The organism is Dyadobacter sp. OTU695, from assembly GCF_038440355.1.
Lineage (GTDB): Bacteria > Bacteroidota > Bacteroidia > Cytophagales > Spirosomataceae > Dyadobacter.
Genome location: NZ_JASATN010000002.1, coordinates 115,344 through 173,014, shown reverse-complemented (window position 1 = coordinate 173,014; position 57,671 = coordinate 115,344). Strand labels below are relative to the sequence as shown.

Annotated in this window: 48 protein-coding genes (2 of these 48 cut by a window edge); 29 read left to right on the top strand and 19 right to left on the bottom strand. The window is 50.0% G+C overall.

Annotated elements, in window-relative coordinates:
• Positions 1–788: the 5' end (the start) of a T9SS type A sorting domain-containing protein gene (locus AAHB90_RS06485; RefSeq protein WP_342084126.1), read on the bottom strand. 1,210 nt of this gene lie to the left of the window's left edge; only the first 788 of its 1,998 coding nucleotides appear in the window; the start codon lies at positions 786–788; its stop codon lies beyond the left edge, outside the window.
• Between the two features lie 673 nt (positions 789–1,461).
• Between AAHB90_RS06485 and AAHB90_RS06480 the strand changes: the two genes are divergently transcribed.
• Complete coding sequence (locus AAHB90_RS06480; protein ID WP_342084125.1) at positions 1,462–2,100, top strand: response regulator transcription factor; 639 nt, start codon at positions 1,462–1,464, stop codon at positions 2,098–2,100.
• Between the two features lie 94 nt (positions 2,101–2,194).
• Here the strand turns inward: AAHB90_RS06480 and AAHB90_RS06475 are convergent, their stop codons facing one another.
• Entirely contained in the window at positions 2,195–3,244 is a 1,050-nt protein-coding gene (locus AAHB90_RS06475) for an aldo/keto reductase (RefSeq protein ID WP_342084124.1), read from the bottom strand.
• Between the two features lie 541 nt (positions 3,245–3,785).
• On the opposite strand from AAHB90_RS06475, the gene AAHB90_RS06470 reads away from it, so the two are divergent.
• The 3 genes from AAHB90_RS06470 (at position 3,786) to AAHB90_RS06460 (ending at position 7,404) form a co-directional block, all read left to right on the top strand.
• Entirely contained in the window at positions 3,786–4,316 is a 531-nt protein-coding gene (locus tag AAHB90_RS06470; protein ID WP_342084123.1) for a gluconate 2-dehydrogenase subunit 3 family protein, read from the top strand.
• Between the two features lie 86 nt (positions 4,317–4,402).
• Positions 4,403–6,124 (top strand): GMC family oxidoreductase, encoded by a 1,722-nt coding sequence (locus tag AAHB90_RS06465; RefSeq protein WP_342084122.1) that lies wholly within the window; start codon positions 4,403–4,405, stop codon positions 6,122–6,124.
• A gap of 143 nt (positions 6,125–6,267) precedes the next feature.
• Positions 6,268–7,404, top strand: coding sequence for an MFS transporter (locus AAHB90_RS06460; protein ID WP_342084121.1), 1,137 nt, complete (start codon positions 6,268–6,270; stop codon positions 7,402–7,404).
• Here the strand turns inward: AAHB90_RS06460 and AAHB90_RS06455 are convergent.
• Positions 7,401–8,531 carry a BamA/TamA family outer membrane protein gene (locus AAHB90_RS06455; protein ID WP_342084120.1) on the bottom strand — a complete coding sequence of 377 codons (1,131 nt, stop codon included), beginning with the start codon at positions 8,529–8,531 and terminating at the stop codon, positions 7,401–7,403. The two genes, AAHB90_RS06460 and AAHB90_RS06455, sit on opposite strands and share 4 nt — an antisense overlap.
• 123 nt (positions 8,532–8,654) lie before the next feature.
• Between AAHB90_RS06455 and AAHB90_RS06450 the strand changes: the two genes are divergently transcribed.
• Positions 8,655–10,760: an alpha-amylase family protein gene (locus AAHB90_RS06450; protein WP_342084119.1), complete on the top strand. Its 2,106-nt coding sequence runs from the start codon at positions 8,655–8,657 to the stop codon at positions 10,758–10,760.
• A gap of 22 nt (positions 10,761–10,782) precedes the next feature.
• On the top strand, positions 10,783–11,199 hold the full coding sequence (locus AAHB90_RS06445) for an LIC_13387 family protein (protein ID WP_342084118.1): 417 nt from the start codon (positions 10,783–10,785) through the stop codon (positions 11,197–11,199).
• A gap of 4 nt (positions 11,200–11,203) precedes the next feature.
• On the opposite strand, the gene AAHB90_RS06440 is transcribed toward AAHB90_RS06445, so the two are convergent.
• The 6 genes from AAHB90_RS06440 to AAHB90_RS06415 all read right to left on the bottom strand — a co-directional run bounded on the left by AAHB90_RS06440 (position 11,204) and on the right by AAHB90_RS06415 (position 18,439).
• Positions 11,204–12,634 carry an alpha/beta hydrolase-fold protein gene (locus AAHB90_RS06440; protein ID WP_342084117.1) on the bottom strand — a complete coding sequence of 477 codons (1,431 nt, stop codon included), beginning with the start codon at positions 12,632–12,634 and terminating at the stop codon, positions 11,204–11,206.
• A 27-nt stretch (positions 12,635–12,661) separates the two neighbouring features.
• Positions 12,662–13,858 (bottom strand): DUF1624 domain-containing protein, encoded by a 1,197-nt coding sequence (locus AAHB90_RS06435; RefSeq protein ID WP_342084116.1) that lies wholly within the window; start codon positions 13,856–13,858, stop codon positions 12,662–12,664.
• Between the two features lie 146 nt (positions 13,859–14,004).
• On the bottom strand, positions 14,005–14,904 hold the full coding sequence (locus tag AAHB90_RS06430) for an ROK family protein (RefSeq protein WP_446717883.1): 900 nt from the start codon (positions 14,902–14,904) through the stop codon (positions 14,005–14,007).
• A gap of 136 nt (positions 14,905–15,040) precedes the next feature.
• Entirely contained in the window at positions 15,041–16,294 is a 1,254-nt protein-coding gene (gene fucP, locus AAHB90_RS06425; protein WP_342084115.1) for an L-fucose:H+ symporter permease, read from the bottom strand.
• Between the two features lie 35 nt (positions 16,295–16,329).
• The gene (locus tag AAHB90_RS06420) at positions 16,330–17,589 is read right to left on the bottom strand and encodes an alpha/beta hydrolase family protein (protein ID WP_342084114.1); all 1,260 of its coding nucleotides are present in this window, start codon (positions 17,587–17,589) and stop codon (positions 16,330–16,332) included.
• Positions 17,590–17,605: 16 nt separating this feature from the next.
• On the bottom strand, positions 17,606–18,439 hold the full coding sequence (locus AAHB90_RS06415) for an alpha/beta hydrolase (RefSeq protein ID WP_342084113.1): 834 nt from the start codon (positions 18,437–18,439) through the stop codon (positions 17,606–17,608).
• A gap of 224 nt (positions 18,440–18,663) precedes the next feature.
• Between AAHB90_RS06415 and AAHB90_RS06410 the strand changes: the two genes are divergently transcribed.
• Both AAHB90_RS06410 and AAHB90_RS06405 read left to right on the top strand, forming a co-directional pair.
• Positions 18,664–18,828: a lmo0937 family membrane protein gene (locus AAHB90_RS06410; RefSeq protein WP_082489155.1), complete on the top strand. Its 165-nt coding sequence runs from the start codon at positions 18,664–18,666 to the stop codon at positions 18,826–18,828.
• A 136-nt stretch (positions 18,829–18,964) separates the two neighbouring features.
• A complete protein-coding gene (locus AAHB90_RS06405) occupies positions 18,965–19,516 on the top strand; it encodes a hypothetical protein (RefSeq protein ID WP_342084112.1) in 552 nt (183 codons plus the stop codon).
• 35 nt (positions 19,517–19,551) lie between these two features.
• On the opposite strand, the gene AAHB90_RS06400 is transcribed toward AAHB90_RS06405, so the two are convergent.
• Positions 19,552–20,247: an arylesterase gene (locus AAHB90_RS06400; RefSeq protein WP_342084111.1), complete on the bottom strand. Its 696-nt coding sequence runs from the start codon at positions 20,245–20,247 to the stop codon at positions 19,552–19,554.
• Positions 20,248–20,422: 175 nt separating this feature from the next.
• Here AAHB90_RS06400 and AAHB90_RS06395 point away from each other — a divergent pair, with 175 nt between their 5' ends.
• The 6 genes from AAHB90_RS06395 to AAHB90_RS06370 all read left to right on the top strand — a co-directional run bounded on the left by AAHB90_RS06395 (position 20,423) and on the right by AAHB90_RS06370 (position 29,650).
• Positions 20,423–21,097, top strand: coding sequence for an ABC transporter ATP-binding protein (locus AAHB90_RS06395; RefSeq protein WP_106597978.1), 675 nt, complete (start codon positions 20,423–20,425; stop codon positions 21,095–21,097).
• Between the two features lie 13 nt (positions 21,098–21,110).
• On the top strand, positions 21,111–23,654 hold the full coding sequence (locus tag AAHB90_RS06390) for an ABC transporter permease (RefSeq protein ID WP_342084110.1): 2,544 nt from the start codon (positions 21,111–21,113) through the stop codon (positions 23,652–23,654).
• A 45-nt stretch (positions 23,655–23,699) separates the two neighbouring features.
• A complete protein-coding gene (locus AAHB90_RS06385) occupies positions 23,700–24,173 on the top strand; it encodes a DUF6932 family protein (protein WP_446717882.1) in 474 nt (157 codons plus the stop codon).
• Positions 24,174–24,176: 3 nt separating this feature from the next.
• Entirely contained in the window at positions 24,177–24,410 is a 234-nt protein-coding gene (locus AAHB90_RS06380; RefSeq protein ID WP_342084108.1) for a hypothetical protein, read from the top strand.
• Between the two features lie 499 nt (positions 24,411–24,909).
• On the top strand, positions 24,910–27,945 hold the full coding sequence (locus AAHB90_RS06375) for a SusC/RagA family TonB-linked outer membrane protein (RefSeq protein WP_342084398.1): 3,036 nt from the start codon (positions 24,910–24,912) through the stop codon (positions 27,943–27,945).
• Between the two features lie 10 nt (positions 27,946–27,955).
• Positions 27,956–29,650, top strand: coding sequence for a RagB/SusD family nutrient uptake outer membrane protein (locus tag AAHB90_RS06370; protein WP_342084107.1), 1,695 nt, complete (start codon positions 27,956–27,958; stop codon positions 29,648–29,650).
• A gap of 79 nt (positions 29,651–29,729) precedes the next feature.
• Here AAHB90_RS06370 and AAHB90_RS06365 read toward each other — a convergent pair whose 3' ends face one another.
• Complete coding sequence (locus tag AAHB90_RS06365; protein ID WP_342084106.1) at positions 29,730–32,117, bottom strand: ABC transporter permease; 2,388 nt, start codon at positions 32,115–32,117, stop codon at positions 29,730–29,732.
• Positions 32,118–32,354: 237 nt separating this feature from the next.
• Positions 32,355–33,386: a LacI family DNA-binding transcriptional regulator gene (locus AAHB90_RS06360; protein ID WP_342084105.1), complete on the bottom strand. Its 1,032-nt coding sequence runs from the start codon at positions 33,384–33,386 to the stop codon at positions 32,355–32,357.
• Positions 33,387–33,512: 126 nt separating this feature from the next.
• On the opposite strand from AAHB90_RS06360, the gene iolB reads away from it, so the two are divergent.
• The 10 genes from iolB to AAHB90_RS06310 all read left to right on the top strand — a co-directional run bounded on the left by iolB (position 33,513) and on the right by AAHB90_RS06310 (position 47,837).
• Positions 33,513–34,376, top strand: a complete 864-nt coding sequence (iolB, locus tag AAHB90_RS06355; protein WP_342084104.1) for a 5-deoxy-glucuronate isomerase — start codon at positions 33,513–33,515, stop codon at positions 34,374–34,376.
• Positions 34,377–34,520: 144 nt separating this feature from the next.
• Entirely contained in the window at positions 34,521–35,528 is a 1,008-nt protein-coding gene (iolC, locus tag AAHB90_RS06350) for a 5-dehydro-2-deoxygluconokinase (protein ID WP_342084103.1), read from the top strand.
• A gap of 14 nt (positions 35,529–35,542) precedes the next feature.
• Positions 35,543–37,009: a CoA-acylating methylmalonate-semialdehyde dehydrogenase gene (locus AAHB90_RS06345; RefSeq protein WP_342084102.1), complete on the top strand. Its 1,467-nt coding sequence runs from the start codon at positions 35,543–35,545 to the stop codon at positions 37,007–37,009.
• 29 nt (positions 37,010–37,038) lie between these two features.
• Entirely contained in the window at positions 37,039–38,067 is a 1,029-nt protein-coding gene (gene iolG / locus AAHB90_RS06340) for an inositol 2-dehydrogenase (RefSeq protein WP_342084101.1), read from the top strand.
• A 204-nt stretch (positions 38,068–38,271) separates the two neighbouring features.
• The gene (locus AAHB90_RS06335; RefSeq protein ID WP_342084100.1) at positions 38,272–39,882 is read left to right on the top strand and encodes a sodium/sugar symporter; all 1,611 of its coding nucleotides are present in this window, start codon (positions 38,272–38,274) and stop codon (positions 39,880–39,882) included.
• Between the two features lie 173 nt (positions 39,883–40,055).
• The gene (locus AAHB90_RS06330) at positions 40,056–41,006 is read left to right on the top strand and encodes a class II fructose-bisphosphate aldolase (protein ID WP_342084099.1); all 951 of its coding nucleotides are present in this window, start codon (positions 40,056–40,058) and stop codon (positions 41,004–41,006) included.
• 30 nt (positions 41,007–41,036) lie between these two features.
• Positions 41,037–42,902 carry a 3D-(3,5/4)-trihydroxycyclohexane-1,2-dione acylhydrolase (decyclizing) gene (iolD, locus tag AAHB90_RS06325; RefSeq protein ID WP_342084098.1) on the top strand — a complete coding sequence of 622 codons (1,866 nt, stop codon included), beginning with the start codon at positions 41,037–41,039 and terminating at the stop codon, positions 42,900–42,902.
• Positions 42,903–42,997: 95 nt separating this feature from the next.
• Positions 42,998–43,900, top strand: a complete 903-nt coding sequence (gene iolE / locus AAHB90_RS06320) for a myo-inosose-2 dehydratase (protein WP_342084097.1) — start codon at positions 42,998–43,000, stop codon at positions 43,898–43,900.
• 333 nt (positions 43,901–44,233) lie between these two features.
• Positions 44,234–45,685, top strand: a complete 1,452-nt coding sequence (locus AAHB90_RS06315) for a S41 family peptidase (RefSeq protein WP_342084096.1) — start codon at positions 44,234–44,236, stop codon at positions 45,683–45,685.
• Positions 45,686–45,845: 160 nt separating this feature from the next.
• Entirely contained in the window at positions 45,846–47,837 is a 1,992-nt protein-coding gene (locus AAHB90_RS06310) for a gliding motility-associated C-terminal domain-containing protein (protein WP_342084095.1), read from the top strand.
• 78 nt (positions 47,838–47,915) lie between these two features.
• Here AAHB90_RS06310 and AAHB90_RS06305 read toward each other — a convergent pair whose 3' ends face one another.
• Entirely contained in the window at positions 47,916–48,905 is a 990-nt protein-coding gene (locus AAHB90_RS06305) for an acyl-ACP desaturase (RefSeq protein WP_342084094.1), read from the bottom strand.
• A 141-nt stretch (positions 48,906–49,046) separates the two neighbouring features.
• Between AAHB90_RS06305 and AAHB90_RS06300 the strand changes: the two genes are divergently transcribed.
• The gene (locus AAHB90_RS06300) at positions 49,047–49,781 is read left to right on the top strand and encodes a lysophospholipid acyltransferase family protein (RefSeq protein ID WP_342084093.1); all 735 of its coding nucleotides are present in this window, start codon (positions 49,047–49,049) and stop codon (positions 49,779–49,781) included.
• Positions 49,782–49,892: 111 nt separating this feature from the next.
• Entirely contained in the window at positions 49,893–50,285 is a 393-nt protein-coding gene (locus AAHB90_RS06295) for a hypothetical protein (RefSeq protein ID WP_342084092.1), read from the top strand.
• A 69-nt stretch (positions 50,286–50,354) separates the two neighbouring features.
• Here the strand turns inward: AAHB90_RS06295 and AAHB90_RS06290 are convergent, their stop codons facing one another.
• Together AAHB90_RS06290 and AAHB90_RS06285 are read right to left on the bottom strand one after the other, a co-directional pair.
• The gene (locus AAHB90_RS06290) at positions 50,355–50,828 is read right to left on the bottom strand and encodes a GNAT family N-acetyltransferase (protein WP_342084091.1); all 474 of its coding nucleotides are present in this window, start codon (positions 50,826–50,828) and stop codon (positions 50,355–50,357) included.
• A gap of 38 nt (positions 50,829–50,866) precedes the next feature.
• Positions 50,867–51,235 (bottom strand): hypothetical protein, encoded by a 369-nt coding sequence (locus tag AAHB90_RS06285; RefSeq protein WP_342084090.1) that lies wholly within the window; start codon positions 51,233–51,235, stop codon positions 50,867–50,869.
• Between the two features lie 159 nt (positions 51,236–51,394).
• Between AAHB90_RS06285 and AAHB90_RS06280 the strand changes: the two genes are divergently transcribed.
• On the top strand, positions 51,395–52,777 hold the full coding sequence (locus AAHB90_RS06280) for a hypothetical protein (RefSeq protein WP_342084089.1): 1,383 nt from the start codon (positions 51,395–51,397) through the stop codon (positions 52,775–52,777).
• A gap of 22 nt (positions 52,778–52,799) precedes the next feature.
• Here AAHB90_RS06280 and AAHB90_RS06275 read toward each other — a convergent pair whose 3' ends face one another.
• Positions 52,800–54,158, bottom strand: a complete 1,359-nt coding sequence (locus tag AAHB90_RS06275) for an acyl-CoA dehydrogenase family protein (RefSeq protein ID WP_342084088.1) — start codon at positions 54,156–54,158, stop codon at positions 52,800–52,802.
• 121 nt (positions 54,159–54,279) lie between these two features.
• On the opposite strand from AAHB90_RS06275, the gene AAHB90_RS06270 reads away from it, so the two are divergent.
• The gene (locus tag AAHB90_RS06270; RefSeq protein ID WP_342084087.1) at positions 54,280–54,486 is read left to right on the top strand and encodes a hypothetical protein; all 207 of its coding nucleotides are present in this window, start codon (positions 54,280–54,282) and stop codon (positions 54,484–54,486) included.
• Between the two features lie 15 nt (positions 54,487–54,501).
• Here AAHB90_RS06270 and AAHB90_RS06265 read toward each other — a convergent pair whose 3' ends face one another.
• From AAHB90_RS06265 to AAHB90_RS06255, 3 genes are read right to left on the bottom strand one after another with little or no spacing between them, the layout of a single operon-like run.
• Positions 54,502–56,247, bottom strand: coding sequence for a glycoside hydrolase family 9 protein (locus AAHB90_RS06265; RefSeq protein ID WP_342084086.1), 1,746 nt, complete (start codon positions 56,245–56,247; stop codon positions 54,502–54,504).
• A gap of 58 nt (positions 56,248–56,305) precedes the next feature.
• Entirely contained in the window at positions 56,306–56,692 is a 387-nt protein-coding gene (locus AAHB90_RS06260) for a winged helix-turn-helix transcriptional regulator (protein ID WP_342084085.1), read from the bottom strand.
• A gap of 50 nt (positions 56,693–56,742) precedes the next feature.
• A complete protein-coding gene (locus tag AAHB90_RS06255) occupies positions 56,743–57,156 on the bottom strand; it encodes a Dabb family protein (protein WP_342084084.1) in 414 nt (137 codons plus the stop codon).
• Positions 57,157–57,364: 208 nt separating this feature from the next.
• On the opposite strand from AAHB90_RS06255, the gene AAHB90_RS06250 reads away from it, so the two are divergent.
• Positions 57,365–57,671 carry the 5' portion of a cupin domain-containing protein gene (locus AAHB90_RS06250; protein WP_342084083.1) on the top strand. The gene runs 137 nt beyond the window's last position, so the window shows 307 of its 444 coding nt (coding positions 1–307); its start codon is at positions 57,365–57,367; the stop codon falls past the right edge of the window.

The window sequence follows — 57,671 nt, the reverse complement described above, 5'->3', positions numbered from 1 at the left end:
GCGCCATTTTGAAGCAATGAAAAGTTGCCCGCGTCGATAATGCCGTCAACCGCATTTTGAGGGTTTTGCAGAGCGTCAGTCAATGTCAGCCCCAGAACACCAGTCGCGTTTGGATCGACTCCTGAATACGAGTACGAAATCAAATCGCAAGCGCTCAGCGCTGCGTTTTCATAAGAAACAACGCCATCCACGTTCAGAGAGATGCTACCAAGCGCAAGGCCCAATAAACCCGTTGAATTGGCCAGATCAAGTCTGATCGATATTGTGCTGAATGCCGCAGACGATGTCACCGCAATATAAAGATTGTTCGCGCCATCTTTCACAAGCGTGCTTTGCGCAGTGCCGGCATTGGTGGTGACGTCAATCGTGTTAGACGAAAGTAACCCTAACAGATTAACCAGGTTTCCAAGATCCAGCGAAAGCCCCTGAACTGTCGGCGCCTGAATTTTTACAAAAGCTCTTTTATTCGCTGAAACCGGGGTTGGCATGGTGAGGTTCAGCGTCGCACTACCCGTTACCGATACAGCCGACACTACGATACCCCTGGAAGTCAATGTAGCATAAGTGTTGTCTGGCGCGTTAAGTGCATTTGCTGCTCCGGTAACAGAGCCAGATGCTGTTACAAACAGAAAAGATCCTGTTGTTGTAGAATTAGTCTGGCTGGTTGCGTATTCCTGAGCGAAGGAATTGAGTGAAAACGCCAGGGCAATCACGGTTGCCACTGCCATGTTGCGGCGAAACCGCGACGATGCCAATTTCTTGATCAAATGGCCGATAGAACTTTTCATAAGTGATAGAAATTTAGAATAGAAACAAATCGTTATGTGAATAAAGGAACCTAAATTCAAGACAATCAAGCAGTTAAATCAAAACATACACGGCCAAAAACCGGTAATATGACTGATTCCTTTGTGGTGCCTCGTCTGCACACGCCGCCTACATATATACGCGGGAGCGTCTCACGAACTTTCTTGTGAAGGTGTCTTTAGCGAATGATCGAGTGTCCGATCAAGAGAAATGAGTAAAGCTTTTCTTATCTGCTATCCAAATCAGGTTAAATGTTGATGAATTTACGAAAGTGGGTCAAACCTAGTCGATTAACTAGTTATACTATTTTACTTAAAATAGATAGTACTTATTTGCAAATGTATTTATAAATGCATCAAAATAAACCCACATATTATTAGTATGAACTTACCCCCCAAAAATTAGGGTAGTACAATTAATTTTATCCACATAATTATTGTAGATTCACCCAGCGCAGCAACCGAAAAATAATAAGCACCTGACGTTTACTGGTTAATTTCAGTGCTTTCCAAGTATTTAGTGCATGACAAGTAACTCCACCCGACAAAGGTGAATATTCTTCGGCGCTACCCATTATCGCAAAGCGCGGTGCATTGGTGTAATTGTACAAAACAGGAAGGATCAAACTAGTCGTATAAATGTAAAAATATTTCTATGAATATAGTTTTAATAGACGAGCAGCTTCTTCTGGCCGATGCCCTCCAAAGCCTTCTAAGGCTTATACCCGAAGTTAATGCCGTGGATACTTACACAGATGGCAAGCATTTTCTGACCGAAAGAAGCGCCACCCCTCCCGACATCCTGGTTATGGAACTTACCCTTAACGGGTTAAACGGCCTGGAACTGCTGGATGCCTGCCGTTCTACGCTGCCCCGGGAAATGAAAGTGATCGTACTATCGACGGTGACAGATGTACACACCATTAAACACACAATCAGGCGGGGAGCGAATGGCTTTCTTTCCAAATCCACTCTTTTCGAAGAATTCAAGGAATCTATTTTCCAGGTTGGGCTGGGAAAACAGTATATCGGCAGGGCAATCCGGGATAGCCTTATTAACAGTGTATTTACAGAAGAAGAGGTGGTCATGCACCTTTCGCCCCGGGAAAAGGAAGTACTGCAAAAGGTTTGTGGAGGCCACACCATCAAGGAGATCGCCTATGAACTTAAATTGAGTGCCCACACCGTCCAATATTACCACCGCAGCGTGATGGATAAACTGAAAGTGCGCCGCACCACCGACCTGATCGTATATGCCATGCAGCACGGCCTTTATATCCCGGAAGCCAGATAATAAGGCCGGGCCACGCTGGCCGGGCCGCGGCGGTCGCACCGCGAAGGCTGGCCCGCGGCGGTCGCAAAGCGAAGGCCCGGCCGCCGGTTATTGTTTATTGACGGACAAGCCGGCCATAGAAATCAGGAAGGGGATTCAATGCGGTGTTCTTCCGCTGGTGCCAGTAAGGGTAAACAGGCGACTTTTCACTCGCCTCATCCAGACGTTTTACCTGGTCCAGTGTCAGATTCCAGCCTATCGCCCCCAGATTTTGCTTCAATTGCTCCTCATTACGCGCACCGATTACGATGTTACTCACCGTGGGCCGTTGCAAAAGCCAGTTTAATGCCACCTGTGCAACGGTTTTCTCTGTCTCTGCTGCTATTTCATCCAGTACGTCGATCAGATTGAAGAAAAAATCCTCAGGTATAGCAGGGCCTTCACCACCTCCCTGGGCAATACGCCCCTCGGGCGGTAGCGGTTGGTTTCTTCGGTATTTACCGCCCAAACGTCCCGCCGACAACGGGCTCCACACAATCGTTCCGACCTTTTGATCGACGCCAAGCGGCATCAATTCCCATTCAAACTCCCGGCTAAGCAATGAATAATGTGCCTGGTGGGCAATGTATTTGGCCCAGCCATACCGCTCTGAAACCGAAAGCGATTTCATCAGGTGCCAGCCCGAAAAATTAGAGCAGGCAATGTACCGCACTTTTCCAGCCCGGATAAGGTCATTCAACGCGCTCAGGGTTTCTTCGACCGGCGTAGTGCCGTCGAAACCGTGCATATGATAAACATCGATATAATCCGTTTGCAGCCTGCGTAAACTATCCTCACAAGCCCTGATCAGGTGATAACGACCGGAGCCGGACTGATTGGGCTTATCGCCCATCCTGAAAGTGGCTTTTGTAGAAAGAATGATCTTGTCGCGGAGCCCGATAATCGCCTTTCCCAGGATTTCTTCAGACAGGCCCTGCGAATAGACGTTGGCTGTATCAAAGAAATTGAGGCCCGCATCCATGCACAGCCCTATCAACCGTGTTGCCTCATCCACCTGGGTATTGCCCCAGGCCTTGAAGAAGTCACCGGTGCCACCGAAAGTGCCGGTACCGAAGCTAAGTACCGGTACCTTCAAGCCCGATCCTCCCAGTTGTCTGTATTCCATTTGCGTTAATATTAAGATGAATTGACCGAATTAAACGATAAATCATCAAACATCAAGCCACAACGGGCATTTCGCGAACGGCCAGGACACAAAAAAAGGCCGGACGCATCCGGCCTTTTGCCTCCACCGTATAACCGGGAACCCGCCAGTCTCCCAAAATTGCCACGGTGTCTGCAGTTCGTCTAGTCAGGTCAGTTATACAGTATGAAATTGTACTTTCACTTCGAGATGGGTCTCAAAAAAATATCCTCCCTGAAAATTCAGGGAAGATATCCGCATTATTTACTCAACGTTCCTCTATTACTTAACCTTCAAACTTCGCAACAGAACCTCTGAATTACTGTCGGCTAGCCCCCAGTTCAATAATATGATTCAAATATCACTCATGGAATCGGAGCTCACGAAATTTGATGTGCAAATGGTATTTTTGGGTGAATATTCGGAAAAAAGGCCCCGTTTTGATGCCAAATCCTCCGTCTTAATTATCTTTAAAAGATATTTTTTATAGCTATTTGAATTTCCTGACCTTAATAACCTAACCATGAACCGTAGAGAAGCTGTTCAAAGAATAACCTTCTTGCTTGGTGGTGCTATTTCGGCGCCGCTAATGGCTGGCATTGCAGGCGAACGCCTGAATTTCGGCCCCTCCCTGGATGTGTCCGATCAGCAGGAAGCCCTGCTTTCGGAAGTTGCCGATGTTATCATTCCCACTACCGGCACACCGGGCGCCAAAGCTGCCGGGGCCGAAAAGTTTATCGTTCGTGTGATGCGCGACTGCTATGTAGTCGAGGACCAGAAAAAATTCTATGATGGCCTTGCCAAAGTAGATGCGCTCGCGAAAGAAACGTATTCCAAGGAGTTCACCGCGCTGGATACCACCCAGAAGAACGACATCATCAAAAAGACTACCGTTTCCGACAAGCCTTTTTTCCTGCAAATGAAAGGGTTAACAGTCACAGGCTATTTTACGTCTGAAATCGGGGCAACCCAGGCACTCGACTACCTGCCGATCCCCGGCCGGTTCGAAGGCAGCTGGCCCATGCCCAAAGGCCAGAAAAGCTGGGCGCTTTAATCCGGAAACATTTAATGGGATAGCAGCCACTAACAACACATGACTTGTTGGCTACTTCCTGACATTCCAAACTCTATTTAGAAAAAATGGCGAACCTTAATATTGACGCAAAAAAAGACATCACCTACGACGCCATCGTGATTGGCTCCGGAGTTTCCGGGGGCTGGGCGGCGAAAGAACTGACAGAAAAAGGCCTGAAAGTGCTCATGCTCGAGAAGGGCAAGAACCTTGAACACGTCACAGGATACGAGAATGCATTGAAAGCTCCCTGGGAGACCCAATATAATGGTCGGTTGACCGTCAAACAAAAGGAAACACACCCGTTCCTCTCGCGTGACTATCCGTACAACGAAATGACGGAGAAGTACTGGATGAACGATATGGACCAGCCCTATGAGGAAAAAAAACGCTTCGACTGGTTTCGTCCTAATATCGTTGGAGGCAAATCCATCATGTGGGGAAGGCAGTCGTACCGTTGGAGCGACCTGGATTTTGAAGGCAACCTGAAAGACGGCATTGCAGTCGACTGGCCGATCCGCTACAAGGACGTCGCTCCCTGGTATTCATATGTTGAAAAACACGTAGGCATTTCCGGTGAAAAACTGGGGCTACCGCAACTGCCTGACAGTGACTTCATTGCCCCGATGGAGATGTATCACGTCGAAAAAGAAGTGCGTAAGCGCCTGGAAAAAGAATTTCCTGGCCGTGTGATGACGATCGGACGCGTTGCCAACCTTTCAGAAGCTACCAAAGCCCAGATCGAAGGTGGACGCGGCCCCTGCCAATATCGTAACCGCTGTTCCTATGGTTGCCCGTACGGGGCCTATTTCAGCACCCAGTCATCGACATTGCCGCCGGCCATGAAGACCGGCCGGCTGACGCTCCGTCCTGATTCGGTTGTCCGCGAGATCATTTATGATGGAAAGAAACAGGGAGGACGTGCTACCGGCGTACGCGTGATTGATGCGGTGACATTGCAGGAGCGTGAGTTTTTCGCAAATATCATATTTGTATGTGCCAGCGCACTGGCATCCACCGCCCTGCTCCTTAATTCAACTTCCGACCGTTTCCCGAATGGAATGGGCAACGACTCGGGTGAGCTGGGCCACAACCTGATGGATCACCACTTCCGCACAGGCGCGAGCGGTACCTGGGAGGGCGACCTTGACAAATACTACTTCGGGCGCCGCGCGAACGGTATATATGTACCGCGCTATCGTAATGTAGGCTCAGACAAGCGCGATTACCTGCGTGGATTCGGCTACCAGGGTGGCGGAGGCCGCCAAGGCTGGCAGCGCAATGTGGCCGAGCTGGCATTCGGCGCCGACTTCAAAGAAGAATTGACAACGCCTGGCAACTGGACAATGGGCTTCGGCGGTTTTGGCGAAACGCTGCCTTACCACGAAAACCGCATGTACCTGAACAAGGAGAAAAAAGACAAATACGGGATCCCCGCAGTGGTATTCGACGCAGACCTTCGGGAAAACGAAAAGAAAATGCGTAAGGATATGATGAATGATGCGGCTGAAATGCTCGAAAAATCGGGCGTTAAAAATGTCCGCACTTACGACAATGGCTCATACCTGGGTATGGCAATCCACGAAATGGGTACCGCCCGCATGGGACGCGATCCTAAAACGTCTGTGTTGAATGGAAACAATCAGATCCACGCGGTCAAAAACGTATTCGTCACCGATGGTGCGTGTATGACCTCAGCCTCATGTGTGAACCCGTCCCTTACCTATATGGCGCTTACGGCACGGGCCGTCGACTTCGCAGTAAAAGAATCAAAAAAGAAAAACATCTGATGGTATGCCCGGGGCCAGGTTGAAACCTGGCCTCTTTTTTTAAAGACTTCTGACAAGTTGCAAAAAGAGGATGCTATTTTTTGCAACATTTTGCAATTTTCTGCAAAATCATATTTCTTTGTAGAAAATCCACAGCAAGATTAATGGAAGAGAAACTAAGGATCAGCGCAGCCAGGCGGGCAACACTATTAATATTTCTGGTCTGTGGCATTGGCCTGTCCAGTTGGGCGCCAATGGTGCCTTTTGCTAAAATCAGGCTCGGCCTTAACGACGCCGACCTTGGCGTAGTGCTGCTTGCCTTGGGAGCAGGCGCCATCCTTACCATGCCGCTTACTGGCCTGCTAATCAATAAGTATGGCAGTCGCTCAGTAGCAATCGTGTCGGCACTGGTGATTGCCTCTCTTCTGCCGCTGCTGCTGCTTGCCAGCTCTGCTTACCAGCTTGCAGCCGCATTGTTCGTATTCGGCGCCGGAATCGGGTCCATTGATGTGTCTATGAATGCGCAGGCCGTGGTAGTGCAGGAACGGTACGGGAGCCATATTATGTCTTCGTTCCACGGAATGTTCAGTCTGGGCGGGCTGATGGGCTCCATCGGGCTCGGTTTTCTAATCAAAGCAGGTCTTTCACCAACTTACGCGGCGGTGGCGATTTCCGCGCTGCTAGTATTTATTACAGTAACCCAGTCGCGATACCTGCTGCCACACGCTGAGGAAGCCAAAATGGATGGCACCAGCTTCGTGCTACCCAAGGGGCCGGTTATACTGCTGGGCATTATGTGCTTTATTCTTTTCCTCGCCGAAGGTTCGCTGCTGGATTGGAGTGCAGTTTTCCTGCAATTTTCACGCGGTTTCGATCCGTCATTCTCCGGACTCGGTTATGCGGCATTTTCGGTAGCAATGGCTATTATGCGGCTTACAGGTGACGGCATTATCCACCGGTTAGGGCCTGCCAAAGTGGTATTTTATGGCACAATGCTTGCCGGCGCGGGTTTTATTGTGGCAGTCGCGGTCCCTTCCGCCATTGCAGCATTGGTGGGTTTCATCATGGTCGGGCTTGGCGCTGCCAACGTGGTACCGATATTCTTCACCGCGGCCGGACGCATTCCCAACGTTCCGCCATCCATCGCATTATCGGCGGTTACCATTCTGGGCTATTCCGGCCAGCTTGCCGGTCCGGCGCTGATCGGTGTAATCGCCGAAATTACCTCACTGTCCTGGGCACTCGGGCTGGTAGGTTTGCTGCTGTTTTTCGTCGCATTCGGCTACAAGCACCGCGATTAGAATGCCTCGCCCGTAAACAGGTAGAAACCCGGGCCTTCTTTGGTAAAACCAACATCGAGCCGAAGATAAATATCCTTTCTGGGAAACAACAAATACCGTAACCCGATGCCGCCGGTAAGCCTCGCCCGTGCGGGTGTGAGCGAGCTGATTTTAGGGCCTACAACCGCTGCGCCGGCAAATACCACCCCGCCAAAACGTTTGCTGAATCCGAATGGCAGCCAGCGATGCTCCACCTGCGTCGCCAGCATATTCTTATCGCGGTAACGCCCGTAGTAATAGCCCCGCATGATCATCTCCCCGCCCATCAGCGCCATTTGGTTGAATGGTACATTACCCGTGAAAAAATTGCCGTAAATCTGCCATGCCAGCACATTGCGCCGGGTCAGCGGATGCGAACTACGAACGTCCAGGTTAAAACCCTGAAAATTGTAATGGCTGCCTGCTGATTGGTTGTATTTCAAAAAAGAAAGTTCTCCGAAGAGCCCCTTTCGGACATTCAGTACGTTGTGCCGGTTGTCATAAACCAGTGCGGCACCGAAACCGATATTCCTGGTTCCGTCGCTTCCCGCCGGTTCGTCATAGAAATGGTCTTCGGGCTGCTTGAACTGCGCATTGAACAGTTGCTGATAGTCGATTTCAGGACCTATAAAAAAGTTTGGTACGATTCTTCGCAGCACCCGCTGACGGAAAAGCAGGTAATTAGCGTCGATCAGCGCCGGTTCCTTGTCCGGCGTGCTGTGCCCTATCCCGTAATATAGTAAAGGAAAGCGCTGAAAACGCGTCCGTCCGAGGAAAAACCACTTGTCTTTGTCGCCATAAATCGCATTGTCGAGCCATATTCCGTACTGGCCTTCGAGCGTAATGAAAGTAAATGCCGCTACCTCGCTCAGCCGATTCAGCGTGTCGCCTTTGGCCTGGAAAAGAAGAAGTGACGATAGCCCGAATTCGACGCTGGTCTCCGGGGCATAACCCAATGTGGGATATACCCGAAAACTGGATTTACCTTCCCCGGTGGTATCTGAAATCGTTTTTTGTACGAACCGCTTGAACCAGCCGTCCTGTGCGGATACGCGCGATGCCTGCACGGTCAGAAGGAAGACCGCCAGGAAAAGATATCGTCCATTCAATGCACTATTGAGTTAAAATGTACTAGTAAGTTACATGAAGCTGTTTATCTAAAAAAATCAGTCCGCAGGCTTCCAGTAGATGCCGTGTAACCCCTCTCTTTTTCCACAAACCATTAGCCCCGCATGAAAAACAGCACTTTACTCCTTTACTTTCTTTTCAATGCAAGTTGCCTGCTGGCACAAAACAAGGCCGACCTTTGGTGGAAAATGAACAACCTGAGAGTTATCCAGATGAATCTCCCTGCCTATGAGGCCGCGACAATCAACGCGGATTCTATCGTAACCGATCTTGTCAACTGCTCCGCGAACACACTACTGATCAATGCGGGCGGCATTATGGCTTTCTATCCTACCAGGCTCGATTTTCATTACCGGAATCCTTATCTCAAAGAAAATAACGTGCTTGACGATGTAATCCATAAATGCCACGAAAAAGGAATAAAAGTAATTGTGCGCTTCGATTTCAGCCGCGTGCACGAAAGCATTTTCAAAGCCCACCCCGACTGGTGCTACATTTCCCCAAAGGGTGAACGCATTATCAATACCGATATGTACGTGGTCTCGATCAACGCGCCCTATGTGCAGGAAAAAGCATTCAGCATCATCGAAGAGGTCATTAGCACATTCCCCATCGACGGGATATTCCTGAACATGCCGGGCTATCAGGTCAATAATCCCTACGAAGGCAAATACCACGGTATCGATCAGAATGAATATGACAAAAAGCGTTTCGCAGAATTCAGTGACGGTAATGCGCTTCCTACTGAGGAAAATAAGTCGGACCCGCTTTATCAAAAATACCTTGAATTTAAAAAAGCAACCGTCGAGGATTGGTCGGAACGGCTGCATAAGCTGGTCAAATCCAAAAACGAGCAGATCGCAATCTGTACGTACTCCGACAAGTTTGTCGACATTATCCGGCACGAGTCGCAAAGCATGACCACCCTTCCCTACTGGCCTTACACGGCCGCGGACAACGTCGGTAACGCCGTCAATTCATTTCCTGACCACGTTATCAGTAATGCCAGCATTCAGCAGATATCCTTCCAGTCGCGGTACAATGCCGTGGAACCCGAGGAGACACGGATCAGGCTATACGAGAATATCGCCAACGGGTCGGGTCTGGATATGAGTATGATGGGCGATATGCGCGGGTATGAGGACGAGCGCAATTACCCGGTTTTCAAGAAGATTTACGGCTTTCATAAAAAGAATGAGGCATATTTCGGCAGATACAAGTCGGTTGCCAAAGTGGCCGTCATAGCACCTGGCGCCTGGCCAAGCGGGGAGCCCATGCAGGAGTATCGCGGCATACAGTTGATGCTTCGGGAGGCACATATCCCATTCGATATCGTGGAAGACGGCCAGATTGCCCATCTTGAACAAAAAGTGAAAGCGTATAAGCTGATCATTTTACCCGAAATCACCTACCTGAAACCGGAAGCGATCAAGGCGCTGAAAGAGGCTTGCCAGCAAGGTACAAACCTGATTGCGACCAACCGGGCATTGTTCGATACGCCCGAAACACTAGCCACACTTTTTGGCGCTAAGATTGAGAAAAAGGACAACGACGGCGCCGGCAACTACCTCGTACCTGATGACCGGACCATTTTCAAAAGCTTCAAAGGGCAAAGCATGCTTTTCTGGAAATTCAATCTGGGCCTTTATGATCTGTCGGGTGCCGATCAAAAATTGCTTCCGGTTTTAGCAAAAGGTCGCCCCGGACCGCCCGAGATTATAGGAGGCCACGATCCTACGGGATACTATGCATTGGCGATCAAAAACCATCCCCACAGCAAAGCGGCGCTTTTTCCAATCAACCTGGGAAAGATCTATTACATGCACGGCTATCAGCAACATAAGAACCTTCTGCTGGATATGATCCACCACATGCTACCCGAAATCGCGCAGAATTTCCAGACAAATGCTCCCGCCCGGGTAGAAACAGTGTTAAAGGAATTCAACAAAAATACCCTCGAAAACCGGCCAAAAAATACTCCCGACGGTCAAATTCTGCACCTGATCAACCTGACTGGTTTCAGTGGTAATACCTATTTCGAACCGTTGTCGGTTAACAGTCTGCGATTCAGGATCAGGTCGGCGAAAAAACCGCAAAAAGTGTTTACTTTGACAAATCACAAACCTTTGAATTTTACCTGGCAAGACGGCACGATCAGTGTGGCGCTCGCACGTCTTGCCGAGTTCGAAAGCATTGTGATGGAATATTAAACTAAATCAAACGCTGCTCCCTATGAAACCCAGACTCTTACTGCGCATCGCGGCGCTCTGTATCCTCATTCACCTGATCGGTCATTTTTTCGGCCATTTCTCATGGAAAGAAACGCCCGATCCGGTCAAACAGGAGGTAATCCGGCAGATGACCGGTCCAAAGTTCGAGTTTATGGGGGTAATGCGCAGTATGGGCGACTATTTTGAAGGCTACGGCCTGATCCTGTTCGTCGTATTTGGGATGTCGATCGCGCTGATATTGTCGGCGGCCAGGTACTGCGACAGCAACCACGACATAGCGCGAAAAGTGTTGACCCCGATCGGGATCGGCTATGTGGCTATGGGAGCGATCGAATTCGTGTATTTCTTTCCTTTTGCCGGCTCAATAAGCCTCGTGGCTGGCTTGCTGATCATACTGGCCATTTTCCTGAACGGCTAAATGCCTACAACCTGGGAGCGCCCGGCTTATTGGGCGCTTCACCAACGTTTATACCACGGGTTCTCAGCCTTCGGCAATAGCTTTTGCCATTAATTTTGACGTATAACACATCCGAATCGGTTTTGCCAAATGCCATTTTGGTTGCCGCGCCTGTCGGAAGGGGCAATACTGCATTCACGCGACCGGTCTGATCAAGGATTTGCACGCCAATATTTGTGGCCACATAAATCCGGCCCTCACGGTCACAAACAATACCAGAGGCTCCTGCTTTATTTTCAGTATCAGATACGTGAAGCCAACCAAAGCGCTGCCTGTAAGCCAGTTTTCGATTGGGTTGAATCTGAGAGGAATACACCCAATGTGACGCTGAATCAACGGTGTAAAGCAACGTCTGGTCCGGTGAAAGCGCCGCACCCACGGCTTTAAGCGTTTTCAAAGAACTCGCACTTGAAGGTGTCGGTTTGCCGGCTATTGGAAATGCTTCCTCGGTCTGCTTCCACTCCTCGCCCGGAATCAGTAATGCGGAAAGAAACGCGTTTTTTGACTCTCCAACTTTCACTTTTTCCGGCCAGCCTTTCCACAGGTAACGCATCGCCTCGGGAAATAGCGCTGAACCGTGCTTCCCGTTGTGGCCGCCTTCGCCCCATTTGTGCATCACTTCGTAACCGGCAAATTCGAGCGCACGCAGCATCGTTTGATTGGCCATCCACCAGTCGCCTGCGTAGATGTTCAGATCGTTGGCGCCATCCTGTATATAAATCCGGATGGGTTTAGGCTCATACTTTCTGACCAAAGTTGGGTAACGATCCGCTCCGCGCAGCCCTACATAAGTTCCTATGGCGCTGAAAACGCGTGAAAATGCATCTGGCCGTTCCCATGCTGCGGTGAATGCGCATACCGCCCCGCTACTCGAACCGCCAATCGCCCTATCGTTGCCGTTTTTCGACAGTCGGATCGGGCGACCGTCGCTTGCTTTTTGCTTTTCGACCTCGGGCAGGATTTCTTCGAGGATAAACCGTGCGTAGGCATCCCCCAGACCGTCGTATTCAAAACTGCGGTTGAAACGGTCATTTGCCGCATTCGGATCAGCTGCTTTCACGCGCCCGTGCATGACGAAAACGCCGATCGTGACAGGCATCTCTTTTTGGTGAATAAGGTTGTCAAATACCGTCGGAGCCTTCCATTGGATACCGTCCTGGTTCACATACACGCACGCAGGCACATCAGGCTTGTATTGCGCGGGTATATACACCCAGTATTCGCGCCACGTACCCGGGAATATCTTGGATTTATCGAAAACAAATTTCAATACTTCTCCCTTTGGTACATCCGCATGCTCCTCCGAGGCGGGATCCACAGGATATGTTTCTTCCTGACCTTGGGCAGTTGTGAAAAATGGTGCAAAAAGGCAAAGCAACAACAGAAACCGCTTCATAAGTGTGCATTTAAATATCAAAATCATTTACAAATAGCTCAGCCACCACGTCCGATTCCGGGCCCGGTACTCTCCGTACCATTTACATGGCCAGTAAAGCGCCACCACAATCAATATCCAGATCAGATAGGTTTGTCCGAGCGGATACCCAAAATCGTTTGGCCGGAATTTGAAGAAAAGACTGTCGTCCGTTGCCTGCTGCCACGAATACCCCGAGAGGAACACGACGACCAAAGTCATGATATGGATCAGGTAAAAATGTACGAGAAAAAAGAAAAAAGGCACCCTGCCGTAAACCGTACAAATCCGACTGAACGCATTATCCGTTTGCTCGGTAAAGGCCAGCAGAATGAGTATCGGGCCCTGTGTCATGAAGATAAAAAACAATGACGGCGGATATTTGGTCACATTCAGGAAAGACATGAAGGTTTTGATACCGGTGTCCTGTGTCGACCAGGGCACAGGGTCGCCATAGCCGTTAATGAATCTTAAAACGACAAAAAGCACTGTGAGCAGAGAGCCAATCAGCAAAAGCAACTTCTTGCGCCTGGCCGGGTCTGCGTAGCGATTATACAGCATCCCCAGCCCGTAGCCCGACATCATGATCCCCGCCCAGGGAAAGATCACGTAAAGGAATATGATCGAGCCTCCGTCAGGCCGTGGCAGGAACGTCCCCCTACCGGTGAAGAATATGCGCAACAGAATGTCTGCCAGTGAATTTTCCTGCAACTGCACATAGTCCAGCAGGTTATGGCCCAGTACCAGCGCCAGTCCGAGGATCAGGACGGTTTTTGGAGAAGCAAACCGCACGGCTATACCCAACACGATCATCGCTCCGCCCAATGCCCAGAACACAGCGAAAAAGAGCGTTTTGTAGTAAATATCAAATGTGAATGCAAAGGTCATAAACACCATTTCCACCAGAATAAGCCAGAATCCGCGCTTGATCAGAAAAGATGATCTCTCTGCGGGCGTTTTATTTATTCCCGACAAATAGGCCGACAAACCCGAAAGCATCATGAATGACGGTGCACAATAATGCGTGATCCAGCGTGTGAGGAACAATGCAGGGGTAGTGGTAGCCAGGTCGGTAGGATCACCGGTGGCGCCTGCGATATGAAAAAAATCGCGCACATGGTCGAGGGCCATGATAATGATGATCAGGCCCCGTACGGTGTCAATCGACCGGATGCGGCTGGTGAGGGAGCTGGTAGTGGTATACATGACTGATAAGAGTTGAAAACAACTGACCTAAGAAGCCACATAAATTACTGATTTACTGCCTATCTACCTCAAACAAAGAGCAACAAAAATCCCGGCATCTTCAATGGGACAATGAAAATGCCGGGACCCGAAAAGCGTAAATCCTATTACAGTAATGCGGCTCCGAATACGCCCGCACTGTCGCCCAGCCTGGGCTTGACAATCGGCGTTGTGACGATGCCCTTATTGAAAATGTACTTGCGTATGCGCTCGTAACCGGCGGTGTAAAGCAGATCGATATTACCTACCCCGCCACCGATCACAATCAGGTTCGGATCGATCACATTGATGAGCGTCGAAATCGCCCGGCCGTAATATTCCAGTAGACGCTCGATGGTCGCCTTTGCGTGCTCGTCGTTACCTGCATGGTAGCGTTCCAGCACCGTTTTCAACGAGACCTTTTCACCGCTTAGTTTCTGATAATGGCGCTCCAAAGCCGGACCAGCAATAACCTGCTCCACGCAGCCCGCTTTGCCGCAATAGCAGGGTTCACCGCCTTCTTCGAGTATATTATGGCCCCATTCGCCACCAATGCCGTGATGACCTCCAATAATCTTGTTGTTCACAACGAGCCCGCCACCGACGCCGGTACCCATAATCACTCCAAAAACCACTTCCGCACCGTGATAATCTTTACCCGCGCCCATTAATGCTTCCGCCAATGCAAAACAGTTTGCATCGTTGGCCAGCTGACACGGCACGCCCAGTATTTTTTCAAGATCGGCCTTCAGTGGCATTCCGTTGAGACAGGTCGTATTAGAGTTTTTCATCAATTGAGAATCCGGTTCGAGCACGCCCGGCGTCGCGAAGCCGATCTTACGCGGCCGCTCTCCTACCTGATCCGCTACCATGTCGATCAGCTTCTTGATCTGCGACAGGATATGGTCGTAACCATTCACCGATTCCGTCGGCACGCGCATACGGACCACCACTTCCAGATTCCTTTCGGGATCCAGCACTGCACATTCTATTTTAGTACCTCCTAAGTCGATTCCCCAGAGTTTCATTATTGCTTTTTTGGTTATTAATTAGACCTCGGCTGTCGGCTATCGGCAGTCGGCTGCATATTGTCAAAAATAAGGAGCGGCGAGCTTTTCAGATAACCAGAAAAGTCGATAGCCGACAGCCGACAGCCGAAGTACCCTAATGTGTTTTGTAAAATTTATATCCGAACAGGAAGATTACCGTGTAGCAGATAATGGGCAGATAGTAGGCGTGTGCCACGTTAGTTTCTGCTACTGCACCCATAAGGAACGGGAAGAATGCTCCGCCGGCCACGCCCATCGCGATGAACGACGAACCTTGCTGGGTGTGCGGACCGAGGTTTTTCAGACCGAGGCTGAAAATCGTCGGGAACATGATACTGAAAAAGAAGTTGAGCATCATCAGCGCAATGAACGATGGCCATCCCCATGCCTGCGCCACGATAAGACACATAACGATGTTACTGAACGCAAAAATAGCCAGCAACGAATGCGGTGCGATAAAACGCATCAGGAAAGTACCAACGAAACGTCCTGCCAGCATCAACGCCATAAAACCGATCATGTAGTTGGCTGCTACCGCGTCGGAGAAGCCCATTTTCTCATGCCCGTAATTAATAAAGAACGCCCAGGTACCACCTTGTGCGGCCACGTTGAAGGTCTGTGCGGCTACGGCCCACACGAAATGGCGGTGTTGAAACAACGTCTTTCCGGGCGCCACATCTACATTCGCTGCATCCGGATCCAGCTCTGAGGCGTGCGGATCAATCAGGGCAGGCACTTTTACGAACGAAAACGTAAGGGCGATCAATGCAATCACTGAACCGATGGCAATGTATAGGTTCTTCACAGAAGTAAGGTCGGTACTGCCTTCCACGTGGTTTCGGAAAAGGAAATAACCACCGATTGCAGGTCCTAGGATAGCACCCAACGCATTGAATGCCTGCGCGAAATTGATACGCTGATCGCTGGTACGCTGGTCGCCGAGTGAGGCCACAAAAGGGTGAGCAACGGTTTCAAGCGTGGCCAGGCCACAACCAAGGATAAAGAGCGCAATTCCGAAGAAAGGAAAGGACGCCGTGCTGGCCGCAGGAACAAACAAGAATGCACCCAATGCAAACAGCGACAAACCGAGTAATACGCCATTTTTATACCCAAAACGCTTCATGAACAGACCTGCCGGGATACCCATAATGAAATAAGCCCCGAAAATCGCGAATTGCACGAAAGCGGATTGCGTCTTGCTCAGACTTAACACTTTCTGAAAGTGCTTATTGAGCACGTCTCCCATCGTAATGGCAATTCCCCAGCACATGAAAAGAGAGGTGACGAAGACCAGGGTAAGGAGGTATTTTTTGTCAGTGAACTTGGGCGGGGAGGTGTGGACCGTGCCGGCAGACGGATGGTTGCTCATTTAGCTGAATAGTAAAATTAAATATTAGGTTCGGTCTATTTTTGCAAATGTAAATCAGAGAAATTTAAAAACTGTATCCAATCGAACATTTTAACGTCGTGTCCGCCCGGCCGGATATGAAAGCCGATTTGGCCCGTCAGAGGCTGATTCGGTGCGGGAAAAGGTCCGTTGGGAAAACCGTTCGTTCCTAAAAACCGGTACACGGCATCCGCAGCCCGTGCGGTGGCAAATTCGCCTGGCGGATCCGCGTTTTTATCGTCTTCTGCCGTCGCCAGGTACACCGGCCGCGGGGCAATCAGCGCCAGGACAAAATGCTGGTCGAATGGCAGTTCAGTATCTTTCCCTTTGTATTTACCCAGATTACGGGCAAACCAGTGCGGGAATACCGTGCAAAGCCGGTTAATATCCTCCCCGACTCCCCGCCGGAACTGCTTACCGCCTCCCGCTCCCGATTCATTGCTCAGTACGGCAGCAAACCGCTGATCCGTTGCACCAGCCCAAAGCGCTGCCTTGCCCAACCTGGAAAAACCGAATACCGCCACCCGCTTCGCATCAATATCCTTATCGGTTTCCAGGTAATCCATCCCCCGGCTTAGGGCCCACGCCCAGGCGGCTATGGTGCCAAAATTATCCTCCCGCTGCTGTAACTCGGGGTACAATGTGTGCACGCCTGTATGAAATGCCTGGGCTTTGCGATCTGAGGCGACTTCCTCGCGGTAAAGCGTCACCAGCGCGTATCCCCGTGCAAGAATGCTGTCTACTGCCCATTGTGAAGCGTTCACGCCCCGGCACGCATCAGTCGCCCTGCCGTCGGCCGCGCAGGGAAACATCCCGCTGTTCTCGACCCAGGCGGTCGTCAGCCTGATTCCCGGATCGGCGTGAATGGCCTGGTTACCAATAAAGTTGAGCCCGATAACGGCCGGCACCGGACGTTTGGCCTGATTGGGTATGTAAATCAGCAGATCAAACTGCGCTTGCTTCCCTTTTTCGGCCATGTGAACTGTGACCTGCCTGCGCGTAGCTTTTCCGCCTAGTGCCTTCTTATCCTCGTCAAAAACCTCAAAACGGACATTTTGGGGACGTTCGGGCGATACGCCATACATTTCGCGCGTCATCGTTTCAAGGATTTCCTTGCGCCTGCGCTCCCACTCTGTTACCGACTTTACCTTTTTCCCGCTGTTAAACGTAAATGGGTCCGGCAATGCCTGACGATCCTGCTGGGCGTATACTGTTTGGGAAAATACAAGACAGAAAAGCGCTGGTGCAATAAAGGAAAACCTCATAATGAGCTGCATGAAGCAGGTTTAGGATTTATTTTTTATTGAAATAGGTATTCATAAAAAGCAGCTGGTGCTGAACCGCATTCTCCCAATAAGGCCAGTTATGAGCGCCCGGGCGGGCAATGTAGTCGTGTGGGATCTTGCGGTATTCCAGCTGCTTGTGCAGGTTCTCATTTACGCCGTAGAAGAAATCGTCAGTACCGCAATCAATAATGAGTGAAAGTGCATTGGGAGTTAGCAAATGGAGCATGTTAATAACCGTATTCTTCTCCCATCGTTCGGGCTGCTCGGCGTATGACCCAAGGCGCTTGGCCATATCCCAGTTGTTAGGGAACGGGCGGATATCCACGCCGCCGCTCATGCTCCCGGCAGTACCGTACACATCCTGGTGTTTGAACGCCAGATACAATGCCCCGTGGCCACCCATGCTCAAACCGGTAATACCCCTGCCCTTCCGGTCCCTGATAGTCTTGTAATTTTTATCGATGTAGGAAACCAGCTCTTTGGAAACGTAGGTTTCGAATTGCGACTGCGGGTCAACAGGGCTATCCCAATACCAGCTGCTGAAACCACCGTCCGGACAAACAATGATCATATTATACCGGTCGGCGGCTTGCTGAATACCGGGAGCCTTTGTGACCCAGTTGGAATGGTTGCCGCTGTAACCGTGCAGCAGGTATACGACGGGGAACTCCTTACCCGAATTATATCCGGCAGGCCTTACCACAACCACTTTGAGGCTCCTCTTCATCACTGAACTGCTCACCTCCACAGTATCAACCTGAGCGGCCGCAACCGACGCAACATTCGCCTGACAGAAAACAAATAATGCAAACGCAAAAAATGACAGAAATGCTTTTTTCATTTTAAAAAATTGAAAGGGAATTGAGAGAATGACGATAATGCGTGGGCCGTTACCGTAAGTTTTGAGAAAATTTTCTACAACTAAACGAAGTAACAGGCTGAAACCCCGCAAATATTGTAGAAACCGGGGAAATATCCCGGTTTAGTACCTCATAAAGTGGCTGGCATTTAAATTGATATAATCCAGATATCTCTAAAATAACTCTAACTCAAAATTTTACAACAATGGGAAATCTCCTTTATACCATAGCCGTGATCCTGGTGATCCTGTGGCTGATCGGCTATTTTGGCTTTGCAAGTTTTGGATTAGGAAATATCATTCATATTCTGCTCGTGATCGCCGTCGTTGCGATCATTCTCCGCCTGATACGCGGCGACAGGGTGGTGTAGCGCAACATCTATTAGACATACCAGGCCCGGGACGTTCAAAAACCAACTTCCCGGGCTTTTATATGCCCAAACAGCGAGGATCGACAGGCACAATTATTTCTGGTTCTAGCGGAAGATTTAACCAAAACTCGATGTCATGGAAACGACAATTGAATATAACTATCCATCGCTGGTCAATGCGGCTTTTCCCAACCGCGAGGATGCACAGAAAGCATATGACGAGCTGATTTACAGAGGCTATAAACCCGAACATATCAATGTTATCGTCTCCGATGAAACCCACCGGATGCATCATACAGAGTCGGATGGCGAAAAACCTGCACATTCAACTATGGAGAATGCAGGCATAGGCTCGGCCATCGGCGGAACGGCAGGAGCCATTGCGGGAGCGATCATTGCGATTGGTACGACCGTCGTAATCCCCGGACTTGGGATCGCCGTGGCTGGTCCGCTGCTTGCGGCGCTTACCGGCGCAGGTGCCGGCGGACTTACCGGGGGCATTGTGGGCGCGCTGCATAACCGCGGTGTACCGAAAGAGCATGCAGAAGTATTCGAATCCAGCATTCGTGAAGGTGGGGTTATCATCTCATTTACTCCCCGCACTATCGAGGACCGGATGGAAATCATTGAAGCCTGGAACCGTTACGGTGCCCGTCAGTTGCACGGCAACGAGACCTACACCGCCTGAAAAGAAAAGAACCCGCCGGATGGCGGGCTCTCTCATTATAGAAGGTCCTTAATCCTGACCCAGACATTCTCAGCAAGGATCTTGTGTCCTTCGGCGGTAGGGTGGATACCGTCCGCCTGATTGAGTTTGGATTCCCCTCCCACCCCTTCCAGCAGAAAAGGAATGAGGGTCAGATCATTCTTTTTGGCCAGATCGGCATAAACATCTTTGAACTCGGTGGCGTATTTCTGCCCCATATTGGGCGGGATCTGCATGCCGGCCAGCACTAGCTTCGCGTCGGGGTATTTTGCCTTCACCTTGTCAAGAATTTCTTGCAGATTTTTTCTGGTTTCTGAAACCGGAATACCACGCAGGCCGTCGTTGCCGCCTAGTTCGAGGACAAAAACATCGAGCGGTTGTTTAAGCAGCCAGTCGATGCGACTGTTACCACCCGAAGTTGTTTCCCCGCTCACCCCTGCGTTCACAACTTTGTAAGCCAAACCCAGCGAATCGATCCGTTTCTGGATCAGCCCCGCAAAACCCTGCGACGGGTCGTCCAGACCATAACCGGCAGTGAGGCTGTTTCCAAAAAACACGATGATCTTCTTTTTAACAGCCGGCGCTTTGGCTGCTTGCGAAGAGCCCGCCTTTTGCTCCGAATCCTGCTGCTTTTTGTTGTCCTGGCAGGAAAAGAGGACGGCAGTCAGAAAGGATAACGCCAAAAAAGTCTTGAAACGACGCATATCAAACATAATCCGTAGTCGGTAGGGAATGATTTTATAGTTTAAAAACGCATACCGGGCCATTCATTCTCATTTAAAAACCGTTTAAACTATATTTATGAGAAACAATAACCGAAAAGAGTCAAATTAGGTCTTTGGCGGTTGCCCGCACCGGCACCACGCAAACATAAAAGAAAAACGATTGATGAATACCATACTCGATCTGCACGACGTCAGTAAAATATACAAAAGCGGCGACCGCACCCTCAAAGTCCTCGACAATATCAGTTTTTCAATCGAAACAGGGTCTACAGTCTCGATCGTGGGCCCCTCGGGTAGCGGTAAAACGACGCTCCTTGGCCTCTGCGCCGGACTCGACCGCTCGACAGCCGGCACGGTGGAACTGCACGGCACCCGGCTGAACGGCCTTAATGAAGACCAGCTCGCCGCCGTGCGCAACCAGTATGTGGGCTTTATTTTCCAAAACTTCCAGCTCCTGCCGACACTGACCGCATTGGAAAATGTGATGGTACCTATGGAACTGCGCGGTGAAAAGAACATAAAGTCCCGCGCCCTCGACCTGCTCGACAAGGTGGGCCTCGCCGAGCGTGGCCACCACTATCCTACCCAACTCAGCGGTGGAGAGCAGCAGCGCGTATCGCTGGCACGTGCCTTCTCCAACCAGCCGCAGATCCTTTTTGCCGATGAGCCAACCGGTAACCTCGATGCAGAAACGAGTGAGAAAGTAGTAAAACTGCTCTTCGACCTCAACCGCGAGGCAGGTACTACGCTGGTGGTCGTAACGCACGACCTCGAACTCGCTGCCAAAACCCAGCGCATCATCCGCATCAAAGGCGGCAAAATTGTGGAAGCCAGCTAACCGTGAATTCCTGATGAACCCCAATAGTTTCAATCTTTCCTGGTTATTGCGGATGGCCTGGCGCGACAGTCGCAGAAACCGCGCGCGGCTGGCGCTATTCATTTCGTCCATTATCCTCGGTATCGCTGCCCTTGTAGCCATTTACTCGCTCGGGGACAACCTGCGCGACAACATAGACAACCAGGCGGCCACCCTCATCGGCGCCGACCTCTCCATTTACAGCGGCAAAAAGATCGAGGGGAAAGCAATGACCTTCGTCGATTCGCTAGGCAGAGTGCGGTCCGAGGAGCGTGCTTTTGCTTCAATGGTCTATTTCAACAAAGGCGGCGGTAGCAGGCTCACACAGGTAAAAGCACTCTCCGGCGATTTTCCTTACTATGGCAAGCTCGAAACCGTTCCTATCTCCGCTGAAAAGACATTCCGGAACCGGCAGGAGGCATTGGTAGACCAGACGCTGATGCTGCAATACCGCGCAAAAGTGGGCGATTCTATCCGGATAGGTGAAGTAACTTTTGCCATAGCCGGCATTCTCGAAAAAGCGCCTGGCGCAACAGGCATTACCGCCTCGGTAGCGCCGGTAGTTTACATCCCGATGCGCTTTTTGGACCAAACCGGCCTTATGCAAAAGGGCAGCCGTGTAGGTTACAGGTATTATTTCAAATATCCTGCAAAAACGGATGTCGAAAAAATGGTCAAAGCGCTGGAACCTAAGTTTGAGCGCTTCGACCTTGACTATAATACCGTTCAAAGCCAGAAAGAAGACACAGGGCGCTCGTTCCGCGATCTTACGCGCTTCCTGTCGCTGGTAGGTTTTGTTGCGCTGCTGCTTGGGTGCATAGGCGTTGCGAGCGCCATACATATATATGTGCGCGAGAAGCTGAATTCCATTGCGATACTGCGCTGCCTGGGTGTCAAAGCATCACAGGCATTCCTGATCTACCTCCTTCAGATCGCCGGAATCGGGCTGATAGGTACCGTACTCGGGACCCTTTTGGGAACGGTGATTCAGCAGTTCTTACCCGTTGTCCTCAAAGACGTGCTCCCGTTCGACCTCACTACCGACATTTCCTGGCCGGCCATCGGGCAAGGGCTGGCCATTGGCGTGCTCATTTCCATACTTTTCGCATTACCGCCGCTTGTGTCCATCCGCAAGGTATCGCCGCTGAACGTGCTTCGCTCCGCCTCGGACGCCTCCCATCCCGAGCGCGATGCGGTCAGCTGGGCCTTGTACGGGCTGATCATTCTGTTCATTTTCGGGTTCGCCTACCTGCAAATGCAAACCTGGGTGCAGGCGTTGATATTTACCGTCAGCATTCTTGCTGCATTCCTGATCCTGTTCGGCATTGCCAGCCTGCTGATGTGGCTCGTTCGGCGTTTCTTTCCAACCTCGTGGAGCTATCTGTGGCGCCAGGGGCTGGCGAATTTGTACCGCCCAAACAACCAGACCACCATTCTCATCGTTTCAGTGGGCCTGGGCACTTCGCTGATCTGCACACTATTCTTCATTCAAACCATCCTGCTCACGCGCGTGAAGCTATCAAGCAGTGGTAACCAGCCCAACATGGTGCTTTTTGATATCCAAAGCCATCAAAAGGAAGGCGTGCTGGCGATCGCGAAGGCGCAAAATGTGCCGATCAACCAAAGCGTGCCCATCGTGAATATGCGACTGGAAGAAATCAACGGCAAAACCGCCACCGATTTCGAAGGCGACACTACTGCCGAACAGTCGCGCCGCATTTTCGGTCGGGAATATCGTGTCACGTTCCGCGATTCCATCACTTCCTCCGAAAAAATCACCAAGGGAAAATGGCAGGGAAAATACGATAAACCGGCAGAACCAATCCCTGTGTCATTAGAACAGGATTTCGCAGAAAGAAGCCATCTGAAACTCGGCGACACGCTGGTTTTTAACGTGCAAGGGACCATTATGCCGACGGTCGTTTCCAGCTTTCGGGAGGTAAACTGGAGTGAGGTTCGGACCAACTTCCTCGTCGTCTTTCCTACTGGTGTACTCGAAGAAGCGCCGCAATTCCACGCCATGCTTACGCACGTGCCCAATCCGACGGTTTCCGCCCGCTTTCAGCAGGCACTGGTAAGGGAATATCCTAATATTTCGATCATCGACCTGGCCCTCGTTCTCCGGGTGCTGGATGACATTTTCAACAAAATTGGCTTCGTAATCCGTTTCATGGCCGGTTTCAGCATTCTTACCGGGTTGATCGTCCTGATTGCGTCCGTCATGATCAGCAAATACCAGCGCGTTCAGGAAAGTGTGCTCCTTCGCACGTTGGGCGCAAGCCGGAAGCAGATATTTGTCATCACCGCCCTGGAATACTTTTTCCTGGGTGCCCTTGCCGCATTCACAGGAATATTCATTGCGGTGATTGGAAGCTTTTGTCTTGCCAAATTCAGTTTCGAATCCGAATTCAAGCCCGAAGCTGGCCCGGTTGTGCTGATATTTCTTTTTGTCTCTCTGCTAACGGTAATCATCGGTTTGCTCAACAGCCGCGGCATCTTGTCCCGGCCGCCGTTGGAGGTATTGCGCCAGGATGTTTAGCGGTTTATTTTTGGTATATTTATACTAAAAAAGAACCGCACACACTTGGAGTTTGATATCAAAGGTAATTTGACACCCTACGACATAATCTCTACGGACTGGTCAACTTTTAAGGCCGAGTTCGTTGACGCGTTTCCTCGATCCGGTACGAGGCAGGTAATTTTCCGGAATTTTTTGGAATACATGGAGAGGCTGGTCCCGATCATTAGTACGGGTTTTCATCAGTGGATAGACGGAAGTTTCGTTACGAGAAAACTCAATCCACGTGACATAGACGTTGTGACTTTTGTTGATGCCAGCATCTATTATGCTAATGAACCTGACGTCGACATTTTACGCAACATTTTACGCGCCTACCGCCGGGATCACAAAACGGCAGTCGATGAATACTTTGTCAAAAGATATCCTGAAACCGATGAAAAGTATGTGTTCTATCATATGGACCAACTTCAATGGCATAATCAGTTCTCCACTTCGCGTGCTAGAAAATCAAAAGGTTTTGCACAGCTAAATTTTTAGACCATGGATATGAAGATATTAGAGGAACTGCACGAATGGGGAGCACGGGTTGCCAGGCTTGTTGAGCTGGTAGCGCTTACCAACAAGACTTTGCAATTACACCGGGAACTTGGCGACACTCAGTCGATAATCGAACAATACGAGCGGTTGCTTGCAGAGCACCAGCAAGAACTGGACGAACTTTTAAGAACCTATGGCCTAACCATCAAACTTCTACCTTTAGATAACGCAGCTTAGCCTCCCAATACGACTTTCCTCTTCGCTCTCCGTTTCCTCCGCTCCTTTCCGTCCGTCAAACTTTCATTCGTCGCTAGCCTAGGCGATTTAACAATTCCTTAAAACGCATTCCTTCATTTATTCTTTCCCGTAGTGCCATTTTTGGCATGAGAATGTCGCTTTAATGCAACTTTTCGCATCCTGATAAGACTTTGGGATGATTTAAAATCACTATTCCTACACCACGAGAAGCAGTATTAATTTCATCCAATTTATTCTTCATATTTTTTCAAACGTTTGCACAGAATTTCAAACGTTTGCATTGCTTATCAAGTTATTACTATTAATTATTTTAAAAATACAACCGCAATCTTGTGAACTATTACGCTCAAAAATTTACCTCTATGACTAAAATCCCCTTCTGCTCTAACATTCTATTCACTGTAAAATCCAATAATCCACGACTATGAGAAAGACTTCGACTCTATCAGTCAGGACCGGGATAATCCGAAACTGCCTTATGCAGGTTACGGCCGTTTGCGGCCTCCATACCATCGCCGCAGCTGAAATACCGGTTCCCAAAGACCAGCCCAGAAAGCATGTTGAAACCAACATGAGCAAGTTGCAGGAAGTTACCCTTACCGGAAAGGTCACTACAGAGGGCTCGTCCGAAGGTTTGCCCGGTGTCACAGTCGTGATCTCCGATGTCAATGGCAACAACAAGCAAGGTGCAACTACCAATGAATCAGGCTCATTCAGCTTTGCGAACCTGCAGACCGGCCAGCGCTATAACCTCGAATTCAGCTACATCGGTTTTGAAAAGCAGTCCTTGAAAGATTTCCTTTTAACGGAAAGCAATGCTAATTCGATCGAAATCAAACTAAAGGAATCGGCATCCAATCTTAGCGAAGTAGTGGTTGTCGGCTACGGCAGCACTACCAAAAAGGACATTACCGGTTCGGTGAAGTCACTGAAAAGCGCGGAGTTTAACCAGGGGATCATAAATTCACCCGAGCAACTATTGCAAGGAAGGGTGTCGGGTGTAAATGTTACCTCGGCCACAGGTGAGCCCGGCGGCAAGACAAACATTACCGTTCGCGGTCCGGGCGGTGTGCGTACAGGAAGTACCCCATTGTTTGTCGTGGATGGTATGGCGCTTGACAACAGCGGTACCGGCGGAGATGCCAACCCGCTCAACTTCCTGAACCCACAGGATATCGAATCGATCGACGTACTGAAAGATGCCTCCGCCACAGCTATTTATGGTGCTCGTGGTGCGAATGGCGTAATCCTGATCACGACAAAAAAAGGCAAATCCGGCCAGGCCGTTGTCACCTATTCGGGAAGCCTGGGTATTTCCAATGTGGCTCGCCCGCTGGATGTGCTCTCGGGTCCTGAATTTCTGGCCGAAGCGTCTAAACTGGGCGCAACAGTAGCCGACGGCAAAACGGATACTGACTGGCAAAAGGAGATTTTCAGAACCGCCACCACCCACAACCATAATATATCCGTTGGAGGCGGGAGCGAAAAAATGACATACTACGCTTCGTTTGGCGCCCAAAAACAGCAGGGGATCCTGAAAAACAGTCAGCAGAACCGCTACACGGGCCGCATGAACCTCTCCCAGAAACTGTTTGAGGACCGTGTCACATTGGATTTCAACCTCAATGCTACGAATACCAAGAACCAGCGCCCGAATATCCAGGGAGCGATTGGTAGTGCCCTGACCATCAATCCAACTTACGCACCTTACGGGGCCAACGGCCAACTGGCACAATACCAGGATTTCACCAACCCGCTGTTCATTTTGCAGCAATACAAGGAGGTACTCACCACCAACCGTGTACTGGCCAGCATTTCGCCGTCTGTGAAAATCATCGACGGGCTGGTGTACAAGCTGAACTTCGGCATCGATAACTCAACGGCCACCCAGGATAAGCAATTGCTGCCTAGTACGATCCCGGCCGAAGTCGGACGTCTGGAAACCTACGGCCTGCGCAACACCAACAGGCTCATCGAGAACTACCTGACGTATAATCTGGATACGAAAATGCACAGCCTGACGGCTTTGCTGGGTCACTCCTACCAGCGTATTTTTATCCAGAGCCGGAACTTCAGCATTAACAAATTCCCGATTTCCGATATAGAGCCTATCTACAATCCAGGTCTGGGACAGGATCTGTCGTTGGCACTCAACCAGCCCGGCGGTTTCGCGACGATCAATGAATTGCAATCGTTCTTTGGCCGCGCCAGCTATGGTTTCAAAGATAAATACCTGGTAACAGCGACATTGCGTATCGACGGTTCTTCCAAATTCGGCTCGAACAACAAATATGGTTCTTTCCCCTCATTCTCATTGGGCTGGAGGGTTTCAGAAGAGCCTTTTATGAAATCATCGCCCTTCTCTGAGCTGAAACTTCGCGCGGGATGGGGATCGACGGGTAATCAGGAAATTCCTTCCAAAATCACCCAGGCAAGGTTCACGTCGGTGGTTTCGGGAACGACCAGCTATCCGCTAGACGGCGGCACTACGTATCCGGCAGGAACCACTTATACACGTCTAGCCAACCCTAACATTCAATGGGAGGTTTCCAAACAGACCGACCTGGGTCTTGATTTCGGCTTGTTCAAAGGCGCATTGAGCGGGGAAATCGATTATTTCAGGAAAACTTCCGAAAAAATCCTGCTTGAAGTGATTCCTGCCGACCCGGTTCAACCGGCTGGTACTTTCTGGACCAATGTACCTGACATGCAGATTATCAACCAGGGTCTGGAGTTAGACCTGAACTACCGCAATGCACTGGAAAACGGTCTGAAATACTCTTTAGGTGGAAATATTACTTTTATCAAAAACCGTGTGGAACATTCGCCTTATACAGTAATCCCGTCGGGTTCGGCGCAGGGATCGGGTCTGACTTCGGCGACGATCAATGGTTATATCAATGGCGAGGCCATCGGCTCATTTTACCTGAAAGAATTCATCGGTTTTGACGAGAAAGGTATCAGCAAGTTCCGCGATGTCGACGGCAATGGCATCGTCAACGACGCCGACCGGATCGTAGCCGGGACTGCATTGCCTACCCGTATGTACAACTTCAACGGAAATATCAGCTTCAAGGGCTTTGATCTGAGCGCCAACTTTAATGGCGTAGCCGGTAATAAAGTGTATGACAACACTGCCAATTCTAATTTTTACAAACTGAAATTATCCAAAGGTGTGAACGTAACACCCGAAGCGCTCGAATCGCCCGAGGAATCAGTCAACAATTCGGCAGGCGTATCAACAAGGTATCTCAAAAGCGGCGCTTATCTGAGACTCAACAACCTTGTACTAGGTTATAATCTTAATACTGCCAAGCTGGGCATCAACAGATGGGTACAAACAGCCCGCATTTCGGTAACGGGCCAGAATCTGGCATTGTGGACCAAATACAACGGCTACGACCCGGAAGTTAACAACGACCGTTCGATCGCTGGTATCACCTCTTACGGTATCGATTACCTAAGTTATCCGAAAGCGAAAACCGTCATTTTCTCGATCAATCTTGGCTTTTAATTATTGACCCATGAAGAAGAAACTATCAACCATATTTACGGTAGCCGGCCTGCTTATGCTCAGCAACGCCTGCACCGACCTGAAAGAACAAGTGCTGGACGAAACGCTCAGCGCAAAGCTTTCGGAAGAGGAAACAGCCAACGGGCTACTGGCACCTACTTATGCATTGCTGCCCAACCTATTCCAGCATACGACCTATTTTGCATTGCAGGAAATTTCGACCGATGAGGCCATCCTGCCCTACCGTGGCGGCACCGACTGGGGCGACAACGGTATTTACCTGGCGTTGCATGCGCACAATACTACCAGCACAGACCCCAACGTGAACAACACCTGGAACCAGCTTGTACAGTCAATTTCGAGGTGTATCACCGCTATCGAAGGCCTCAAAAGCGCCACATCTCCCAATGCAGCGCTTTACACGGCCGAGGCCCGCGGTATGCGCGCCTACTACAATATGGTGCTGCTGGATTTGTTCGGCATTGTATTTGTGAAGGATGTTCAGGGGACTACCTCGAAAATTATCCGTGGCGACGAGGCTGTTAAATACATCGAAAGCGAATTCCTGGCCGTTGAGCCTACTTTGCAACCGAAGTCGGTCGTAGGCCCCGGCCGCCTGAACCAGGCCGCTGTATGGAGCTTGCTGGCCCGCCTGAACCTGAACGCTGCCGTATACCGCAACATTTACGGCACCACTTTCGATTTCAAAGCCGAGGATATGGACAAAGTGATCCAGTACACCGACAAGGTGATCAACTCGGGCCAGGCCAAACTCTCGGCGGACTATTTTGCAATCTTCGGCAACGCCAACCATACCAACGAAGAGATCATTTTCGCGGTAGACCAGCGTGCTGAATTGAACGGACATAACCGTATGGCCTACTTCTCGATTTCGGGCGACCAGTTCCCACTGGCGGAATTCCCAACCGCAAACGGAACCGACGGGCCTGCCATCACGTCCGATTTCTATCAGAGCTGGGTTCAGGCCTATGGGGCTGTCGATCCTTCGCGCGACCCTCGTTTTTACCAGCAAAACATGTCTGTTTACACCAATGCGGCCGATACTTGTGTGAACGACGCCGATTACAAAATCAACCGCGGTATCCTCAGAGGCCAGCAATATGGTGCATTGCGCGTCAATGGCGCATTCCTCCGCTGCCCGGACGGCAAGCTGAAAGTAGGGAAACTAAGCTACGTAACTCGCAACCGGGCCGACCTGCCGGTGAGCTTCTCTGAAATGATCGACTTTACTACCGCCGGAAGCAATTACAATACCGGCTACCGCGTAGAGAAATACGAATTCAGCAGCAAGTCGAACACGGGTCGTAACCGCGGCGAGGCAGACATCGTGATCGCACGTCTGGCAGACATTTACCTGATGCGTGCGGAGGCGAAACTCCGCAAAAGCAACGATGCTGCCGGTGCTCTGGCCGATGTAAACCTTGTACGCGCCTCACGCACAAAAACGCTCGCGCCTCCTGCACTGACGGCGATGAACCTCGACCTGCTTTTCCGCGAGCGCGGTTTCGAATTTTACTGGGAAATGCTCCGCCGCCCGGATATGATCCGTTTCGGCAAGTATGAAGGTAAATGGACTGAAAAAACCAACGCCGACGTAAAGAAACGCATCTTCCCGATCCCGCAAACGGCCATCGACGGTGCATCGAACCAGCCGGGATATTTGAGGCAGAATGATGGGTATTGATCTGATTCATTAATGTATAAACGTCGAATGCCGGGAGCGACTTCCGGCATTCGGCATTTATACATTGGCAGACACGGATTTATTCACTTTTCAAGCTCGCTACCGGGTTCGTTAATGCGGCCTTAATGCTTTGAAAGCTGATTGTAATAATGGCAACCACCAGGGAAAGCAAGCCGGCCAGGGCAAAAATCCACCAATCGACACTTGTTTTGTAGGCAAAATCCTGCAACCAGATCCGCATCCAATACCAACCCGCAGGCACAGCAATCACAATCGCTATCAGCACCAGTTTAAGAAAATCTTTTGACAATAGTGAAACGATACTGGCGACAGAAGCACCAAGTACTTTGCGAACACCGATTTCTTTGGTCCGCTGCTCCGCGGTAAACGTGGCCAGGCCGAACAAACCCAAACAGGCGATGATAACAGCAATTGCGGAAAACACAAGAAATAAATGTCCTTTTTGTTCATCTGAACGGTATTGTTTTGCAAATGCCTGATCCAGGAAATCATATTCAAAAGGTTGGCCTGGGTTAACCTCGTGGAAAGTAGATTCGATATAATGTAATGTGGCCGCCATATTGTCTTCCGACACTTTAACCAGCAGATTATCGGCTTTTTCCTTTTTCAAAACCAAAATCAGCGGTTCGATCCGGTTGTGCAGCGAGCGCAAATGAAAATCGCTGATAACACCCGTGACAGGAACCTTTTGGGCGTCCAGCTCGACCAATCCGTCCTTGTAGCTCTTCCATCCCAGTCGCTTCATGACGGCCTGATTAATTAATATCGCATTCGAACTGTCGCGATCGGGCACCGCGGAAAAGCTGCTCCCTTCAACGACGTGGATTTGCAGCACCTCTGTAAAATCAGGATCTACATCAAAATATTCCGAACTGATGGATTGTTCCCCACCCCTTTTGTAAAAACTGAATGTGGTCTTATTGTTCAACTGGTTCCCAATTGAGCCATTCGTCAGTGATGCATGGCTCACCGAAGGGCTTTGCAGGATTTTGCTCCTCAGAACCGTCGCGGTTTGTTGGAGCGATTGATTCTTCAAAGGTATCACAATGACCTGCTGCTGATTGAAGCCGAGCTTTGTATCGCGCATAAAATGGAGTTGCCGGTAAACGGTAATGGTGCCGGCGATCATTACCATCGAAATAAAAAATTGAAAAACAACGAGCGACTGTCTGAACAATATACCCTTTCCGGCCTTTTCCGCAGCACCCTTCAGTACCAACGCCGGCTTGAAACGCGACAGGATCAATGCCGGGTATAGCCCGCTGAGCAGGCCGGTGAGCAGGGCAAATCCTACGAAAAACCCGATCGTAGTGATATTCGAAAAATCGATAGCCAGCGTCTTTCCTGATATCTGGTTGAAAAAAGGAAGTAATGCATTCAGCAGCAACATACTGATCAGTAAGGCCAGAAAGGTCGTCAGGACCGATTCGGCAAGAAACTGCCCCACCAACTGGGACCATCGCGAACCGACCGCCTTGCGAACCCCGATTTCCCTTGCCCGCCCAGCAGACTTCGCAGTGGAGAGATTCACGTAGTTGACAATCGCGATAAGCAAAATAAAGAAGCCAATCACCGAAAAGGTATACACATAATTCAGGTTACCTCCATTTTCTTCTCCCATCAAATGCGATGATTTCAGGTGAATGTCCGTCAACGGCTGTAAGCTCATTGCAAATTTTACTTTAGTCCCGTCGGTATCGCCGATTACCTCGGCAATGTACTTTTTATAGAAGGCAGGCAATTTCCTTTCCAGTTGGGCGGCCCGGCTTCCTTTTCTCAAAAGCACATAAGTCAGCGTATTGAACCCGTCCCATTTGTCGAGCCTCACCCGGCTGATATCCTCATTGGTGTATGGTAAAACGGCATCAAATTTCAAGTGATGATTGCCCGGAGGATTTCTGATTACTGCTGAAATCGCAAAAGGGATATCGTCCTTTACCACGACGGTTTTGCCAATCAGTCCGGTGGTTTTATTAAACAACGCAAGCGCCAGTTTCTCGGTTAATATCGCGCTGTTTTTAGTCGGTAAGGCAGTACGCGGGTTCCCTTCGATAAACGTGTAGTCAAAGAAAGAGAACAGCGTGGAATCGGCGCAGATTATTTCTTTAGCATTCAATGATTTATTGCCGACCCGAAACAGTTGCTCACCTTTCTTGACCCTTAAACTGTTTTGAATTTCAGGGTATTCCTGTTGTAACGTGTTTGCGAACGGGGCCGAAGCCAAACCCAACTTATATTCGTTACTTTCCCATTTAATATTCAGGTTGACCCTGTAAATATCGCCAGCACGCTGGTGGTAACGGTCATAGCTCAACTCATTCTGCACATACAGCCACAATGCTACCGCGCAAGTCATGCCGGTAGCGAGGCCGGACAGGATCAGGAAGCTGTATGTCTTGTTACGAACAAGGTTACGCCAGGCGATTTTGAAGTAATTTTTGAGCATATAAGCGCATTTTGGGAATTGACCTATTATGATCCATTTGGTGTCAAATTACTATACCAGTTCTCAAAAAAGGCTTTTGTGACGCCTGGCGCTATTTACGGTGATCTTCGTGTACGCTTTCGAACAGAACTCGTTCATTTTCGGCGGTCGGCTTATGAATTTCCCATACTTCGTTCCAATACCTTCACGATTTCAGGGCCATCGCTCAGCCCTCACCGGCCACTCTCCATACCACCGTCAAATCCGCAGCGACGACTCCCTGATCACCAGCTCCGAGGGCAATACAATGCTCTCCGGTGCGAAATCCCCGGATCCGTTCAACTGATTGAGAAACAAGCGGGAAGCCTCCATCCCGATCTTGCGGCCCGGGCGGTGAACGGTGGTGAGCGAGGGAAATGTGTAAGCCGAAATCGGTGAATTATCAAAACCGACAAGGCCAATATCCTGCGGAATGCGCAGACCTTTGTCCTTGGCTACCCGCATCGCGCCGATTGCGACCTGGTCGTTTACCCCGAAGATCGCGTCGGGCGGCGAAGCCAGTTCGAGCAGGCGTTTGGTAGGCAAAATGGCGCTTTCCACATTGAAGTTGGTATTGAGAATCAATTCTTCCCGGATGGGCATGCTGTATTTTTTGAGACAATTGACATACCCCTTGAAACGCTGTTCGGAAACAGTGAGGCCATTAGGCCCTTTCAAATGCGCGATTTGTTTATAACCTATTGAAATCAAATGCTCTACCGCGGCAAATGCGCCATGGTAATCGTCAACGGTGGCCCGGCTGGTTTCAAAATCCTCATATTCTCGGTCGATGAAGATCAGCGGCGTTTTGCGCTGGATCACGTTCTCCAGATGCTCATAGTAACCCGCATCATAAGTTTCCTGCGAAACTGACAGGAATATCCCTTCCGTCCGGTTGGAGAGCAGTTTGGAAAGCGACTCTTTTTCAAGCAGGTAACTTTCATTGGTCACACAGATATTGAGCGTGTAACCCATTGGCTGCAACACCGTATGAAGGCCTTCGATCACCGCGGTTTCGTAATAATTGCTGATCGTCGGCACTACTACCCCCAACGAAGCCGTCTTTTTGTTAAGCAGGCTCAGCGAAACTTCATTACGTTGGTAACCTACCTCTTTGGCATATTCCTGAATGTTCTTCCTGGTGTCTTCGTTAATGGCCGGATGGTCGTTCAGCGCTCGCGAAACGGTGGATGGGGAGCACCGGAAACGGCGTGCAATGTCTTTGATCGTAACAGGACGTGAGGAATTCATGAGTTGGAATAGGACAATTAATTCTTTGAAATTTTTTCAAACGTTTGCATTCAATATTAACATATTTACATTTTGTGTTTAATTTATACAACACTATCATTGTGCAAATGTAATGGATTTACCACAATGAGTAACCTGCTGATCAAGCCCCGAACACACGATAAGACCTATCATTCCCTCACGGCCGAACAGGCTGGATGGACCTACCTGAACTTCGAGGCTAAAATACTGGAAGCGGGCGAACAAATCGCGGGTGATACGGGCGAATATGAATATTGCTTTGTATTGCTGGGCGGAAATTTCAAAGTAGAAGCCGCCGGGCAGGTCTGGGAAACAGGGAATGGTCGCAAAGACGTGTTCAGCGGGATCGGCCACGCGATGTACCTTTCGCGCCGCACGCCTTTTGTGCTCACGGCCCAGTCACCGGGCACCGATATTGCGATCTGCAAGGTCCTTTCCGATGAAGACCATCCGCCCCGCATGAAGCGCCCCGAAGAAGCCGCCATCGAATACCGCGGTGGCGATAATGCCAACCGCCAGATCAACAGCCTGCTCGAACCGGGATTTGGATGCCATAAAATCGTTTGCGTAGAAGTTTACACGCCTTCGGGCAATTGGAGCTCATTCCCTGCGCACAAGCACGACGAGCGGAAAATAGATGCCGACGGCAACCTGCTCGAAGCGAACCTCGAAGAAATCTATTTTTATAAAATCGACAAGCCGCAGGGCTACGCAATCCAGCAGGTTTACACAGAAGATCGTTCGCTGGACGAGATTATCCGTGTGAAAAACAACGAAGCGGTGCTCGTTCCGAAAGGCTACCACCCAGTGGTGGCAGGCCACGGCTACAACGTATATTACCTCAATTTCCTCGCCGGAAGCGATCAGTCGCTTGCCAATACTTCCGACCCCGACCATGACTGGATTTACCGAACCTGGAAAGGCTCCGACCCCAGATTACCGATTGTCACGGTCGAAATGAATGGATGAAGGGTACTTCGGCTGTCGGCTGTCGGCTTGTTCAGTTGAAGAAATGTAGTGCAATACAATAGAAATGGCCAAAAGCGAGCATTCAAACTAAAACATAAAACAGAAGCCGACGGCCGAAAGCCGAAAGCCGAAGTTCCACAAACTATGCCCAAATACGACCTTCTTACCCTTGGCCGCTCGTCCATTGACCTCTACTCGGCCAACGTGGGCAGCCCTTTTGAAAAAATCGAGGCATTCAACGCCTTTGTAGGTGGTTGTCCGCTCAATATTGCTACTGGGAGCCGTCGGCTGGGTCTGGAAACGGCCATCCTGACCGGTATCGGAAATGACCAGGTTGGAAATTTTATTAAACACTTCCTTGACAACGAGGGCATCGTTACCGAATGGGTTCCTGTCATCGAGGGTACCCGCAGCTCCGCCGTTGTGCTGGGCATAGAGCCCCCCGATCGCTTCCCGCTGGTTTACTACCGTGAAAACTGCGCGGATATCAACCTGAATATCGATCACGTATCCGCCATACCGTTCCAGGATTTCAAGGCTGCGGCATTCTCAGGAACCGCATTCAGCAAGGACCCCAGCCGTACGGCGATGTTCTACGCGCTGGAACTGGCAAAGAAAAACGGCGTTACCAGACTTTTGGACATTGATTTCCGCGCCGACCAGTGGTTCGATCCGCGTGCATTCGGGGTAACGATCCGGGCGGCGTTGGGAAGCTTCAATATCGTGGTAGGAACCGAAGAAGAAATTCTCGCGACTTTCCTGACCGATAAAGAGCAACTTTTAATTAAACATCAGCAAATATCTGCGCCGGAGATACGGGGGAATATTGAGAATGCAATCAGTGAAATCCTGAAATCGGGGGTAGAAACACTGGTTGTGAAGCGTGGTAAAGACGGTGCCTCCATTTTCCAACCCGGAAAGGAAGAGGTGAAAGTGCCGGGTTTCCCCGTCGAGGTACTGAATGTACTTGGAGCGGGTGATGCTTTCTGCGCCGGCTTTTCGTTCGGATTGCTGCGCGGCTGGGATTTATATAAAAGTGTCAGAATGGGCAATGCATGCGGGGCAATCATCGTCACGAGGGAAGGTTGTGCGAATTTCATGCCGGCCTACGATGAAGTAATGGAGTTCGTGAAAGGATACGGAGGTTTATAAGTTTTAAAATACAAATGGAAAAATTACAGAATTACATCAACGGCCGCTGGGTCGACAGCCATTCCGACAACTATGTGGATGTGCTCAACCCCGCCAACCAGGAAGTGCTGGCAAAAGTACCCTATGGCACTGCGCAGGACGTTGCCGATGCCGCCGCGGCCGCTCACGAAGGTTTTCAGGAATGGAGAAATACCCCCGTCTCGAAGCGTGTGCAATATCTTTTTAAGCTAAAAACACTGCTCGAAGACAATACTGATGATATTGCACGAACTATCGTGCTCGAATCGGGCAAGACGTTCATCGAAGCCAAAGCCGAAATGGTGCGCGCGATCGAGAATGTGGAGAATGCCTGCGGTATGCCGACATTAATCCAGGGCGAGTTTTCGGAAGATATTGCCAAAGGTATCGACGAGTATATGATCCGCCAGCCCCTGGGCCCGTGTGCGTGTATCGCGCCGTTCAACTTCCCGGGCATGATCACATTCTGGTTCCTACCTTACGCGCTCGCCTGCGGGAACAGCTACATTATCAAGCCGTCGGAAAAAGTGCCGCTGACGATGACCAAGATCGTCGGATTAATGCACCAGCTGGATCTTCCTAAAGGGGTGCTGAACCTCGTGCAAGGCGCCCGTGAAACGGTGGACGCGATTCTGGAACATCCGGTGATCAAGGGTATCAGCTTTGTAGGCTCCTCCAATGTTGCGCGCTATGTGTATTCCAAAGGTTCTGCCAACGGCAAGCGGGTGCAGGCGCAGGGCGGGGCCAAAAACCCTGTAATCGTTCTGCCCGATGCCGATATCGATATGACCTCACAAATCGTGATCGACAGCGTTTATGGCTGCGCAGGCCAGCGATGCCTGGCGGCCTCTACGATCATTACAGTGGGCGAGCACAAGGATATTACCGAAAGCCTGGTGGAATCGGCCAGAAACCGTAAAACCGGTTTCGGACTTGATGCTGACGTACTCATGGGTCCGGTAATTACCTCAGAAAGCAAAAGCCGCGTCAACAACCTGATTGAAAAGGGCTTGCACGAAGGGGGCCGCCTGCTGGTCGACGGGCGCAATGCGAAAATTGACGGCTATGAAAACGGGAACTTCATCGCTCCTACGATCATCGAGGACATTCCGCTCGACGGCGAACTGGCAGCGACCGAAATTTTCGGTCCGGTATTGAGCCTTGTGCACATCAATACGATCGACGAGGCGATCCGTTTTATCAACTCCGGAAAATACGGCAATATGGCATGTATTTTCACCAGCAGCGGTCTGAACGCACGTCGTTTCCGCCATGAGGCCGAGGCAGGTAATATCGGTATCAACATCGGCGTAGCCGCTCCTGTGGCGCAGTTCCCGTTCTCGGGCTGGAAGGATAGCTTCTACGGCGACCTCCACGGCCAGGGCAAGCATGCGGTCGAATTCTTCACCCAGACCAAGGTGGTAATCGAACGCTGGCTGAAAGAATGGAACAGGAAATTTTAAAAAAGACAACTCGCTCGCAACTTCTTAAGATGACAAAAAAACTCAAAACCGGTGTGATTGGCCTGGGCCGGATTGGCCAGATCCACCTTAGCAACCTGGTGCACCATATGCCCGACGCGGAAGTAATTATCGCTTCCGATCTCTCCCCCGCTGCACATGCATTTGCACGTGACCTCGGTGTTCCCCAGGTCGTTACCGATGCTTACGATGTGATCAACCACCCCGATGTGGAAGCGGTGATCATTTGTTCGCCAACACCTTTTCACGTGCCCTATACAGTGGCTGCGGCGGAAAAAGGAAAGCATGTTTTTTGTGAAAAACCACTTGACGTTACCTTGGAAGCGATTCAGGCGGCAGAAAAGGCGGTTTCAGACAACAATGTGAAGCTCATGCTCGGTTTCAACCGCAGATTTGATGCCAACTTCACCAACGTGAGACACCTGGTTGCCAATGATAAGATCGGTGAGCCGCATATTCTGCGCATTACGAGCCGTGACCCCGCACCACCTCCGGTAGAGTACCTGAAAGTTTCAGGCGGAATTTTCCTGGATATGTCTATTCACGACTTCGATATGGCGCGTTACATCGTAGGAAGTGAGGTGAAGGAGGTATTTGTGAAGGGCGACGCGCTCATTCATCCGGAAATCAAAGAATTTGGCGATATCGACACCGCTGTAATTGTTTTAACCTTTGAAAACGGGGCCATAGGCGTAATCGACAACAGCCGTAAGGCCGTTTACGGTTACGACCAGCGACTGGAAATCTTTGGTTCGAAAGGAATGGCAAAGGCGGAAAATAACACCACCGATACGCTCATTCATTTCGACAGTAATGGCGGCCACAGCTCGCTGCCGCTGCATTTCTTCCTCGAAAGATATGAAACAGCCTACCGTGTTTGCCTTAAAACGTTCATCGATTGCGTGTTGAAAGACACTCCGTCGCCTGTCGACGCACACGATGGCCTGATGGCAACCGCCATCGGTATTGCGGCCATGAAGTCGCTAACCGAAGGAAGGAGCGTGAAACTGGATGAAGTGCTGCAATATGCGGTGATTTAGGCGATGATTAGGTGTGGTCATTTATAGTCAGATGTAGTCAGGAGTGGTCTGGTGTAGCGAAAATTGAATAAGTTTGGTCCATACAAGGCACCATTCATATGAAAACCTGTACCTGACAACACTTGACAACCCCTGACCACACTTGACAACCCCCGACCAACATCACGCTTCCGTACTTTTTAACCAACTAACCCTTTTACAAGCATGTCCACTACCGGTCTGCAATCGCTGGATTACATAGTATTTTTCATCTATCTGATAGGCGTTTCCGCTTACGGTTACTGGATTTATAAAAAGAAAAACACAAAAGAAGTCAGCTCGACCGACTACTTCCTCGCTGAGGGTTCGCTGACATTCTGGGCGATCGGAGCTTCGATCATCGCCTCGAATATTTCGGCAGAGCACTTTATCGGAATGTCAGGATCTGGGTTTGCGATAGGTCTGGCAATTTCTTCCTACGAATGGATGGCCGCAGCCTCGCTGATCGTCGTGGCCGTGTTTATCCTGCCGGTGTATCTGAAAAACAAGATTTATACCATGCCGCAATTCCTGCGGGAACGGTATAACCCGACGGTAGCGACGATCATGGCTGTCTTCTGGCTCTTGTTATATGTATTTGTCAACCTTACGTCGATCCTGTACCTGGGTGCCCTAGCCCTCGAAGTGACAGCGGGCCTCGATTTCACTTATGGCATTGTGGGCCTTGGCCTTTTCGCGATTGTGATTACGATCGGTGGCATGAAAGTGATTGGGTATACGGATGTCGTACAGGTAATTGTGCTGGTACTGGGAGGCTTGGCAACTACGTATCTTGCATTAGACCTGGTGTCCATCCATTTCAACCGCCCGGGTCTTTTTAATGCACTGGCATTGCTAAAAGAACAGGCCGATTCACATTTCCATATGATCTTGCCGAAAGAAGATCCGTTCTATAAAGACCTTCCGGGATTGTCGGTGATTATCGGCGCGATGTGGATCAATAACCTCGCCTATTTCGGTTGCAACCAGTACATTATCCAGCGCAGCCTCGGTGCCAGCTTGCCCACTGCCCGGAAAGGCATCCTTTTCGCGGCTTTGCTTAAACTCCTGATACCGATCATCGTGGTTATCCCTGGCATTGCTGCATTCGTCTTGTACCAAAACGGTATGTTCCAGCAGGAGATGCTCGACGGCAATGTGGTGAAACCAGATCACGCATACCCTGTTTTACTCAATTTGCTGCCCGCCGGGTTAAAAGGAATGGCATTTGCCGCGCTCACGGCGGCCATAGTGGCCTCACTGGCCGGCAAGGCAAATAGTATCTCGACGATATTTACGTTGGACATTTATAAACAGTACATCGCCCCGCACGCCTCCGAGCGCCAGCTTGTACGTGTGGGCCGCTACACGATCTACGTCGCGATGGGCATCGGTATCCTCATTGCTCCGCAGCTCCGGGTGCTCGATCAGGCATACCAGTTCATTCAGGAATACAGCAGCTTTATCACCCCCGGCGTGTTTGCGATATTCATTCTGGGTATGTTCTGGAAAAGAACGACATCGGCCGCTGCGCTGACAGCCGCATTGCTGACGATCCCGTTGTCGACAGCCGGCAAATTTATGTACCCCGAAATTCCGTTCCTGGACCGCATGGGATACATTTTCCTGATACTCTGTGCGGTGATCGCCGCCATTTCCCTTGCCGATCCGAAAAGCAAGAACAATCCGAAAGGCCTCGAAATTGAGGCGTCAATGTTCCAGCCCGGCAGGAGTTTTGTAGTTGGCTCGGTGCTCATATGTGGTGTGCTGGCAGCTTTATACACGATATTCTGGTAGCTGTCGGCTGTCGGCTGTCGGCTGTCGGCTGTCGGCTGTCGGCTGTCGGCTGTCGGCGATAAGTGGAATATGCTGTGGCTAGTTCACAGACAAGATGTATTAACAATAAAAAATGTGGCCGATACCACAAATAATAGACTGCCGATTGCCGACAGCCGAAAGCCATTAACCAGATGCTACTGACGACGAAACAATTGTTCCATAAATGCTATGGCCGCTATGCAATACCGGCGGTGAATGTGTTTTTCATGGAGGAAATCCACGGGCTTTTCGCTGCCGCACAGGAGGCAAATGCGCCCTTTATTGTACAAACAACGCCCTTCGCACGCGATTATGCCCATCCAGACATGCTCCTGTCCATGATAGGCGCGGCGGCGCGCATTTACCCGCGCGTCACGTACGCGATCCACATGGACCACGGTTATGAAGACCATATTTTCGACGCTATCGAGAAAGGGGGGTACACTTCGGTCATGATCGATGCGTCACACGACGTTTTTGAAAAAAATGTAGCCCGTACCAAAGCGGTAGTAGCTGCTGCGCATGCCAAAGGTATTAGTGTAGAGGCCGAGCTTGGCGTACTGGCCGGGGTGGAAGACGACCTTACTGTGGATGCAGCGCATTCCTTTTACACCAATCCGCAACAAGTCGAGGATTTTGTGCATGCCACCGACTGCGACAGTCTCGCCATTGCTGTGGGGACCAGTCACGGAGCTTACAAATTTTCGGGTGGGCAGGGTCTACAATTTCATATTCTTGAAGAAATCCAGCAGCGCCTGCCTGGCTTCCCGCTGGTATTGCACGGCGGCTCTAATGTGGTGCCGGAAGTCATCGAACGCATTAATGCAGCCGGTGGCCAATTGAAAACCGATGCCAAAGGCGTGCAGGAAGAAGAAGTGCGAAAAGCGATCCCGCTGGGTATTTGCAAGATCAACATTGCTACCGACACCCGACTGCTCTGGACGATGGTCAACCGGGAGTTTTTCCGCGACCGCCCGGATGAATTTGCTCCGACGAGCCCGGGGAAGATTTTTATGGAGGAATACAAAAAATTTATGCTGAAAAAATTCGATTTGTTCGGTTGCACCGGCAAAGCGGGCGAATTCAGCGACACTATCAGCTGACTCTGTTTTGAACAGTAACCCATCAAAGACATGACAAGACGACTCACGGTGGCACAGGCCACCATCATGTTTCTAAAAAACCAGTACATCGAGCGCGACGGTATCGAAGAACCCTATTTCGGCGGTTGTTTCGGCATCTTCGGACATGGAAATGTGGCCGGCCTTGGCCAGGCGTTGCAGGAAAATCCGGACTTCCGTTATTACCAATGCCGCAACGAACAATCGATGGTGCATACCGCAGTGGCTTACGCAAAGGTGAAAAACAGGCTCGGAGCCTTCGTTTGCACCACCTCGATCGGGCCGGGTGCTACCAATATGATCACCGGTGCTGCATTGGCTACCATCAACCGGCTGCCTGTGCTTTTGCTACCAGGCGATATTTTCGCAACACGCGAGCCTAATCCGGTTTTACAACAGCTTGAAAGCGCCGCCTCGCAGGATATTTCGGTCAATGACTGTTTCAAACCGGTTTCCAAATATTGGGACCGCATTAACCGGCCAGAACAGCTGATTTACTCCCTGCCGGAAGTAATGCGCGTACTCACCTCACAGGCGGAAATGGGCGCAGTTACGCTCTCGATGCCTCAGGATGTACAGACCCACGCCTACGATTTTCCGGAATCACTATTCCAAAAACGCGTGTGGCACATAGGCCGCCCACGTCCGGACCTTTCTACGATTCAAAAGGCTGCGGAATGGATCAAAGCAGCGAAAAATCCCGTGATCGTGGCCGGCGGCGGGGCTATTTACAGCGGCGCGTCCGAAACACTTCACCAATTTGCTTCGAAAACCGGCATTCCCGTTGGTGAAACTTTTGCCGGGAAAGGAGCCGTACGCTACGATGCGCCTTACAGCATCGGCGGTCTCGGCGCCACCGGTACCAAATATGCAATTGATGTTGCCAACCAGGCAGATCTTGTGATCGGTATAGGCACGCGTTACAGTGATTTCACAACAGCCTCCAAATCGATCTTCAAAAATCCGGATGTCCGCTTTATCAATATCAATATCAGCGAATTTGACGCGTTCAAGCATGCTGCATTGCCGGTAATCGGAGATGCGAAGGCAGTGCTGGAAGAACTATCCGGACTTCTGGGCAACTATGAAGTCGCGCTGGACTATCGCCGGCATATTGCCGACATCAACAAAGCATGGGACGATGAGGTTACGCAGATCTACGCCGAAGGGAACAGCACAGTCCCGCCCATTGACCAGGCTGTTGTGATCGGTACGCTGAATACCTTTATGGACGACGGGGATGTGATGATCAATGCATCGGGCAGTGCTCCGGGCGATTTGCACAAATTGTGGCGCGCCACCGATCCGAAAAACTTCCACCTCGAATACGGTTTCTCGTGCATGGGTTATGAGATTGCCGCAGGCCTCGGCGCCAAAATGGCCGATCCTTCCCGTGAAGTGTATGTGCTCTGCGGTGACGGCGGCTATCTGATGAATAACCACGAGATCGTCACATCCATTCAGGAAGGCGTGCGTTTTACCATCCTGCTTTTGAACAACAACGGCTACGCGAGTATTGGCGGACTATCGGAAAGCATTGGTAGCGAGCGCTTTGGGACGATGTATAAATACCGCGAAAATGAAACCGGTCAGCTATCTGGCGGATTTCTGCCGGTGGACCTTGCCAAGAATGCAGAAAGCCTGGGCGCCAACGTGATCCGCGCCACCGACAGGCAATCGCTGCAAAATGCCCTGGCACAAGCCAAAACCGCTGACCGCACGACCGTCATTTACATCGAAACCAGCCTCTACCGCACCGTAAAAGGCTATCACGCCTGGTGGGAAGTGCCTGTGGCAGAAGTTTCGACATCAGCATCGGTCCAAAAAGCATTTGAAACTTACCGAGAGAACAAAAAAACACAACGTATTTTTCTTTAAAAGGAGGAAAGGGACGATGGAGGAAAGGGAGGAAACGGTTAGAGCCCTCCATCCTCCCTCCTCCCTCTCCTCCCCTTCATCCCTTTTTTAAAAAAATGAATTTCGAAAACATCAGACTGGGCGTTGCTCCCATTAACTGGACCAACGACGATATGCCGGAGCTCGGCGGCGAGAATACATTTGAGCAATGCGTAAGCGAAATGGCGCTGGCGGGATTTACCGGCTGTGAGGTGGGGAACAAATTTCCACGAGACACTAATGTTTTGAAAAAAGCATTGGAACTCCGCGGCTTGCAGATCTGCAACCAATGGAACAGCTATGAACTGACGACCAAATCCTTTGCCGAAAACCGTGCAAACTTCACCAGGCTGCTCGATTTCCTCGAAATCATGGGCGCCAAAGTGATTGGCGGCGGTGAAACGGGAAATAGCTGCCAGGGCCGAATGGATGTGCCTGTGTTTGAGGGAAAAGGTATGCTCAGCACCCGGGAAGAATGGGACAGCTTTACCTACGGTCTGAACGAGCTGGGTAAGATTGCACGCGACCGTGGCATGAAACTGGCGTTTCACCATCACATGGGCACCTGCATTCAAACCATCGCGGAAACAGACCGGCTGCTGAACGAAACCAACCCCGACTATGTATTTCTGAACTACGATTGCGGGCATTTCCATTTCGCCGGCGAAGATCCGGTGGCTGCATTGAACAAATACATCGGCCGCACAGCGCATATACACCTGAAAGACGTGCGTCCGAACGTATTGCGACGTGTACACGATGAACGCCTGAGCTTCCTGACGGCCGTCAAAAATGGCGTCTTCACCGTTCCAGGCGATCCCGAGGGTTGTATTGATTTTCCATCTCTTTTCGCCATCATTAAAGAAAGCAACTATGCCGGCTGGATCGTGCTCGAAGCAGAACAAGATCCTGCCAAGGCGAACCCGCTGGAATACGCGATTATCGCAAGGAATTTTTTCAGGGGGTTGACCGGGATTTGACCTTAATTGAGATTAAGAAAAGACAATTGTCAGGACGGACCCGGCGGACTTTCCTATTTTTGGCAACACATTACAGCACCCATTTGCCGGCTCCGAACGGCCTCCTGGATTGCCTGGAGGCCCTTTCGGAGCCAGTGTTTCTTATAAGAGCCGATCATCCTACAAACAGCATGCCTCTCTCCGGGCGTCGGTGTTTCATATTCGGCTAAAATTAGCGCTCGGTTCCGCCACATTTCCCCACCAACCTACGTAACAGCAGTATATTACCGATTAATCTCTGTTGCAACACGCCTATGTCAAATCAGTTTACTCATTACTTTTAAACTGAACACTATGTTAAACTTCAAACGATTACATCTTCTCTATGTCCTGATTTTTGCATTGACGGTGGTGGGTTGTAAGGATAAGGATGTCGACCCGGCCGTAGCAGCAATCGATTCTACCACTACGGCCGATTATCCTAACATCAACAGCTGGCTTTACGATGTGATGGACGATGCGTATTTCTGGTACAAAAACCTGCCGGCCGAAAGCAGCCTTGATAAAACCGTCGATCCTCGCGATTATTTTGAAAAACTCGTCTATCAACGGGCTACCGTCGACCGCTTTTCCGCGGTTACCGACGATATCGACGCATTGCAGGATGAGTTCGACGGCATTAGCAAAGTTTTCGGGATCAGCTATTCATTGTCTTATATCGATAACGGGAAATCGAACATAGCGGCATTTCTGAATTATGTCGTGAAGGGTAGCCCGGCTGAGGCAGCGGGCCTGAAAAGAGGCGATATTCTGATGAAAGTAAATGGCTCGCAACTAACTTCCAGCAACTATACATCTCTGCTCAGTAATAACGAAACGGCCACTTTTACCTTAGGAGAAATCTCCGGCACAGCTATCGTGGCAAGCAACCAGACGGTAACTGTGACCAAAGCACTGGTAAGCGAAGATCCTGTTCTTTTTTCGACAGTTATTTCAAAACCTGCGTATGGGAAAACAATTGGTTACCTGGTTTACACCCAATTTGTGCCCGGTACCGACGCCGACGAGTCGAAGTATGACAATGAGCTGCGCCAGGTCTTTGCCGATTTCAAAAGTAAGGGTGTGAATGAGTTGGTACTCGATTTACGGTTCAACCCGGGTGGCTATATCAGTTCGGCCGAAACACTCGCTTCGCTGATCGGGAAAGGTGTTTCAAACTCCAAAATCTTTTACAAGGAACAATGGAACGACAAATACACGGCGTACTGGCAAAAAATGCAGGGTGCTGACGCGTTGAATTACAAATTCCAGAATGAGGCCAATAATATCGGGAGCGCTTTGAGCCGCGTATTCGTGCTTACATCTAACGGCACAGCATCTGCCAGCGAACTGGTAATCAATGGATTGAAGCCCTACATGAGCGTAATCAGGATCGGAGAGCATACTGCCGGCAAAAATCTGTTCGGCCGACTTATAGGTGACGATCAGAAGCGTTGGAAATGGGGCGTCTACCTGATGCTGGGCCAGACCGCCAACGCCAACGGCGAGTCGGATTACGGTACTGTCAATGGAATGAAGCCCGATTACGAGGTCGAAGACTCGACCGTTCCCTATCTGCCTTTTGGAGATGAAAATGAAACACTGCTCCATAAGGCTCTGGACATTATGGGCATTCCAATTCCGCAAGGCCAGCGCCTGACATCGAAGAAGACCGTCGATACGTTCCGCAAAATGCTTCACGATGACCTTCAAACGAAGGAAAGCCGGATGATCCGCGGCGGAAACCTAAGAGCAATCCCGCAGTAACTCTCACATACATATGGTTGTCTGGACCGGGCCTGCATTTGCGGGCCCGGTCCGTTTCCTGCCCGTTCCATCAAAAAACCGGCCGGCTGGCATCGTTTTAGTCGTATTTACTGTAATTTTGGTTCCCAATTTTACTCACGTTCGGTACGCAGGCATTGATATGAAGTTGAACGCTTTACATATCCTTTTGATTTTCTTCTCATTCCTGCATTTTGCTCAGGCACAAACCGGCAAACATACCTATCGTTTTAAGGACAAATTCACCGTAGAACAACCGGAATGCGGTCCGACCCTCGTACAGGCGCAAGCAGCGGGTTCGTGTGCGGCAGGAACCTCGCCAGGCAGATTTCTCGATGAACTACTACCTTGCGGCGGAAGGCGGCTTGTTTATCACAACAATAAGCACTGGGGACTGATGTACCCGAATACCGAAGGGCTCGTTTCCGAATCCTACACGATCCAGCTGTATCTGAAAGTAACCGACTGGGGTGGAGCCCTGGCCAGGATCATCGATTTCTCGAACGGGACCAGCGATGACGGTATTTATTTTAGAAATACTCCCGGAAGCAGCGGGCACTGCCTGGATTTTTCGCCGAAAGGTATTATCGGAGTATGTCCCTATTTTTATAGTTCCACCTACTATTTACTAACCTTTACCCGTGACGGCGCCACGGGACGAATGGACATTTACGTGGGCGATAACCTGTTCGTCAGTTATATCGATGCCGCCAAAAACTATGTCGGCAAAGCCGGGGTACCGATTTACATTTTCAGGGATGATAATGCAGAATCCTGCGAATCCGGCGAGGCAAACTTTGCCTATATGATTTTCCGCGGTGAATACTTTTCAAAGGCAGAGGTGGATAAATCGGTCTCAGAAATCTGTTTCGAGGCCAGCATCAACTCCTATGCCGATTTTTCCATCTCCCCCAGCCCGGTTTGCGGACCTAATAAAAACGTCGAAGTGAAATATACCGGATCGATTCCGTCGCCTGGCACCGGCTACGATTTTAACTGGGACTGGAACGGAGCCCAGGTTATTTCCGGGTCGGGAATGGGGCCTTACGTCCTGAATTGGGCTACCGGCGGGGTAAAAAACGTTACACTTTCAGTCAGGAATCAGGCTTGTGGAAATGTGCTCGACAATACCAAACGGATTGTCATCAGCAACCCTACGCTCACCGCCGAGGCCATATCCGGCAATTGTGACACGGGGACCAGTGGTACCATCACCCTTACGGCAGCCGACGGCATTTCGCCCTATCAGTATTCTATCGATTCGGTCAACTACCAGGCTTCCAACATATTTCAAGTGCCGGTAGGGCACTACAGGGTCTTCGTAAAGGATGATAACGGTTGTACCACCGCAAGGGATGCAGATGTGTCTTTCACCAGCGATATTGCCGTCAGAACGATGCCCGATACCACCATTTGTGTCGGACAGTCAATCACACTGGCCACGACAAGTAATGGTGAAAAGTTTTCCTGGGTACCGCAAAACGGGCTGGATAATGCCCGCGCACTGGAACCGGTTGCAACGCCGGAAACTACTACGCAATACATTATAACCGCTACCAAGGGTTTTTGTACGCAGACTGACACCGTTGAGGTTCGTGTAGCTCCCAAAATTGAGGTAAATGTAACGCCTGATGCCTTGATAGAATACAATGTCCCGTTCCAGCTTAACGCGACCTCGCCACAGATCCGCAATTATGCGGCTGCCACGTTTTTATGGACACCAGCCGATGGACTGAACGACGCCAGCATCCAAAGCCCGATAGCCGTTTTACAGGAAAATCAATCTTATACGGTAGATGTAACTTCCGAGCTGGGCTGCAAAGGCCAGGGTCAGGTGAAGCTCTCTATCAAACGGCAGGAAAACATTATCGTCCCGACTGCATTCTCACCTAACGGCGATGGTAAAAACGAAGTACTGCTGCCGGTCGTGAATGACATCGCGTCGATCCGTTATTTCCGCATTTACAATCGATGGGGCCAGCTGGTCTTCTTTACCGACCAGCTCAACACCGGCTGGGATGGGACTTTCAAAGGCGGCGCTGCTATTTCAGGCACTTATGTTTGGGAAGTCGAAGGTGTTTCGACGAAAGGGAAAGTGATTAGCAAGCGGGGGGCAGTGATGTTGTTACTCTAATTTTTTGCTATCGGCAGTCGGCTATCGGCGGTCGTTCGTAACAAGCCGATAGCTGACCGCCGATGACCGACGTTATAATCAACGGCTTATCCAGCTAAATTCGTAGGCCAGATCCGGAATACGGGTACGATCAGCAATCCTTCTCAACCTTGCCGGAAGGGCCATCAGGTAATCTCTCGCCTTCTCCGCTTTTTCGTTGATATCTCTCACAGAACCAATGTTCCATTCATTGAGAAGGTCTTCGAGAATGTCGATATAGTCCAGGGTTGTGTACACACCCAGGCGTTGAGCAGCGTCGGAGAAATGAGAGAAAGTCTCACCCATTTTCACACCCGTTTCCCGCATGAAGTGCGCAGGCATAACGATTTTTTTACGCATCATATCTTCCAGGGCCAGCAGCAGCTCCGACGGATCCACTTCCAGAATCCTGGTTACAAACGTTTTGTATGCTTTCGCATGGCGCATCTCGTCGGAAGCAATCACGCCGCATATTTTCGACAAATGCGGGTTACCAAACTTCTTCGCGAGCGTGGCCGTGCGACGGTGCGAGACATTGGTGGCAAGCTCCTGAAACGACGTATAAATGAAATTCCGGTAAGGATCGCGGTCTGTGCCGATATCGAAACCGTCGGCAATGAGGTATTGCGTAGAAACTTCCATCGCACGCATGTTCACCCGGCCAGAAAGGTACAGGTATTTATTGAGCAGGTCGCCATGGCGATTTTCCTCGGCCGTCCAGGCACGCACCCACTTCACCCATCCCGATTCAGGCTCATCGACCTGATTGATACCGATCACATCCACCAGCCAGGATTCGTAAGTAGGCAGCGCCTCTTCCGTAATCGTATCCCCGATCAGCACGGCGATGTAATCATAAGGCAGCTCACGGCAACTTTCCTGCAAAAGCTTAACTTCATGCAAAAAATTCTCCCGGGTTGCATCAGGCAGAAAGTCAGCCGGTTGCCAGTTTTCCTCGATCGGTTTAAGATACTCTCCTATGAGCCCGTCGAGGTCTTTGCCTATATGTTTCATTACTTCAAGCCTTTCGGCTGAAAGCGTAATATCCATTTGTATCTCGATTTAAACACTATTGACTATTTTACAAATAACGTGAATTATACGTAAGTTTTGAATGACAATTGTCATTTCACATTTTAGAATTTGGCGTAACCAAAACAGATTTAAACTATTTTTGCAGAAAAAATAAGAATGAAAAAAATCCTCGATTACGTTCTGAGTACCCTTTACCTGATCCATTTCGGCCTAACACTATTAGTCTTCCATGTCATACAGGTTATCGCATTCAACGTCTTCGGCAAAAAGGCGCATAAAGTATCGGTCGACTGGCTTAATTTTTCCCTCACTTTCGGGCTCTATCTGACCGGTGCAAGTATCAAGCTCAAAAACCTTGCCCAGCTTCCCGACAACCGTCCTCTTATTTTCGTGGCTAACCACCAGAGCAGCTACGACATCTCCCCCGTTTACTGGTATATGCGTAAATACAGTCCTCGTTTTGTTTCCAAAATAGAGCTGGCAACCGGCGTTCCCAGTATTTCCTATAACCTGCGCAAAAGCGGCGCGGCGCTTATCAACCGGAAGGACGGCAAACAGGCCATTACCGAAATCGCGCGGCTCGGGAAACTGATCCAGGACGAGAAAGCGTCGGCGATTATTTTCCCCGAGGGCACCCGCACTGCCAGCGGCGATATGAAGCCGTTCCAGCCTGGCGGTGTCGCTACCCTGCTCAAAAGAGCCCCTGACGCCCTCGTCGTGCCAGTGGCGATCAACGGCACCGGCACATTCAATCCCAAGGGGATATTTCCGCTAAAATCTTTCGCGAAGCTTAGTTTCACAGTCCTGCCGGGTATCGAGCCAGCCGGCCGGAAGGCGGAAGAAATATTGAATGAGGCACAGGAAGCGATTCGTGTGGCGATCGCGGGCTGATTTTCAAATGGTTAAAAACGCTTCCTTTCCGGTTAACAATCGTTAACAATCCCCATTTAAACCTCTGCGACCACTTACCCTCTAACCCACGAAACTTAAAACTTTTGGGTTATGAAAAAGATACTTTTTGCCGCAGTGGTTCTCGCATTAGGATTCACCAATGCTTCCGCCCAATATGGTCCACGTTACGATCGTGACGAGTACCGCGACGGTTACAGCCGTGAAAGAATGTCTGACATCAACAGACTTCAAAGAGAAGCACGACAAAATATAGCCAACGGTGTGCAATGGGGTACGCTTACCTCCCGCGAAGCGAGCATGCTGATGAACCGCTACGAGAACATCCAGGACAAAGAACGGCATTTCGCCCGTCACGGCCGTCTGTCGAACCGTGAGGAAAGAATTCTCCGCAACGACCTGCATGAGCTGATGTCGGATACCCGCCGCCTCAGCCGCGATCGTGACCGCTGGTCACGCGATGGTCGCCACAGAGGCCGATACTAGGATTTTAAAGGTTATAGTTGAAGGTTTAGGGTAATGCAAAAAGCACCGGGACGTTGGCCCGGTGCTTTTTTATTCGTTTTTAAAATATCTGACGAGCTTGACATGCGACTTCTCGAACCCCTCGCGCTGGTAGAACCTGTGCGCCTGCTCGCGTGTAGCGCGCGATGTTACCTCCATTTGAATCGCCCCCTCTCCTTTTGCGAAGGCCGTCACGTGCCGCATCAATGCATTTCCGATCTTTTGCGAGCGGTAGTCTGGCTCCACATACATTTCCTGTATCTCCGAAATCAGCGCGGCGTGATGCAGCAGTGGCTGAATATGGCAGCTCACCATTCCCACTGGCTTTCCGTCCTGTTCTGCCAGAAAATAACTGATATTGGGATTTGCAATATTGCGATCGAAGGCCGCATCGAAGCCTGGCCGGTCAAGGATCATGTTTTCAAGACCGCATATCATTTGATAAATGACATCGCGGTCGGCTGTGGATGCGCGACGGACGGTAACGGGTGCCTGCACGTTGATAACAGTTGGGTTGAGCGGCACAAATTACACCGGGCCGTGCATAATGGCAAGAATGCGGGCTATTTCTCCGGCCATATTACCGGCCCTCGTGTGCCCTCCCCGCGGATCGTGGCCAGAAAATCCTTCATTTCCTCCTGCGTATATTTCGAGAGGTCTACGCGGGTGCCGTCGCAATGGTGTGCCGCACACCCTATGCATGACATGTAAATCATGGTACAATCGAAAACGATTTCACCTTTTATTTTCCCGAGGGTAACCGTTAGCATGTCATCCTGGTTTTTAGCGCTCAGGGAGTCAATCTTCGCTTTTAGCCAGGGTAGATTACGGACGGGATCTTTTACCCCGCAGACTTCCAGACGCGACGAAACGGTGCTGTCTTTACAAGAAAATATAAGTATTAGAAAAAGGGAAAGTAGAAGGTTTTTCATGGGTCAGTGAATGTTATAAACTGAAAATGAGACACCTTATTTGTAGAAACCGTTGTAACCACGTCTTTCCATCATTTGCCAATCCTGATATTTATATTATTTTAACATTCGGTTACAAAATTTAAATTACATTTGAAAAACGCATTAATCATGCTATTTATGAGGCAAATTGTACTGGCATTTGCGCTGATCATTTCTTTCCAGAGCCTTGGTCAAATTACATTCATCGACAGTAACACTTCCTGGAACCAGCTTTCTAAACTAGCGAAGGAACAGGACAAGCTTATTTTTATTCACTTCGAAAACAGCGAGTGCATTCAATGCAATGAGGTCGCTTCAATGGGTTTTGGTAATGAAATTCTCAAGAAGACCTTTGACGAAGAATTCATCTCCATCCGCTGCAATGTTGGCACTACCAATGGCCGGAATCTTGCTCAGAAATTCAGGATCATGAGCTCGCTGATGTCGCTGTATGTGGATTCGGACGGCAATATCCTGCACGTAAATAACGGCTCCACGGGCGATTCCTATACCTATTTACAGGGCGCGGAGCGCGCACTCGATCGTAAAGGGAAAAAGCAACTACCCGACTATGAAAGAGATTACAAAGCCGGCATGCGCAAGCCCGCATTCATGAGGGAATATATGGTCAAAAAGCGGGAATCATCCATGGCGATTGATGACTTGCTCGACGAATATGTTGCCTCGCTTCCCGTCGATTCGCTCGTTAATTTTCAGACTATCAAAGGCGTATTCGAATTTTTCCCCGCTGTAAACAGTCTTGCTTTTCAAACCATAAGAACCAAAACCCCGAAATCAATAACCGACAGTATATTCAACTCGGCCAAACCCGACGAACGCAAAGCCGTGTATGAGGGAATTCTCGAAAATTCTTTCCGTATAGCTGTGCAAAAACGGGACATTCAAATAGCGCGTCAAACCGCTGATTTTGCAAGGGAATCTCACAGCAAAGACCGGTCGAGCGGCGAAATTGATTCTGCGAAATGGATGACTAAATACTACTACCGGATCGGCGATACGCGAAAGTATTTTGAAAGCGCCGTCAAATTAATCGAAAACAAATACATGCCGCTGACCATCGATTCGCTTAACGCAATGGACGATGCAGCATTCAAAGCACAACAGAACTTTTTTATATCCAAACGCGGCAAGCCCAAACAGGGCGTAACGGTAAGGTCTATGGCGATCGCGCCGCCTTCGCAGTTCATTTATCTGGAACTGAATGAGCATGCCTACCACTTCTACGAGCTTACGCGTAATAAGGAACTGCTTGAAAAAGCGCTGGCATGGTCGAAAAAATCGATGGATCTATCAAATGAAAAAAGGAGAAATACGCAAACTCCATACCGGTTAGGCGACCCAAACTTTATTGACACTTACGCACACATCCTTTACAAACTAGGCAGAAAAGAAGAGGCCATCGAGTGGCAAACCAAAGCGGTGGAAGCACAGAAAGTTTCCGGTATGGCCTATGAGTCTTTTGAAATACGCCTCAACGAAATAAAAGCAGGCACATTATAGGGCCCATATACCTGTTTTCACATTATACAAACGCACTTTCACCCGTTATCGCCCTGCCAACGATCAGCGAATTTATCTCCTTGGTGCCTTCGTAGGAATAAATAGCCTCGGCATCCGCGACGAAACGGGCGATATCGTATTCGAGCAATATGCCGTTGCCTCCGAAAAGTTCGCGCGCGTGATCCACGATCGAGCGCATCCGCAGGGTGCAGAATACTTTTGCGAGCGAAGCATGTTCATCGGCGAGCTCCCCGGCGTCCTGCAATTGAGATAATCTATAAACCATCGTTTGCATGGCCGTAAGGTCGCCAAGCATCGTTACCAGCAAGTCCTGTACCAATTGAAAACCCGCGATCGGCCGCCCAAACTGCTTTCTTTCCATCGTGTATTTCAAAGCCAGCTCGTAGGCGCCCCGCCCGCATCCAACCGCCTGCCATGCAACGCCCGCGCGCGTCATGCGTAGGACATTGGCCGTATCCTTGAACGAATTGGCATTTTGAAGGCGATCTTCCTCCGTTACGCGACAATCAGTCAAGGTGATCAGTGCATTCTGCACCGTCCGCAATGCCATTTTATCCTCCATTTTTTCTGCCTTAAAGCCCGGATTTTCCTTCCGGACGATAAAGCCTTTTACCTGGTTGTCGTCCATATCACGCGCCCAGATAATTGTGATATCCGAGAAAGTGGCGTTGCCGATCCATTTCTTCTGACCATTGAGCACCCATTCGTCGCCTTCCCGTTTACAGGTTGTCGTGAGTCCGCCTGCCACGCCCGATCCTACTTCCGGCTCGGTAAGCCCGAATGCGCCGATCACCTCCATACGTTGCATGACCGGCAGCCATTGCTGCTTCTGTTCCTCCGAACCGCAGAGATAAATGGCCCCCATTGCAAGGCCGCTATGCACGCCAAAGAATGTTGAAATGGACGAATCAATGCGCGCCATTTCCATCGCGATAAACCCTTCCAACAATGCCGAACGCCCCGCACAACCGTATCCGTGGTAGGTAAGGCCACAGATATTCAACTTGGCCATGAGCGGGATAATGTGTTTGGGAAACTGCGCATTGTTCCAGTAATGGTTAGCGATCGGCTTGATTTCTGTCTCCATAAATTCCCGCACTTTGAGCTGTATCTCTCGCTCCTCAGGTTTCAGCGTCGACGTCAATTCATAAAAATCGCCATTTACGACGGGTGGGACCTTCTTTTTGCCTGAACCGGCTTGCATGAATTTAAGCATTTTACCAAGGTCCTCCTCACTCATCTTCGATACTACACCCATCAGCTGGTTGAGATCTACCTTCCGGGACAGCCTGGAAACGGCTTCTATATCGATGGTTTTGAGGAGGCTGCGTATTTGTGAAATGGATTTGAAAAGATTCATACCGTTTGCTGGATTTTGATTTGATAAAGAGTCGGCCCAAGAGGCGGTTCTACTGCACTATTCTCAAAAAGTAACGCCACGGGAATGAAATTTGCCTGTATCGGCCTAAACCTGAAAAATTATGAAAACGCAAACCAATAACGTGGAAGGAGGCTCACCAAGCCAGGGCGGGTCAAAAAGTAAATCGAAGCAAAAAGATGATAGCCGGAAACCCTCGGGACTGCTCAAACAGGAAGCCATTCAGAAATCTGAAAAGGTAAACATGACCCAGAAAAAGGGTTATAACGAAACCCCCGAAACTGTTCCGGTGAAAGGCAAAAAGACCTGACAATCCGCGGAGGCATTATTTTACCGACGCTTCCAGTGCTGCGGCCAGGTACACCATCGGCGCATTCCAGTTGATGGCTATCTCATTGGAAGCATATGAACAATCGCTGTCAATGAAGGACTCGTCGGCAAATTTATTCGGATATCCTGCGCATTTGTCCTGTTGCCCCGGATTGGGGCCTCCTGAAAGTAAACCGGGAACAGGGTCCACGATTCCGTCGGCAATGGAGAGCCGGTGGTGTGGGTGCATAACGCGTTTGGAACCAAATCCGGTAAGCAGACAGTATCCGGTGGCATTCCGGCCAAGCAGGTAGTCGAGGTTACCCAAGGCAGCATGAAGGTATTTCCGATCCTTCGACAGACGGTAAGCATATAACAATGCGATCCCCTGGTTGGCTGCGACTGAGCTGCTGCCCCAAGCATAATCCCGCGCGGTTTTACCCATGACGGTATGATATGGTTGGTCTTGCAGATCGGTCAGAAGCTGATCCGCATAATTCAAGACAGTTTTATATAAAGCACCGGCCTGCCCGGCGGGCAATTGCAGCGTTTCGGCAAAGCGGAGCAACGTGTAATAGCCCAGCGTTTTCACCTGGCTCCAGGTAGGTAACGCCATCGGTTGCTGCAATTCCAGGTCAGTTTCTTTGAGGTACTCCGGCTTGCCTGTCGTGGCGTACATTTCGCAGGCAGCCCATATCCATTCATCCTTCACTGAGCGCTCACCGTAGGTGCCGGTGACCACATCCGGATCGAACTGCTTGTTCATCGCGTCCTGATTGTACAGCGCCGCCGGATGTTTTCCGGCCCATTGCCAACCTTTCACGGCAGCCGTCATACATGAGTCGGACAGACCTGGAAATTTACTATCGAAGCTTTTGAATACCCGGGATGCTTGCGCCATGACGGCTACAAAGTCAAGCGTTGCCGCAGTGCTTTTCTGCACCACATAGCGGGGATTTTTTGCAGCATCCGGCATAATCATTCCGTCAAAACGTGGGTTTGTCAGCTTGTGATACACGCCTCCATCTGCAGGGTCCTGCATGGTAAGCATCCATCGCAGGTTCCAGATCACCTCGTCAAGTAAATCCGGGACACCATTCTCACTCTCTGGGATATTGGTATTAAAATCCTCAAAATAAAGCGGATAATCCTCATACAATGAGAGCAGCGTGCCCATTGTAATGCCCGAATTGACGATGTATTTATTGTAGTCACCCGCGTCGTACCAACCGCGTGAGGATGATATGATGGTACTCTCAGGCCGTCCTTCCGATACTGCCGACGCGTGGATCAACACTTTATTGTCGGGATGTGCTGCCGGCCGCGCCCATTTTCCTGCAAACTTTTGGGACAGTTCAACGGAGGCGCGCTGATAGTAGAATGCTTTCAACGAAGCCCGGGCTACGTCGCGGTGGGCCTGTGCGCCGACATTGAACGGGACCGATTTTCCCAAACCCGGTACTTCAATCACATAAGAACCAGGCTTTTGAACTCCGCTAAAATCAGCCAGGCGGGTGTGCCTGCCCGAATGCTGGCTGGTACGAACATCGCCCAATTTGCCTTTAAAAACCGTTTTTTTCGATTTGGCTTCTTTCACTTCAAATGTATTGGCAGCATCCGTCACAATGACAGCCACTTTCGGTGCTGCCGGGTAAAATCCGACCTGATTCAATCGTATCGCGTCGGAATGCTGGGCATACGCAGGCGAGAAATATAAACCAAAGGCCGCGAGTGACGCGGCCATATGCAGCAATAATTTCATGTATTTAAAAAACGATTTCAATTCCACTGCGTAAAGCCATCCGGCAGGTAACTTTACCTCAATCCTGCAATTCTTTTACAGGATGCTCAATATTGGTGCCTGTTATTACAAGGCGGTGGTACTCGCCCCAGCGGCGCAATTCTTCGATCAGCGGTTCAAGCGAATGGGCGTGTTGGGTGCGCTCATACTCGATCACGGGCGGGAACGATTCATACACCTTTCGCTCCACGAGCAAGTTCATTTCCAGCTCTTTCAGCTCCTTGGATAGCATTCGTGGCGTGATGTTCGGAATAGCATTCTGCAATTCCATAAACCGCTTGTGGCCGAGGCTCATTGCGATGAGGATCGAGATCTTCCATTTCCCGCTGATCACATCCAGCGCATCCCGCACCGGTAAGATCAATTCCCGACATTCCGGGTGATTTTCCTTGAAATTCTCCTTCATATTATTACTCCTTCAAAATATAAACCGTGTCGACCAGAGCCAAAGATATTCTAATCGACGTTCTTGGGCCCTACCGAATCGTAAACCACTACCTTTTCCCACAGATGGCCATATTTTTCGATAAAGTCTAGGTGGATCGGATGAGTCTGGTAGATTTCCTCCTCTATGATATTCTTAAAGAAGCACATCCACGAGACCGTGTAATCTTTAACGATCACCGAGCGGCTGGTGACTGCCGGCTTTCCGATGTGTACATATTGTATCGAGGGAACTTTGGCCAGTTTGTGCAGTCCTTCCAGCAACTGTGCCTCGTGCTGGGCGTTGTTGGGTTCCTTAAGGTAAAAGAAAACGTGGTGAATAAACAGCTCTTTTATTCTTTCCCCTTCGGTGGTGATATTAGAGACAGAGGCGAGTGAAGCCAATCCCGCGTTTTGCAGGAACGTTCTTCTTGATTGATCTTCCATAAACAGAACAAAACAGATAGCGGAGAATTTTCCGCGTTTCAGTTTCAAGGATAAGGTTTATTTGCCCATTATCAAAATACGGCAGGACGCGCGGAAATGCATTTTAAAACTAATTCAATAAAAAATTTAACTTTTTTCTACAATTCGGTAAAGGTAAACCTTTCCGCCCGAAGTCTTTCTACTTAAAAACTACTCGACTTACCCTTTTATGAACATTACAAAACGAGACATTATCGTCGCCTCTATCTCTGTTTGTTGCACATTAACCTGCATTATCGCCCAACCCCAAGGCAGCATCCTTGAATCTTCTGTGTTCGATTGGAACAATATCGCCGTCAGGGGCACTGCCATCGGGTCGGTGAGAACATTTTTCCGTTCTCAAACCGCAACCACTGATGAACTTGAATGCCACGTTACAACATTAAACCCCGGGGAAGCCTCGCACCCGCCGCACAAACATCCCGAAGAAGAAGTAATCATTGTCAAAGAAGGCACCGTGGAAGCGCTGGTCAATG

What these genes read in the sequence shown, in the direction of transcription:
- AAHB90_RS06480 (WP_342084125.1), top strand. Translation starts at nt 1,462, where the DNA reads ATGAATATAGTTTTAATAGACGAGCAGCTTCTTCTGGCCGATGCCCTC.
- AAHB90_RS06475 (WP_342084124.1), bottom strand. Translation starts at nt 3,244, where the DNA reads ATGGAATACAGACAACTGGGAGGATCGGGCTTGAAGGTACCGGTACTT.
- AAHB90_RS06470 (WP_342084123.1), top strand. Translation starts at nt 3,786, where the DNA reads ATGAACCGTAGAGAAGCTGTTCAAAGAATAACCTTCTTGCTTGGTGGT.
- AAHB90_RS06465 (WP_342084122.1), top strand. Translation starts at nt 4,403, where the DNA reads ATGGCGAACCTTAATATTGACGCAAAAAAAGACATCACCTACGACGCC.
- AAHB90_RS06460 (WP_342084121.1), top strand. Translation starts at nt 6,268, where the DNA reads ATGGAAGAGAAACTAAGGATCAGCGCAGCCAGGCGGGCAACACTATTA.
- AAHB90_RS06450 (WP_342084119.1), top strand. Translation starts at nt 8,655, where the DNA reads ATGAAAAACAGCACTTTACTCCTTTACTTTCTTTTCAATGCAAGTTGC.
- AAHB90_RS06445 (WP_342084118.1), top strand. Translation starts at nt 10,783, where the DNA reads ATGAAACCCAGACTCTTACTGCGCATCGCGGCGCTCTGTATCCTCATT.
- AAHB90_RS06440 (WP_342084117.1), bottom strand. Translation starts at nt 12,634, where the DNA reads ATGAAGCGGTTTCTGTTGTTGCTTTGCCTTTTTGCACCATTTTTCACA.
- AAHB90_RS06435 (WP_342084116.1), bottom strand. Translation starts at nt 13,858, where the DNA reads ATGTATACCACTACCAGCTCCCTCACCAGCCGCATCCGGTCGATTGAC.
- AAHB90_RS06430 (WP_446717883.1), bottom strand. Translation starts at nt 14,904, where the DNA reads ATGAAACTCTGGGGAATCGACTTAGGAGGTACTAAAATAGAATGTGCA.
- fucP (WP_342084115.1), bottom strand. Translation starts at nt 16,294, where the DNA reads ATGAGCAACCATCCGTCTGCCGGCACGGTCCACACCTCCCCGCCCAAG.
- AAHB90_RS06420 (WP_342084114.1), bottom strand. Translation starts at nt 17,589, where the DNA reads ATGCAGCTCATTATGAGGTTTTCCTTTATTGCACCAGCGCTTTTCTGT.
- AAHB90_RS06415 (WP_342084113.1), bottom strand. Translation starts at nt 18,439, where the DNA reads ATGAAAAAAGCATTTCTGTCATTTTTTGCGTTTGCATTATTTGTTTTC.
- AAHB90_RS06410 (WP_082489155.1), top strand. Translation starts at nt 18,664, where the DNA reads ATGGGAAATCTCCTTTATACCATAGCCGTGATCCTGGTGATCCTGTGG.
- AAHB90_RS06405 (WP_342084112.1), top strand. Translation starts at nt 18,965, where the DNA reads ATGGAAACGACAATTGAATATAACTATCCATCGCTGGTCAATGCGGCT.
- AAHB90_RS06400 (WP_342084111.1), bottom strand. Translation starts at nt 20,247, where the DNA reads ATGTTTGATATGCGTCGTTTCAAGACTTTTTTGGCGTTATCCTTTCTG.
- AAHB90_RS06395 (WP_106597978.1), top strand. Translation starts at nt 20,423, where the DNA reads ATGAATACCATACTCGATCTGCACGACGTCAGTAAAATATACAAAAGC.
- AAHB90_RS06390 (WP_342084110.1), top strand. Translation starts at nt 21,111, where the DNA reads ATGAACCCCAATAGTTTCAATCTTTCCTGGTTATTGCGGATGGCCTGG.
- AAHB90_RS06380 (WP_342084108.1), top strand. Translation starts at nt 24,177, where the DNA reads ATGGATATGAAGATATTAGAGGAACTGCACGAATGGGGAGCACGGGTT.
- AAHB90_RS06375 (WP_342084398.1), top strand. Translation starts at nt 24,910, where the DNA reads ATGCAGGTTACGGCCGTTTGCGGCCTCCATACCATCGCCGCAGCTGAA.
- AAHB90_RS06370 (WP_342084107.1), top strand. Translation starts at nt 27,956, where the DNA reads ATGAAGAAGAAACTATCAACCATATTTACGGTAGCCGGCCTGCTTATG.
- AAHB90_RS06365 (WP_342084106.1), bottom strand. Translation starts at nt 32,117, where the DNA reads ATGCTCAAAAATTACTTCAAAATCGCCTGGCGTAACCTTGTTCGTAAC.
- AAHB90_RS06360 (WP_342084105.1), bottom strand. Translation starts at nt 33,386, where the DNA reads ATGAATTCCTCACGTCCTGTTACGATCAAAGACATTGCACGCCGTTTC.
- iolB (WP_342084104.1), top strand. Translation starts at nt 33,513, where the DNA reads ATGAGTAACCTGCTGATCAAGCCCCGAACACACGATAAGACCTATCAT.
- iolC (WP_342084103.1), top strand. Translation starts at nt 34,521, where the DNA reads ATGCCCAAATACGACCTTCTTACCCTTGGCCGCTCGTCCATTGACCTC.
- AAHB90_RS06345 (WP_342084102.1), top strand. Translation starts at nt 35,543, where the DNA reads ATGGAAAAATTACAGAATTACATCAACGGCCGCTGGGTCGACAGCCAT.
- iolG (WP_342084101.1), top strand. Translation starts at nt 37,039, where the DNA reads ATGACAAAAAAACTCAAAACCGGTGTGATTGGCCTGGGCCGGATTGGC.
- AAHB90_RS06335 (WP_342084100.1), top strand. Translation starts at nt 38,272, where the DNA reads ATGTCCACTACCGGTCTGCAATCGCTGGATTACATAGTATTTTTCATC.
- AAHB90_RS06330 (WP_342084099.1), top strand. Translation starts at nt 40,056, where the DNA reads ATGCTACTGACGACGAAACAATTGTTCCATAAATGCTATGGCCGCTAT.
- iolD (WP_342084098.1), top strand. Translation starts at nt 41,037, where the DNA reads ATGACAAGACGACTCACGGTGGCACAGGCCACCATCATGTTTCTAAAA.
- iolE (WP_342084097.1), top strand. Translation starts at nt 42,998, where the DNA reads ATGAATTTCGAAAACATCAGACTGGGCGTTGCTCCCATTAACTGGACC.
- AAHB90_RS06315 (WP_342084096.1), top strand. Translation starts at nt 44,234, where the DNA reads ATGTTAAACTTCAAACGATTACATCTTCTCTATGTCCTGATTTTTGCA.
- AAHB90_RS06310 (WP_342084095.1), top strand. Translation starts at nt 45,846, where the DNA reads ATGAAGTTGAACGCTTTACATATCCTTTTGATTTTCTTCTCATTCCTG.
- AAHB90_RS06305 (WP_342084094.1), bottom strand. Translation starts at nt 48,905, where the DNA reads ATGGATATTACGCTTTCAGCCGAAAGGCTTGAAGTAATGAAACATATA.
- AAHB90_RS06300 (WP_342084093.1), top strand. Translation starts at nt 49,047, where the DNA reads ATGAAAAAAATCCTCGATTACGTTCTGAGTACCCTTTACCTGATCCAT.
- AAHB90_RS06295 (WP_342084092.1), top strand. Translation starts at nt 49,893, where the DNA reads ATGAAAAAGATACTTTTTGCCGCAGTGGTTCTCGCATTAGGATTCACC.
- AAHB90_RS06285 (WP_342084090.1), bottom strand. Translation starts at nt 51,235, where the DNA reads ATGAAAAACCTTCTACTTTCCCTTTTTCTAATACTTATATTTTCTTGT.
- AAHB90_RS06280 (WP_342084089.1), top strand. Translation starts at nt 51,395, where the DNA reads ATGAGGCAAATTGTACTGGCATTTGCGCTGATCATTTCTTTCCAGAGC.
- AAHB90_RS06275 (WP_342084088.1), bottom strand. Translation starts at nt 54,158, where the DNA reads ATGAATCTTTTCAAATCCATTTCACAAATACGCAGCCTCCTCAAAACC.
- AAHB90_RS06270 (WP_342084087.1), top strand. Translation starts at nt 54,280, where the DNA reads ATGAAAACGCAAACCAATAACGTGGAAGGAGGCTCACCAAGCCAGGGC.
- AAHB90_RS06265 (WP_342084086.1), bottom strand. Translation starts at nt 56,247, where the DNA reads ATGAAATTATTGCTGCATATGGCCGCGTCACTCGCGGCCTTTGGTTTA.
- AAHB90_RS06260 (WP_342084085.1), bottom strand. Translation starts at nt 56,692, where the DNA reads ATGAAGGAGAATTTCAAGGAAAATCACCCGGAATGTCGGGAATTGATC.
- AAHB90_RS06255 (WP_342084084.1), bottom strand. Translation starts at nt 57,156, where the DNA reads ATGGAAGATCAATCAAGAAGAACGTTCCTGCAAAACGCGGGATTGGCT.